The organism is Okeania sp. SIO2B3 (genome assembly GCF_010672525.1).
GTDB lineage: Bacteria > Cyanobacteriota > Cyanobacteriia > Cyanobacteriales > Microcoleaceae > Okeania.
This window is the reverse complement of the sequence record NZ_JAAHGH010000008.1, coordinates 211,760-269,430: the sequence shown is the minus strand read 5'-3', so window position 1 is coordinate 269,430 and position 57,671 is coordinate 211,760. Positions and strand designations below refer to the sequence as shown.

The window sequence follows — 57,671 nt, the reverse complement described above, 5'->3', positions numbered from 1 at the left end:
AAGAGAAACAAGAGAACAACTCAGTAATCAAAGAAATAAAAAACAAGAAGAAATAGTAACACAAACTCAGTCAGTATTAAGCACATCAAATATTCAGGAAAAGTCTAATAAGTTTTCCTGGAAAAAAATATTAGTATCTGCCGCATCATTAGTAATGTTAGCCTTTGGTACTAATACAATTACTTTCAATCGACCATCACAAGCAAAACATAAATTGCCTAAAGCAGCTTACCCAGGTATGAACTATGACTATCAAAGGATTCGACTTGTTGATGAAAGAGTTAATAATATCCTGGAAGAAAATTTAGCAATTAGACAGTTTAATCAAAATGATATTCCGGCTGGCAAATGGGCTGTAGAAAGATTACTAGAAACAGGAGAATTAGAAAAAGCAAGAGAAGCGATCGCTGTTGTACCGGAACAACTCGAAGACCATCCAGAAATTAATTTTCTTAAAGGTAGATTAGCTTGGGAAATCTTCCAAGATAGTAATCAAAATAATCTGATAGATGAAGCTATAACTTATTGGGAAAAAGCTGCTACTAAAAGTCCATAAATTATTCAATATCAAAATGCTTTAGGCTTTGCTTATTACACTAAAGGAGATATGGAAAAAGCTTATGGAGCTTGGTTAAAAGTATTGCATTTGTCAGGAAAAATTACTCCTGTTTCTGATAATGATCTGATAAATTTATCTGTCAATAATAGAGAAATTTTGAATGCTTATGCTGGTCTGGGATTAATACAGTTTAAATCTGCTCAAAATTTACAAAAAACTCCCAAGCAAGCTTTATTTTATGTGAATAAAGTTATGGGAGAAAGTGGTAAAGATTTTCATATCCAAGAATTGCAAAAAAATTGGCTGTGGTCTCCCAGGGCGCGTCAAGATTGGGATTTTCTCTTAAATTTCAATATTCAAAAGCAGGCATTTGAACAGAATAAAGATTTTGAAGGAATTGCAGTAATATCATGTCCGGTTGAATACTTATAAATAAATGACGGAGGAGTCAGGAGTTAGGAGTTAGGAGTTAGGAGGGAAGAAAGAAGAAGAAAAAGAAAAAAGCAAGAAAATAATAAACAGGAGGAAAAGGAGAAAGTTTTTTCATAACTAATTATCCGGACATGATATAAGATATTGAAAATTAAAATTTACCGAATAATTAAGGTTTAAAGCCTCTTATTCTTTGAATAAATCAAGAAAAAAAATTATGTTCACCAATACTCTTATTTTAAGTAGAGGTAATTAGGGTTTGCTGATTAAATATCAAAGCATTGACTGATACTGGTTTCAGCTTTTTTTGGTCGAAAAAAGTGCAAGCTTTTCGGTCGCTCAAGCTCAAAAAGCAAGTATTTCGGAATGATTATGGCATAACAATCTTGGGACGATTCTTCTGACTACCTCCTCTATAATTCCCATTCCTCCTAACTCCTATCTCCTGTCTCCTACCCCAGCAAAAAGACTTTTTCAGCAAACCCTAATTATTTATAGCATTTCTCAAGTTATTGAGGTACAGTTGTTTTTCTTCTTTTCTATTCCCTGTTTCCCTACTCCCTAAAATAAACGAATTTTGTACCTCACGTTTCTTGAGAATTGCTGTGTTAATTATTAATTGTTGAACTATTACCTATTACTGCTTTTTTAAGAACATATTTTTAGGAACTTTGCCTAATTGATAAGCTCCACGACTGTCTAAATATTGATATTGTCCTGGCTCTAATCCTACATGAATAAATTTTTTGGGATAACCAATCATTACAACATTACCAGAAGAGTCTTTCTGAACAACTTTCTCTAAATATTCTCTGGCATTTGTGGCACGTCGGAAAAATTCTACTTGTTGCTGAGTATAAAAAACTAAACTAGGTTTTTCAAAGCTAATCATCACTATTTCTTCACTAGGTTGTCTAACTTCAACAATAGTTTTAGCTAGTTGACGTAAAGGTAATTGACGTTCTTGGTCTACTAAAAACATCATGGGGTTAATAGTAAAAATTAAACAAGCTACTAATCCAATAAAATTAGTACTCCAAATCCAAGAAGTTTGTTTTTTAATTAAAATAAATCCCACAACTATTGCTGCAGTTATTAAAATTAATCCTCCACGAGTTAATAAACCTGACTCTCTTATTAACTCTGGGAAATATGGCATAGCTGGGTCTCTATCTAGCCAGTTAAAACTGAAGATAATTCCTATGGCTAAAATGACCAAAAAAATTATATTGGCAACTATTGAGGCAGATAAAAAGTGACTTATTAATTTAGAATTATTTCTCTTAAACTTGGCAACAGGTTTAACAGAGTTATTGCTTGTATTAAAAGTTGATGTGGAATTATTAGCAATTTCATTAGTCTGACTAGGACTAGGAACTAAATCTCTATTAATAATAATATTACTCCAGAATAATCCTATTAATATTGCTGCTGCTGGCATTAATGGTAAGACATAGCTGGGTAATTTGGTGGCAGAGACTGAGAAGAAAATGAAGATACAAATAAACCAGAAAAAAGCAAATAGACTTAACTGTTCATTTCGAGGTTTATTACGCCAATAACGGAGTTGCCAAAATTTAGTTTTAGCGATCGCTATTGGTAAATAAATAGACCAAGGTGCAAAACCAATTAGTACGACTAAAAAGTAAAAGTACCAAGGTGCTCCATGATGATTAACTACTTTGGTAAAACGTTCAAAATTGTGATAACCAAAAAAACTATCAATATATTCTTTACCATTAACTAAAGTGACTAAAGAATACCAAGGCAAAGTAATAGTAAAAAAAATTAAGCTACCACGCAAAATATTGATTTCTTGCCAAATTTGAACGAATTTACCTACATATAATAAAAATGAACCAATGATTAGTGCTGGTAAAACTATTCCAATCGGACCTTTAGCAAGAACTGCTAAAGATATTAGGATATAAAAAGCTAAATACCATCTGTTAATTTTGGGATTTTTTGTACCTATTGATAATTGATTTTTATTTGCCAGTGATGAAACTTTCTCTCTGAGTATTTTGCTGTTTTTTTGCTGTTGATTTTTTGGCTTTTGAGGATAATTTACTTGAGGAATTCTATCATTATTTGTATTATCTGCCTGTGAAGCATATCCGATAAAAAAGGCGAATAAAGCTGAACACATACAACCTGTTAATAACATATCAGAAACTCCAATACGTCCCCAAGCAATAGTTTCTGGATTTAAGGCAATCATAGCAGCACCAATCCATGCTATTAATAATTTTACTATTAAAGACTTATTCTTAGGGATAAATTCCTGATTACTCAAATGATAATTACCATATTTGTAGAGGACATAAAATCCAAAACATACTAAACAGGTAGCAGATATTGCTGAAGGGAGACGCACAGACCATTCATTAATACCAAAAATATGATAAGCGATCGCCATTAACCAATAAATTAAAGGTGGTTTATCGAAGCGAGTTTCTCCATTAAAATAAGGTGTAATCCAATCTCCAGTTTCTACCATTTGACGAGCAGCTTCAGCAAAAAGTGGTTCTGTTTCATCAATTAGACCAATATTTCCCAAATTACAAAAAAAGGCTAACCAAGCAAGTAAACAAAGCCATAAAACAGAAAGTCCTAATGTTAAAAGATGATTTTTTGGTTGAGCTTTCAACCAATTGATAATTTCTAATTCTTGTATGAGTTTCATTCAGATTTAGTTATCCTTTGTTCGTCCTAAAATTTTCAACCCTAATTTAGCTAGAAATTGAAAGAATGACCATTAATAATATTTTTTCAAGGCTTTAAAATTAACAACCATTCTAATTTTTCTCTATTCCAAATAGGAGATTTTGTTTCTCCTACAACATAAGGTCCCCAGTATAAACGAGAGCCATCTTGGGCAAAGACAACTAGAATATCTCCTGGTTTCAAGGTTAATTTTTCTTCTGGCAAAGAAAGTATTAATCCTCTATTACTACCTTCTCCTGGGGCAAAATCCCAGTGAGCAGATTTTTGGTAAGATTGGTCTGAGGATTTAGCTAGTAGTGCTAGACGAATTGGACGATCTGTACAGTTACTAACTCGAAAAGCTCCTTTATCGGTTTTTACTATAGATGATTGAGAAGTAGTTATGAGGAGACCACATTCTTGAATCTTTTTTGTTGGAGATTTTGGTACGGGTTTCTGGGTAGGAATGTTGAGTAATGGAGGTTGAGAAAATGTCTCAGAATCATTTGTTTCCCAAGATATTGTCAACTGAAATCTGCCAATAATTAATCCTAACAAAAAAAATATTAAAGTAATAATAGTTTGTGTATAAGGTTGAAATTTCATTTGAATTGAATTCTTTCTTTTCATTCTTTAACTAGGCACCCTGATTTTGTTCAATTAACCTGATACATTACAGCTTGCTCTTCTGCTATGTTAAACTACCTAGTGGAGGATGGCGGAAATAACTAACCAGTTAAAAAAGGTTCAAAAGCTTGTAAAATAACCTTTCTTCCCTTCTGCCTTCTGCCTCCTGCCTTCTGCCTTCTTGCACTAGAGTATTTTTAACTTTCAAATTGATTTAAAAAGTCAAAAAAACAAAAATATATTTAACTTCAATATCTATATCTATGCAAAATACTCGTCTCAATAGATTATTTAATGTTATTAGTGAAAGGTTTAGGCGATGGTTGAGTAATCCTTGGCGTCGAATTTCTCTATTAATTATTAGTTTATTATTTGGTAATTTTGCTGGGACTGCGGTTTCTACGATCGCTGGACAAGAAGGTTACTTAGATGTTATTTATGCTTTAATATGTTTGCTGATTACTGAACTATTAAACTGGTTTGCTTATGGTATTAAGGGGAAAATAGCACGTTCTTTGGGAATAGATATTTTGAATGGTTTTAAAATTGGTTTTACTTATGGTCTATTTTTAGAAGCTTTCAAATTAGGTTCTTAGATTTTCTCTACGTTAAGGTAGTAGGTTTTAGGTATTAAACTTGAATTTTGTCTAACTACTTAGTAGTTAACTAGGGCTTGTCGATTAAATCTAAAGGTATTTACATATAAAGACTTTAGCCTTTTTTGGGCTAAAAAAAGTGCCTGGTATCACGTCTAAAACGCTCATGCAAGTTAGTATTTTAGGAGCATAGTTGGGCAGAAAAATCATTCTTACAATTCTTACTTCTACCTCTTCTTAATTTCCATTTCTCCTGTGTCCTGTCTCCTGTCTCCTATCCCTACTAAAAGACTAGTGAAGCGCAAACCATAACTAGCTTTCAGATATCAACTTAGGGTAGTAGGTTTTAGGTATTAAACTTGAATTTTGTCTAACTACTTAGTAGTTAATTAGCTTTCAGCTATCAGCTTAGGGTAGTAGGTTCTAGGGAAGTAGGTATTAAGTATTAAATTTTAATTTTGTCCGACTACTGAGTAGTTAACTAGCCTTCAATTATCACCTTGGGTTGAAATTCTATACTTCTACAAGCAGGATAATTTAAGAGGGGTTGAAATGACATTTCAAAAAGGATTTTTATCGATTCTCGATTTAAGTATAAATATAAGCTGTTTGCTGACTGCTGAATTGCTGACCGCTTTTTCAAGTAATGATTAATATATAGCAATGATATAGCAATGAGAAATAATTTGTAAAAAATCTCAGGATATATAAAAACTCTGAGACTTTTACCCCTATTCTCTGTTAAGAGTTCCCTATTCCCTCAATTAAAAGATATTTTTACCCGCAACTGAAATAGGATTACTATATTTATATTTCATCTTCCCTTTAAACCAATATCTACGTTTCCTAAACTATATTTCCTAAACTATTAGGGTTCTGTTATTATTGTCACTATGCTCTGAAGGTCGGGCGATCAACTTTTTCAACCTAAAACCTCAAAACTAAAACCTACTACCTACCACCTTCTTGAATAGTTAATTTAATTTTTATGGAATTTTCCAATTTATCTCTAGTACAAATTTTAGAAGCTTTAAAACTAGGCAATTTTCTAGGAAAAAAAGATTTAGAAATCTTAGAAACTCAGGAATTAATAGACCGAAAACGTGCCCAGTTTTTTAACATTACTTCAGAAAATGTCAGAGAAGTAATTAGAGAGCGATCGCTTATATTTCAATCTGTAATTACTGACTATCATAAATTACCCTTAAAGGATAATAATACTTTAGAAAATTTATGGAAATTTTGGTTGCCTTTAGGGATAAAACTAGCAGATAAATGTCAAAATTTAGGTCATCCATTAGTTCAAGGTATTTTAGGCGGACAAGGAACAGGTAAAACTACTCTTGCTAAAATTTTAATCTTGATTTTAGATAAACTTGGCTACAATACAATATCTATTTCTATTGATGATATTTATAAAACCTACGCTGAACGTCAACTATTACAAAAACAAGATTCCCGATTAATTTGGCGTGGTCCTCCAGGAACCCATGATGTTAGTTTAGGAATAGAAACTTTAGATAAATTCCGTCAATCTAATCATCAAAGTTCCGATAATTTAATTCCAATTCCTAGGTTTAATAAGTCTCTTTTTAATGGTGCTGGAGATAGAATTGAACCTGAAATGGTAAGTAAAGTTGATATTGTTTTATTTGAAGGTTGGTTTGTTGGAGTTAGACCAATTTCTGAGAAAGCTTTTCATGCAGCACCACCACCTATTATTACAGAAACAGACCGGGAATTTGCCCGTGATATGAATCGAAAATTAATAGACTATCTACCTCTTTGGCAAAAGTTAGATAAATTAATTGTTTTATACCCTACTGATTATCACTTTTCTAAACAATGGCGACAACAAGCAGAACAACAAATGATTGCTTCTGGAAAGTCGGGAATGAGCGACGAACAAATTGAAAAGTTTGTGGAGTATTTTTGGAAAGCATTACATCCAGAATTATTTATTACGCCACTAATAAACAATACTGAATTAGTAGATTTAATCATAGAAATTAATTCCGATCATTCCATTGGCAAAATTTATCAACCAAATTATTTAAGTTGAGCAACAAGACTTTATTTTGTAAACATTGTGATTTCTATCAGGTGAAATTTTTAGACACCATAACCCATGTTTGCTCATAATAAATTGTTATAGCAGAAGGAAGAAAGAAGAAGGAAGAAGGAAAAATTTTATGTTGTCTGAATTTTAAGCTGTCGATCTGTCCTAACCTTTCCTTGGATTGCTATATTATTATGTTCAGATAATTAAGCGATATAACAGAAGGAAGAAGGCGTTTATTTATCTAGGATAGAAGGAAAAATCTGGCGTTGTCTGATACCAAATTCAACAAAGGTAGTTACATCTTAATCTATATTTTTGACCTTAAGTATAAAATTTTATCACTTGCAGATATTGTCAATATTTAATATTTTTTTCTCTTTTTTTATGCTAATTTTCCTCTGTTCCCAAATCCATCTTCGATGAATGTAGCAATATTTTATGAAATTAGTATGATTTTTAAGCTTTTAATATTTCCTAACCTTTTCTTCTTCTTCTACTGCTATAAAAAAAACTTTCTCCTGTTCTTCCCTGCTCCTGACTCTAAGTAGAGCAAGCTAGAAAAAAGACGTCGCATTTTTAATCAAAAAACCCCTAAAGGCAATGAATATGAACTTTTGAACTAATTTACAATTTGATACATAGCGCCCAAAATTTACCATGTTCTACTTAATACCAATTCCCAAAAATAATGCTATACTTCTTCAACACTTCAGTTATTAAATAAGAAGTAAGGTTTATTTTGTAGGATGGTAAGCAATGAGAAAAATTCAGTTTCTTTCATTTCCTCTTGTCAACACTGACCATCCTAAAACTACTTAGAACTTTATATTAATTTTACCGCAAAAATAAGTTATCAAACCTCCCCTTTAAAAGGGATAAAAAAGAAAATTCTGCATTTTCTTGCCTTCCTATTTCAGGCGATACTGATAATTGAAGTTCACAGCTCCTCTGGAGGAGGCTAACAGATAACTTAATTGACTCCAAACTATTTATTTATCAACCTTTTCTTTACCTTCTTCTTGAACTTCAGGAACTACTTTAGGAGCTACTTCAGGAAATACTTCAGGGACTATTTTTTCGGGAGCACAAGCAATAAAATTAGTTAGTAAACATACACTTGGACCTATGGTTGTACCACGCAAATTAACCCCTTCTAAATTAGCTCCACTAAGATTAGCAAGAGTTATATTTGTTTCAATTAGTTTTGCCTTAGCAAGGTTAGCATTAGAAAAGTTTACATCTTTCAAATTTGCTTGACGCATATCAGCATTAAAAAGATCAGACTCACTCATATTGGCATTTTCTAAATTAGCTCTAAACCAATATGACTGACGTAAATTTGCATTAGAAAAATTAGCCCCACTAACAACAGATTCAATCAAATTAGCTTCAAATAGATTAGCATTTTCTAAAGTTGCTTCTGTCAGATAAGCTCTAGATAAATTAACATGAACTAGGTAAGCATCTGTTAAATCTGCACCTCGAAGATCCGCATCATTCATTTTTGCTCTAGAGAGATTGGCATTAGAAAGGTTAGCATCAACAAGATTAGTAACAGCAAGATTAGCTCCAGATAAATTTGCACCTTCAAGATTAGCACCTTCGAGGTTAGCTCCAATCAAATTAGCATTATATAAGTTTGCTTTACTAAGGTCACATCCCGAACATTCATTAGTTTCTAATAGTCTTCTAATAGCTGCTGGATTAGCTGCTTTTGCTGAATTTGTCCAACCAAATTGGGATAAAATCATTATGATTGCTAATATTGTCAGTTTCATATTCAGTATTTGAGGATATAGAGAATAAGTGAATAGAAAATATATCTGAGTAGTAAATATACAAATAATTTTGTCTATCTACTTTATATAGATAATTGCTTAATTTATCATACATCCAAATTTGTTAGACCGACAAATTTCAAACAATAGACATCTCCAAAAATTAATAAAATACCTTGATAATTTGACTTTAGGTTACTTGCAATGTCATTTCAGTTATCAATTATCAGTACCTCTAGCTGTTTGCGCAGCATGACCTAGGAAAGCATTGGGATTGAAATACCGAAGTAGATTTTTTTATCCCCTTAAAAGGGGAGGCTATTGATCCGATTTTTTGGTTAAACATATAGCAATACTATTTTATTAGTGTCCAAAATCTTGCTGATTTTTGGGAATAGGAAATGGGCACTTCAGTTATCAGTTATCAGTTATCAGTAGCTCCTGTAATAAGCAGGCAAGAAAATACAGAATTCTCTTTTTTTTATCTCCTTAAAAGGGGAGCCTTGAAACCTTATTTCTTGTCAATTGACAAGAATTTTGGAGCTTATTTATAGTTTTTGAATTTTTATATCATGTCCGGATGATCATTGATAACAAAAACCTTACTCCTTTGAACCTTTCTTTCTCTTCTACTTTCTGCCTTCTGTCTTCGTTTAACTATTTAGTTATCATTGTATAACTTCCATCCCAATCATGTGGTGGTGGATTTGTTATATGCTTAACCGATCGTTGAATATGTGTACCAACAGCTTCATCATCAGGTCTCATTTTTTTAGCTCTCTTAAAGTAACTAACAGCCAAAGCAAAATTTCTTTCCATATAAGCTGTCCTAGCTCTAGAATAAAGTTCTAAAAACTGTTCTGTTTCCTGGTCAATATTATCTGAAATTGCACCAATTAATTCATATATACTCACCGATTTTTGCTTACCTTTAACTTTAACCTTATCCAACTCTCTGACCCTAATATAGTCGCGACAAAGTTCATAAGTAAACTCACTTAAAATAATATCGCAGCCATAATGTTTAGTAATTGATTCTAAACGGGAACTCAAATTTACACCATCACCAATTACTGTATAATCCATTCGTTTTTTAGAACCAATATTACCAGATACTACCTCTCCTGAACTAATACCAATACCAATTTTAAATTGTGGTTGATCGGGACGAGACTCATTAAATTTTTGGAGACGATGACGCATATCTAAAGCAGTTTTAACCGCCATTAAAGCATGATTTTCTAAAGGTAATGGTGCACCAAAAACAGCCATTAAAGCATCCCCAATAAACTTATCCAAAGTTCCTTCATGGTCAAATACTGCCTCTACCATTGTTTCAAAATATTGATTTAGAAGCTTAACTACTTCAGAAGCTTCTAGATTTTCTGTAAGAGTTGTATAACCTCGAATATCAGAAAATAAAATAGTTACTTCCTTACGCTCTCCTTCAAGTAAAGCATCTTCAGCTAAAGCCATTACTTGTTCTGCAACCTCTGGAGTCATGTAGCGATACATAGTATTTTTCATGCGTTTTTCTTGACTAATATCTTCAAGAACTACCAATCCACCACGCACACCACCTTCAGGATTAGTTAAGGGATTAACTGTTAGATTCAAACTACGTTCAATGACTCGATTTAGTTCAGATAAATCTATTAATCTGCTAAAATCCATGTGGTTATTTTGAACTAAATTTGCCTTAGGATTTGTTGGTGTTTGTTCCCCCCAAGGAAGAAAAATATTAGGATTTTTTGGTTCGGGAACTGCTAAAATATAAGCTGTTTCTTCTTCACCTTCAAATTTTATAAAAGAACCTACTCGTAAATTTTGCTCTGGAACATATTGTCTAGTGCCATGCTGTAAACTATCTTCTAAACGAAACTGTAAATTTTCAATTGGTATAACTTCCCATACATATCTACCAATCAGTTTTTCCTCCCAAAGTTGTCTACTTGTTTTACCTTTTATTTCTTGGTCAATAGGACAACCTAACATTTCTAAAGCTGCTCCATTGATAGTCACAATTCTGCCTTGCATATTTGTAGAAATTACAACATCAGACAAACTTTGTAGAATATCTTTCTGATATTGCTTTTCTACTAAAACATTTTCAAAAAGTTGAGAATTCTGAAGGGCAATACCTGCTTGAGCATTAAAAGCTAGTAAAAATTGTTCATCTGAAGAATTAAAACTACCTTGATTTTTATTAATTAACTGAGTTACCCCAATCAATTCGCCCTTAGCATTGTACACAGGCATACAAAGAATACTTCTTGTTTGATAACCTGTTTTTTGATCTGTACTAGGGTCAAAACGAGGGTCTATATAAGCATCAGGAATATTAAGAGTTTCTCCAGTAGAAGCAACATAACCAGCAATACCTCTATTTGCAGGAATTCTAATTTCTACCATTTTTGTTTCATCTGCTGTCGCTACCTTAGTCCAAAGTTCATTTGTTTCTTTACTAAGTAGAAACAATGTGCTACGATCTGCTTGCATTAAATTACAAGCTTGATCCATTACAGATCTTAAAGTTGTTTCCAAGTCTAGACTTTGACCTAAAGTTGTGGTAGCTTTGAGCAATGCTGAGACCCCTCGCTGATTCCGAGCTGCTACATAAAATGATTGACAACTTTCTATAATAATTCCCATTGAGTCTCCGAAAGAGCGGAATAGTTGCTCATCTTCTCCATCAAAAGGGACATCATTTGCTTTATTAAGTAGTCGTACTACTGCTACTGGTTTGTTAGAGTTGGTGGTACTGAAAACTGGTATGCATAGGATGGTACGAGTATCATAGCCTGGAGGTTGGTCTACCTCTTCGCTGAAGAGTGGATGAGTTTTGGCATCAGCAATATTAAGCGCTTCTCCTGTTGTAGCTACATGGCCTAAAATACCGACATGAATTGGTAAGTGGTAATCTTGGGACTTACCCGTACTTTCGAGAACAGTCTTGTACCAAAGTTGTTTTTTCTCTTGGTTAACTAAGAAAATAGTTGTTTGATCTGCTTTCAGGATTTGACCAATTTTGATAGTAAAAGCATCTAATAGTTGTTCTAGTAAAGTTTCAACACCTTCATTGTTAATTAAGTCAATAGCTCGTAGATATTGATGAAATTCAGCAGTAATAAAGTCTAGCAGACAAACAAACTCTCCTACTGGCAAATCTTTGACGCGAGTTGCCAGTAGACCCATACGATCAACTTGAGTCAATGTTGCCAGAATACTACCAGCAGCGTTAGAGAATGTCATTTGAACTGCTTTATCTTAAAGTTAAATTACTCCAACTTAAGTGTATATTTTCTCTGGGTTTAATTTTTTCCAAGCAGATAAAGTTTTTTACTTACAAAAAATGTTATTATACTAAACTAGACTATATCTAAGTATATTTATTGCAATAGTACGGCAGAAATCTAGAAAAGTTAGGACTATTAGAAGTATTTAGAATATGATTCCTTAGTATGATTAGCTAAATCCGATGATTAGTTTTAGTCTACTTAATTATCACACAAGATTGAATTTAATATCCCGCAGTCCATATCTAAATCATAGATTTTAGATATGGGTTAGTAGGAGTATAGATTCTTTGACATACTCCACTCACTTCAGGGAGTGGGTTCTCCCAGACTCGCCCATCAGGGATTACTGGCTAATTCAGACCGCTTAACTATCTCTACTCACTCAGTAGCTAGCCAGAGGCAGGGATGTCCCTAGTCATTTAGGTGGTTAACCTCAGTTCTCGGATGCCCGACCATACTCTTTTACAAAAATACAATGTGATTAAATTATTGGTACTTCGTTAGTTTCCATAGCTGTTTTGACTGTGTTTTCACTACCACAAGTTCTTAGTTTCGACCTTTTCGGACTCTTTGCCTTTAGATGATTTATCTAGCCTACGGAGTAGGGGGTTGGGTATTGCAACCAGTCCGAGCTTAACACAAAGTTGCCCTGGAACAGCAAGGCTTTCAACCCAGTTTTTCGGTAAAATTGTATTGTCAAGCCTAATCGGTGGAAGGTATGCTCTGTTTACAATTTCTAGAATGTGTCATCAATTAAAGAGGTTGACATTAAAGATATAGTATGCTTGTGAAGAATAACTACAGAAATCAACAAAAAAGGACTTCTGTAAATGACTAGACCTCCATCAATCATAGAATGGCTATTTTGTCAATTTGTTAATTGATGACACGCCCTAGGTTATGCTGCTGATGGTATAGAATGAGCAGAGATAACTTTTTGATAATAGTTTCTTAACTGCTGAGTTGCTGCTGACCATCCCCAACGTTCTGCTTCAGCTCTGGCATTTTGACGTAGAGTTTCTCGTTCCTCTGAATGAGCTAAGAGACTTTGAGTAGCTTTAATCGCTCCTTTTTCATCAACAGGATCGAATAGATAGCCATTTATTCCATTTGTAACAATATCAGGAATACCTCCAGAATTAGCTGCTACGACAGGAGTGCCGGCGGCCATAGCCTCTAAAAGTACCAATCCTAAAGTTTCAGTGCGAGAGGGAAAAATAAAAGCATCAGCAGAAGCATAGGCAGAGGCCAGTTTTTGACCCCGGAGATAGCCCACAAAGTGTGTGGGAGTGTCTGCAAAATGTTCTTCTAGGGATTCTCGGTTGGGTCCATCTCCTACAAGAGCTAGACAAGCATTGGGGATGGCCTCCAGAATTGGTTTAATACGGTCAATCTCTTTTTCTGCACCTAAACGGCCAACGTATAGTAGTATTGTACTATCTGGATTTCCTTGACTGAGGCGATCGCGCATTTCTTGACTAGCATGGTGAGGCTGAAATAATTCTGTATCAACTCCACGCTGCCAAAGGTCCACTCGCTCAATGCCATGGTTGCTTAATTCTTCTACCATTGCTGTAGAGGTACAAAGATTTAAGTCTGCTTGATTATGGCCTGACTTGAGTAACTCCCAAAGCAACCCTTCGAACACTCCTAAACCATAATGATGTAGGTATTGAGGAAGGTGGGTATGATAGGATGCTACGAGTGGTATATTCAGCTTTTTCGCATAGTACAGACCACCTAAACCTAATACTGCTGGATTAGCTACATGAATTATATCTGGCTGAAACAGCTCTAGCTGTTGGCCAATAGTAGGAGTTGGTATTGCTAATTTTAATTCTGGATAGAGGGGTAAGGGAAAACCCTCAATGCCACAAATTGTTGCTCCTTGATATTCCTTTAGTCCTCCCTCGGGGGAAAATATTAGCACTTGGTCCCCAGCACGTTGCAGATGTTCAACAGTGTGGCATAGACGTGTAACTATACCATCTATTTTTGGTAAAAAGGTTTCGGTAAAAAGGGCTATCCTCATAAATTGTTTGGAAAATATTTAGTCAGAATATTAATTTTTCAGCTTGGTAATAGCTATAGTTCATAAAAATATAGTCACATAAGACATATCCTTATTTTGCAGGTGTTACCCTGACTGGGTGAACTACAACACCCTCGCTTCCCATAGTCAAAGACATAAGAGAGCTGCTTTTTCTTTGCCTCTTTTTTGATTATCTCCCTGATTCAATTTCTGGTTGGTCATCATACAGAGACTTGGACGTAGGTTCTTATGTGTCTAGAGGTAGCGTATCAGTCCAGAAAACCCTATTGAACTCAGATCCCTGACTCGACTCGGCTATTTGATTTTCGTTCTTATCGCAGACATTGTTAGATTATCTCAATATTCGCCCAAATTTCTGGAGACCATATGACTATATTTAACTACATAAGACTATATTTCTGTTAAATGTTTATGATACCTATTGCCTATTGATTTTAGTCACGAATTGATAATCCCAGTTTATGTATTATCTCAGAATTCTCAACTGGATAAACATTTTCTTTAGGTGTGATTAAGTCAGTCCATTTACTAGGTTCTCTATAGATACGCTGCTGTTGTACAAATTCTGTAATATTTTCTATCTTCACAATCCAATCTCGGCTATAATTTCGTAGAGCTTCACCCCGTAGTCCTAATTGAATTGCTCGTCTTTCAAGTTTTTCACCCATGGGATTATGATCGGAGTCCCACTGCACTCTAACACTTGATCGCTTCACAACTTCTTTCCATTCTTCTTGAGTTTTATAGATAGTGGGATTGACATCCTCCCGACGCTGCACTTGCGTGACAGCGCGGGATTCCCTAGCACCACTGTTAGAGACTTTCTGTTTCTTAGCACCAGCCATCTGAGATTTACTCTCAGATGGTCTTACAGTCGCTCCACAGACTGACACTGCGAGTCCCGCAGCCAAAATATTTACCGAAGCATTTATGTCCCTGTCATGGTGAGCTGCACACTCTGGGCAATCCCACTCTCTTGCACTTAGAGGTAATTTTTCTACTATATGTCCACAATTAGAGCAACGCTTAGAACTGGGAAAATATCTGTCAATTTTGATTAATTCCCGTCCATACCATTGAGCTTTGTACTCTAATTGCCTGACTAATTCGGACCAGTTAGCATCACTACCCACCCCTCTTGCTCCCCTCCCGGGAGGGGATGGGGGTGGGTTATGGTTTTTGACCATATTCTTTACTGCTAAATCCTCAACCACTATCGTTTGGTTTTCTCTGATTAGTTGAGTAGTTAGCTTATGGGTGTAATCAAGCCTTGAATCTTTAATTTTTGCGTGTATCCTGGCTAATTTCAGCCTAGCCTTTTGATAGTTATTAGAACCCTTGGTTTTTCTAGATAAAGACTTTTGAGCTAATCTCAGTTTTTTGTGCAACTTATTCAGATTCTTAGGATTAGTTACTTTTTCTCCATCACTGGTAGTTATTAAGCTAGTGATTCCTAAGTCAATACCTATTTGTTTGTTAACGTGTGTCAGCTTTAAATTTCTAGTGTCGTTGACTCTCAAAGACACAGACCATCTACCAGAGGGGTCAAGTTTAACTGTGATTGTAGTTGGTACAGAGTTTTCTGGTAGTTGCCTACTCCATCTAATAGGTAACGGTTCAGAACACTTAGCTAAATAGACTTGACCATCTTTCCACTTAAATGCAGACTTTGTAAATTCAGCACTACCACCCCATACGTTTTTTCTTAAAGTTAGGATATTTACTACGTCCACTAAAAAAGTTAGTGTTTGCGCAGCATTCCGAAGGAAAAGCTGTTTGTAGATGTCTCAAACCTTGCTGTAATGGTACACTGCTTACTTCAGTTAGGAAATCCAAGTCATCTTGTTTTTTCCATTTGGTAAGCATAGTTGAGGTTTGTTTATAGCTCACTCTTTGCTTTTGTTCATGCCAGGCTTGAGTTCTAGCAGCTAAAGCTTTGTTGTAGATTAGTCGTACACAGCCCAAAGTTCTCCGCAGCAAATTTTCTTGCGACTGAGTAGGGTAAAACCTAAATTTGTATGCTTTCTCAACCATCTACTGCTTGCTATTCGACTCTTACATCTTAACAGATTATGTGTGCCGCAAAATTGATTGGCATTCATCCCGGCGCTCTCCTGCAAGGGAGCGCCGGTATAAATGCCAACATTTAGATAAATTTTGAATGTACTGCTTTTGCTAAAATTTCATCAAATTATGAGCATAGCGATCGCCATCGACTCATAGCATACAACACCCATTTTGTCAATTTTTTAATTGATGACACGCTCTAGTTAAACTAAACTCACCACCAAAATAACCTTTTGACGCTGCAAATTTACCAATTTTTGGCCTATATGCCTGGTAGACAACTATAGAATTTTCATCAAATTGTGCTAATATGTATTTTCCTTGTTATGGCCAATTATTAACTTGAGTTAAGTAGTTTTCTGTGGCTAGCTCCATATCAACTAAACTATTAAAATTTATAACTGGCGATCGCTTCTTTTTGAAAATTATTTAACTAAATAGAGGTAATAGTAAAAACTATTACCTCTATGATTTTTATAGAATACATTGACATCTCCAGGGGTTGAAACACCCTGGATTCTGTGGAAAATCCACCGAAAATGCGGATTTATCCGCGTTTTCTTCAAGCCTGTCAACAGACTTCTACACTCCTCGGCATAGACCATTATCTAGCTGTGAGCTTACTTTCAGAGTGGTTTTACTCAAGGTGTTGGAGCAATCTTCTCGCTGCTCATGCTGCCTACTTGCTTTTCGGTGCCGAATGCGGAGCTAACAGCCGTCGTAGGAAATCAAATCCCCGTCTCCTGTCCGCTGGAATCTCACCGCAAAGCGCGGTCATCTCATGGCAACAAACCTTGCTCTTACTTGTTATGGTTTCTAGTATAACAGACTTTTGCTCCGCTTTATTACCCGCGTGTCGTTATTCAACCAGGGGATAAATCTTCCGGGAACTTTCCTCCCGATATCTTTTAGGTTTATCGTCGCCAAGATACCTTGGGCAGAATATGATCTTTATCTACACGTTGCTTGTATTTAATAGCATAATTTAGCAGAGAATCTAACAGAGAATCAGATAAATAATGAGGTTGCAAGCCAAGATCTAGGAGATTTGTGTTTTTAGCGTTGAAATAATGTTGCTCTAATTCCACTCTGGGATTTTCGAGGTAATTAATTTTGACATTATCCAAATTATCTAAATCATCTGGAGCTAAATTCAAATCTTTACCTGCTTTGTCTTTAAAAGCTTTACCTGCTTTTTGGACCATCATTGCCAAGTCATCCACACTGAACATTTCAGTAAATTGGTTGAATACTCGGAATTTTCCAGCCTCCGCAGGATTAGCGATCGCTATTTCCATGCAACGGACTGTATCTCTAATATCTAACAAGCCACGAGTTTGTCCACCCTTGCCATACACAGTGAGTGGGTGTCCAATAGCTGCTTGAATACAAAATCTATTGAGAGCCGTACCAAAAACTGCATCATAGTCCAGACGGTTAATCAAGAGTTCATCTTTGATTATCTCATCACTTAGGAGGCCAGTTAGTGCAACACCGTATACGATTCCTTGATTGAGGTCTGTGGCACGAAGTCCCCATATTTTGCAGGCAAAGTGAATGTTGTGACTATCGTGAACTTTACTTAGATGGTAAAAAGACCCTGGTTGTTTAGGATAAGGGAGAGTATCTTTGCGCCCATTATGTTCAATGGTGATATAGCCCTCTTCAATATCTATATTAGGTGTACCATATTCTCCCATAGTTCCCAGTTTCACCAAGTGACAATCTGGGAAGTCCTCTTTCATTGCATAAAGAATATTTAGAGTCCCCACTACATTATTGACCTGAGTCATAACAGCGTGTTCGCGGTCAATCATAGAAAATGGAGCAGAACGCTGTTCGCCAAAGTGGACTATAGATTCTGGTTCAAACTGACGTAGTGTGTTACTCAGGAAATTATAGTCAGTGATATCTCCTACATATAAGTCAATTTTTTTGCCAGTCAACTCTTTCCAACGTTGAATGCGCTGTTGGATCGGGGCAATAGGTGTCAGAGTTTCGACTTTAAGTTGCATATCCCAGTGTCGCCGAACCATACTGTCTAGGATACCTACTTCATAACCTTGATTGGAAAGATAAAGAGCGGTTGCCCAACCGCAGTAGCCATCGCCACCAATTACCAGGACTTTCATATACTTAACTTTGAATCTTGTTTACTGATATTGGCTTAATGTATCAGGTATTGGAACTTTATGGCATTTCTTGTTTAAATCAAATGCAACTAGGTGACATACTCCCACACCAACCTTAAGGTATGGCGTGGGCTTCTCGTTTCTCAGTCCCGGTACCCCGTCGGACAAGCGCGTGCTTTAAAAACGGAATGCCCTACCGCCCTATTTTTAATATTTATTGCTGCATTTCCGTTTGTCATGCTCCGCAAACAAATAGCGGTCAATAATCACACAGCAATTGGCACAATAATGAGTTCTTTCTGGTAATTTTTTGGGGACCCCCTCACCACAATTTGAACAATTTTGGCTCTGTTTTTGAGGATTCACAACTATAGTCTTCACCTCCAGCATTTGCCTTCTGGGTCGGAGCTGCGCTAACAGCTTTGACAATTAAAATAGTTAGAAATTGTCCCCATCCAGTTGATTGCCCAAGTTTTAGGCTTGATTTTTGCTAGAATAACAGAAATTTTTAAATAATGGTGAAAAACTCCAGAATAGTATTGTAAATCAATTAGACATCGAATCCAATTGATTTACCACCAATTCATCTGGTCGCGAATTTTTCAAATATGGCGTGAGGCTTCTCGGCGATGTAGCTAAAAATTCCACCAATAAATATTTCTTATACCCTGATGAACTATATTCCTACTATCTGTTTAAGATTGGTAATTCTTGAGAAAAATTGAAATAGTAAATTTTCTGAAATTTAAGAAGATTTATAATGTAACTTCATCGGCAAAGCTAGCCCAACGAGTAAATTCAAAAGGCCCAGCGATCGCTCCCCAGATATGCTCATCAGTTTCGGGGTTGCGCCCTTGGTCATGGCTGATAAATTTATGTTCGTCTATCTCAAAATGGCTATCTAAGTAGGTAGTTTGGCCTTTACGGACTACATTACAAGCTTTTCCTGGTTCTACTTCACCTTTAAAGCTATGGCCAGTCCATTTTGTAATAAAGTTACAACCAGGTAGTTTCTTTATTTGTTCAGTTTTGAATGCTTGTAAGCGTTGAGGATCGCGAGAAGCTCCGTAAAATGCTTCTTCTTGATCTATGGCATAGTTTTCAATAGCAATATAGTCTGCTGCAGGGACTAATTTTAATATTCGGACTCGGTAGGGTTGGTTGAGGGTAATGTCGTAAGCTTGCTCTAGATAGAGGCTGAGTCCATTTAATAGTTCATAGGGAAGTGGGCGCATGCAAACGCGAATGTGAGCAAAGAGGGGAGGGTTTTCAAAGGCTTGCTGTTGGTTACTAAAGTCGGCTGCTAACCAACGTGCCAAGGTAAGAATGTCTGTTGAGTTAGTCATTTTGATTGAGTGTAAATTCGGAATTATAGTTCAAATAAAATACTTAATATTTTATTTTGTAATTAGGGAACTTTATCAAAAAAATCAACGTCTCTTGTAATATTTATTTGTTTTTTTTAGCTATTGAAATATTTTTTGAATTATTTTTTTATTTGTTTTGGTTTTTTATTTTTGATTTATTTAAATATAGATTAAACTAAACACTATCTTGCGATTTTAATATAGGTGGTAAGTAAGTTATTGAGAATAAAAGTAATTATTAGCTGTAATCATATCTGATGTGTTTACATTCTGAAAAATCTCAAATAGGGATAGTTGTTAGAGTAGTTGAATTTAAAAGTTTTTGAATATGGCATATATATTCAATGAAAGTTAAGTATAAATTATTTTGATCTTTGACTTCAAGGAAAATTGAGATTTGGAGAACATAAATATTTGGCCATTGAACTAATTTAGAATTACTTAGTTCTGTTTAGTATGTCTATAGAATAGGTTACAGAATTATTATTTTCAAAAGTGAAATTCTCACTTATAATTTGGGAGAAATTATTTTATTGAGAAAAATGGCCAATGGGCGATCCTTTTAACTCTTTTCAGGAATCGAATACATTTTCGGTTCCTCTTCCAGTTGGTAATTCTGCTGAAGAAAACTTAGTCTTATTCTTCTCTGAAGATGCTTTGAGCAATGAAAGAGAAATAGGGCCACAAGATGTCAGCGTAGAAATCATAACAAACAATGAAATCCCGATATCATTTGGCAATGAGATTCCGTTTATACAGCCTGGTCCTGAAACTGAGACAGGCTCAAATTTAAGAGATTTATTTATTCCAGATCAAGATAGCGAAAGCGATGTAGTAACTTCGTTTGCAGATAATAATCTGGATGGGTTACAAATTCCATTCTTATTAGATGGGGTCAGAGCTAATGAATTACAAATATCAGATATAAAAATAGCTGGCAAAGAATACCTAGAAGTCAAGGCAGTAGGTGACCATGCTCAGACTTACAGAGTATTAGCACTAATAGAAAAAAATGATTCTTTGATCACAGCCCAACAAATTCAACCTCCAGATGCCGCACAACAAGTCGTTAATAATGAAATTCAAACCCTTGTACCTGGACAACAAACAACTGTAACTGGTGTTGAGTTAGTTCCTGGGCCATCAATTCCTTCTAATCAGTTTGTAGAAGTTCCTATTCCATTAGTACCTGGTCCTCCCGGTGTACCTGGAACTCCTGGTGCTCCTGGTCTCGCAGGTCCAGTAGGTCCGGCAGGTGTACCAGGAACTCCAGGATTAGATGGAACTCCTGGTCTGGCTGGTCCGGCAGGTCCAGTAGGTCCGGCAGGAGTACCAGGAACTCCAGGATTAGATGGTGCTCCTGGTCTGGCTGGTCCAGCAGGTCCAGTAGGTCCGGCAGGAGTACCAGGAACTCCAGGATTAGATGGTGCTCCTGGTCTGGCTGGTCCGGCAGGTCCGGCAGGTGTACCAGGAACTCCAGGATTAGATGGCGCTCCTGGTGTCCCTGGACTAGATGGTGCTCCTGGTCTGGCCGGTCCGGCAGGTCCAGTAGGTCCGGCAGGTGTACCAGGAACTCCAGGATTAGATGGTGCTCCTGGTCTGGCCGGTCCGGCAGGTCCAGCAGGAGTACCAGGAACTCCAGGATTAGATGGCGCTCCTGGTGTCCCTGGACTAGATGGTGCTCCTGGTCTGGCTGGTCCGGCAGGTCCAGTAGGTCCGGCAGGTGTACCAGGAACTCCAGGATTAGATGGTGCTCCTGGCCTCGCTGGTCCGGCAGGTCCAGTAGGTCCGGCAGGTGTACCAGGAACTCCAGGATTAGATGGAACTCCTGGTCTGGCTGGTCCGGCAGGTCCAGTAGGTCCGGCAGGTGTACCAGGAACTCCAGGATTAGATGGCGCTCCTGGTCTGGCTGGTCCAGCAGGTCCAGTAGGTCCGGCAGGTGTACCAGGAACTCCAGGATTAGATGGTGCTCCTGGTCTGGCCGGTCCAGCAGGTCCAGTAGGTCCGGCAGGTGTACCAGGAACTCCAGGACTAGATGNTAGGAAACTATTTCTGAGTGCTAATAGACCGCCAGATCGTACTAAGTCTGAATCTTCAGCAACTAAATCTGACAGTCAAATGATTATCAAGAAAAATCAAGAAAGTTGGCGAAATATCTGTTTGAATTTGTTGTTTTGTGGGCAAGCTTATTACAAAAAAGGCGATCGATACATAGAAGTATTAAAAAATCCCATGATTTCCACTTATGAAGCGTCTTGTTTCTTCAGTTTTCAGGTAGTTTGGAACAGCTTTGTAGGGACTGTGGAAGAGATTAAGCAGGTAGGAAAGAATCAACCCCCTTTCTACAGAGTGTTTATTCCTTATCCTCAACGTCCTAATGTAACAGAAAAGGCAGATTCCTATGACGATGGACTATTTCAACCCATACTAACTGCCGATACAATCAAAAATTGGGCATATTCACAGGATATAGTACGGAAACCAAAATCTACAGAATTCCCATTTGCAAAGAAAAAGTGGAATTCAAAAGACGGTATCCATATAGAATATGTTTCGCCACCCTATCCTTATATACCAATGAGTTGTACTACCTAAATTAAGCCTTAAAAAAATTAGCAATAAGTCAGCAAATTGGTAAACTTGACTCGATCGCCTGACGATAATATTGTCACTGTCAATGTTATATTATGGCTAACCCATCTGAAGCTTATCTTTCTGGGATAATTGAATTTATCAGCTCTGAAAATTTAATCTTTGGCTCAGATTATCCACATATTTATCGTCAGCCAGATGTTGTTAAAAATGTTGTAGAGCTTGAGGAGAATTTATCTCAGGAGATAGTTAAAAAGATTGTTTGGGATAATCCTAAATGTTTCTATAAAGTTTGAGGAGTTTGAGGTAAAATTTGCAGGTTTCAATTTGTTAGAATTTAGTCTAAATACCTTTCTCCTTTTTTGGAGAATTGGTATAATTGAACTAAAAATTTCAGACTCTTTTAGAGAAAAGATTTTTCAACTTTAATAAAAGACTATTAGGTAGGTTGCACTATGGTATTATCGCCCGAAAATTTGCGTGTAAGCGATCGGCAAAAGTCTTCAGAGTTAGCTGAAAAACAATTGTTAGAAAACCCAAACTCTGACAAACTATTTCAAGGTTCATTTCTGCGACATGCACTGACTCGAACAAAGATGGTTTCTCAAATTATTTCCTATATATGGTTATATGCGGAATCAGATCCTTTGGCCAAACAAGCTAGACAGTGGTTTCAAAATCCTACAAAAAATTTTGATCAGCTAGAAAACCCTAATTCTGCAGATAAATTGCCTTCTTTGGCAAAATTAATGGGTGCAAAACCTCAAGACCAGACTATATACGGTGAATTTTTGAGTAAAGTTTTTGCTGACGTTAAGGATGAAAGCGAAAGTCTTTATATCTTTCCGCTTTTTAATAAGCATGACATTGAGTCTGGCATAGTAGTATTTAAAACTGATGCGACTATTACTAGTGGATCTGTTCAAGATCCTAACCCTAATAGTCCTAATGTTTTGACAGTAATGATTTCCTTTCCACCACGTCCACAATTTAGTGAAGCAACACTCACAAAAGAAGAGTTATCTAACTGGTTCAACGACCGAGATAATAATAACTATACACCTCCTAATTCATATATTCCTTGCTGTACTACTAGTTAGTCATAGAACTTACCAAAAATTTGGGTTTAAAGTTTCATTCCTATAGGTTAAGGTAAACTTTGAACCAGGATAGTTGAATAACCTCTCATTAACCAAACACAGTTTTAATGGGAGATTCTTTGCTTTATTGGCTATTAAGTAGACTTGCTTATGGGGGTTGGATGAAGAATACAAAAATTTACATTGGGAAGTCAAAGATATGGTGAAATTCTTACCTTCAAAGTATTTTCGCCTAATAATTAACAATTAATAATTAATAATTAATAATTACCTCTTCTTATAAAGAAGAGAATTGGCTAAAAGGATTTTTTTTCTTTCTTTCTTTCGCCTGAAGCACACTTGTATTGCATTGTCTTATTGTGACATACGCATGAGTAGAGAAGGAAGATGTTGACTAGGAGGTTAGAACCCATTTGATATCTATTTAAAATAAAGATGGGGTTGATATTTATGTGTAATCTGACTGAAAAATAAAGAGGAAATAGGAAGTGGAAAATTTATCGCTAGATCATACTCCCCTTCTTTAAAAGTAACGCTAACTTGCCGTCACAAAAAAAATGTTTTATAGCCTCTATCTTCATCTACAGTTTTTTGATTTAGTCACTAGAAAATATTTATAATTATTGCTCTGCTGATTAAATCTAAAAGCATTGACATATAAAGGTTGAGCGCATTTTTTAGTTGAAAAAAGTCTAGCCTTAATGGTCGTAATGGTTCAAAAAATTAGCATTTTAGGCGGCTTTGTTGCGCAGAATAATCCCTTGATTATTCTTCCTCCTACCTCCTAATTAATTCCCATTTCTCCTGTCTCCTGTCTCCTGTTTTCCCCTCCTGGGAGGAGTTAGGGGTGGGTTGTCTCCTATCTTCCCCTCCTGGGAGGGGTTAGGGGTGGGTTAAAAGACTTTTTCAGCAAATCCTAATTAGGGCAAATAAAATTCAAAAAACTTCTGCCCCTTCAAATTTTTTAACCTGCTGAATATTAGCAGATTCTCCACAAGTTCTAGGTGTAGGAAATATTTTTTCAGGATTAGCTAAACCCTTGGGATTAAAAACACTCCTTACCCATTGCATCGTTTCTAAATCTGTCTCATTAAACATTAAAGACATATAACATTTCTTATCTGAACCAATGCCATGTTCTCCAGATAAACTACCACCAACTTCCACACAAATCTTGAGAATTTCTCCACCTATTTCTTCCACAGTTTCAAAAGCACCTTCAACACCATCATCATATAAAACTAACGGGTGAAGATTTCCATCTCCCGCATGAAAGACATTAGCAATACGATAACCATATTTTTGACTAATTGCTTCAATTTCACCTAAAACATAAGCCATTTTTGTCCGAGGAATTACTCCATCCTGTACATAATAATTTTTACTAATATTACCAGCAGCAGCAAAAGCAGCTTTCCGTCCTTTCCATAATTTCATCCTTTTTTCTGGTTCATGAGCAGTAGTAATTTCTATAGCTCCATTTTTTTCACATATTTCTTTGATGCGCTTTTTGTTTTTATCAACTTCTACTTCTAAACCGTCTAATTCTACTAATAAAACAGCAGCAGCATTTCGCGGATATAAATTGGTTTTGACCACATCTTCCACAGCATTAATACTGAAATTATCCATAATCTCCATCCCCCCAGGAATAATGCCAGAACTGATAATATCTGACACAGTTTGTCCGGTAGATTCAATATTAGGAAATCCTGCTAAAAGCACACAAACTGATTCGGGAGATTTGAGGATTCTAAGAGTAATTTCTGTAGCTATTCCCAGAGTACCTTCAGAACCTACAAATAAACCTGTTAAATCATAACCAGGCATCTCTGGAATTTGTCCGCCAATATCAACTATTGAACCTTCAGGAGTAACTATTTTTAATCCTAAAACATGATTAGTTGTCACACCGTATTTGAGACAATGAACCCCCCCAGAATTTTCGGCAATATTCCCACCAATAGAACAAATAATTTGACTAGAAGGGTCAGGAGCATAATAAAAACCAGCTCCACTAACTGCTTGTGTTACCCAATTATTTATAATTCCTGGTTGTACAACAACTTGTTGATTTTCTAAGTCTATTTTCAGGATTTTCTGCATTAATGAAGTGACAATTAAAACGCAATTTTCTATTGGTAATGCTCCTCCAGAAAGACCAGTCCCTGCACCTCTAGGAAGCCAAGGAATATTTAAGCGATCGCATATTTTTACTGCTTCTGCAACTTGTTCAGTAGTGCGCGGTAATACTACTAATGCGGGACGTTGACGATAGCTAGCTAGACCATCACATTCATATACTAATAATTCTTCTTTGCGTTGAACTACGCCTTTTTTACCCACAACTGCTTCAAATTGTTTGGCTATTTGTTTCCAATTTTGTTTTGTTTTTTGTTGATCTTTAGTAAGCATTTTAGTTTGATTTATAATATTTTGAACTTTAATTAAGACTTACCGAATAATTAAGGTAAAAATCCTCTCCTTTAAAGGAGAAACAAGAAAATATTTTCCTTATTTTCCTTTTATTCCATCCTCTTCCTTTTAGGGAGAGGTAATTATCAATTATCAATTATTGAAGCAACCTATGAGTTATGAACGCTATATATCTATAACGTTATAGTTTTTGTTCGCTATATATAGTTTTTTTGTGTAACTCGTCTTCAATTAGGATATTTTAACTAGGGTTTACCAATCTAATTGATTATACCATCTGATTAAGGATTTTTTCTAGGGAATGGTTTAGCATATCAATTTATTTTTACTGACCGAAAAATTTTGGTCTCAAGCCTCCCCTTTTAATACCATTTATCAAAAAGAATGCTATGTATGATTGGGTGGGAAAGTGTGGGAAGTTTGGAAGGTGGGGGGAGAGGTTAAAAGTAAGAAAAATCTATACTAACTGACTAATAATTATCAAAAAAAGACTTTGAATCTTGATAAATATTTGACTGTTGAAGTATGGCATTACTTTTGGAAATTGGTATAATACTAAGCGTGAAAAAAGAATGCTTAATTTAAGTGACACTTCAATTATTAAGGTAAGTATTCAGCATTAAGCTATCAGCTATTTGTTATTAACTCATTATCATACTAGAGAGAATTATCCACCAAGGAGAATTAAAATTCATTAATGAAATTGGCTATAATCTAAACTCAGTTCTTGCTTGAATATGTTCATTATTATGATACCAATTTCATAATTGCAGTCGGTAGTGATAACTGAAATGACTCTAGTTATTACTTAATATTAGACATCTCTAATACTAATTTGATAAATATTTGCTACAAATAGTTAGGCTATTTATTAGGAGTCAACCCACCCCTGACCCCTCCCAACCCACCCCTAACCCCTCCCAGGAGGGGAGGGGAAGTCAGGAGTCAGGAGTCGTATGGGAATTGCTTCAATAACAGTTTTTAGTCGTAAATTCTCTTTTTTGTCAAAGGGGCATTTTCTGCAAAATATTTTTATTGTACTTATTATTCATAACATTCTTTTTTCAAATTGGTATAAAAATCAAAAATAAAAGCAATTATTATCTCTAAATTTAAATTATTAATTACGACTTGCTGATTAAATTTCAAATCATTGAAAGATAAAAAAATAGTTTTTTTATATCAAAAAAAATCCCTGATTTTCTGTTAAAAACGCTCAAAATGGTATAACTACTCCCCCACTCCCCCACTCCCTCACTCCCTTACTCCACCACTCCCCCACTCCCCTACTTCCCCCACTCCCCTACTCCTTAATTACTATCTCTTTTTCCCATTCTTCAGGAATGCCGTAAATTTGAGATTTTTTACAACGTTTGAGATAAAGTTTTACAGCTTTGTCTTCTGGGTTGATATGGAAAATATTTAAGAAGATTTCTTTTGCTGCTGAATGTTTACGTTGATAATAAAGAAAAACAGCTTCTTCAAATTCAGTTTTGGTTTGAATTTTTAATTGCTTTTGTACTTCAGTATCTCCATCCAAAATTTCAAATACTGCAACTGCTTCTTTTTTGCCTTTTACTTTAACTCTATCTAAAAAACGATAATTATATTTCTCGAATTCTTCTAAATCAAATAAAGTATTTCCACTGATTAAAATATTAGCTCCATATAACTTAGTCAAATTTTCTAAACGAGAGGCTAAATTAACAGCATCACCGATGGCTGTACCATCAATTCTTTTTCCACCTCCCACAGTTCCTAACATTAGATCGCCCGTATTAATTCCAATTCCAATTCTAATAGGTTGCTGTTGGATTTTTTGGCGTTCTTGATTATATAAATCCAGACGTTTTAACATATTAATTCCGGCATTAACTGCATCATCCGTTCTTTTGCTAAAAAGCGCCATAATTGCATCACCAATATACTTATCAATAAACCCTTCATTCTCTAAAATTGCTGATTCCATTCGAGACAAATAATTATTAATAAATTTAAAATTTTCCTCTGGAGTCATACCTTCACTTAAAGTCGTGAAAGAACGAATATCAGAGAATAAAATTGACATTTTTTTCTTGACATGGTCGCCTAATTTAACATCAACAATACTCTCACGTTTTAAGAAGCGTAAAAAACTATGAGGAACAAAACGACCATAAGCAGCATTTATTTTAGCCAAACGAATATGTGTTTTAATTCTTACTAGCAATTCTGGTTTAGAAAAGGGTTTAGTTAAATAATCATTGGCTCCAGAAAGAAAACCTTCTACCAAATCAGAAATTAATGGTTTTGCAGTTAACATCACAATCGGTAATTCACTTTGTAAAAATTTTTCTCTCAGCTTTTTTGCCACTTCATAACCTGTCATGTGAGGCATCATTACATCCAGTAAAATTAAATCTGGCATCAAACCATTTTCAATTATTTCTAATGCTTCAATACCATTATTAGCTTGAGTAATAGCATAATTTTGTAAAGATAGATTATTTCTGAGAACTTGGAGATTTACTGGTTCATCATCCACAATTAAAATTTTAAAGTCTCCACTTTCGGCGACTAAACCTTCTAAAGCTATATCTTGATTTTTTTGCCCCAATTCTGTAATTAAAGATATTGGTAAAGGGCAAGAAAGTTGTGGAAAATCAACTGTTTGATTTTGAGATATTGGCAAAGTAAATTTAAACTTAGAACCAACTCCTACTACTGATGAAACATACAAATTACCACCATGTAATTCTACTAATTTTTTACTAATAGCTAAACCCAAACCTGTTCCACCATATTCTCTAGCTGTAGAGCCATCTGCTTGTTCAAATGATTCAAAAATTCTCTCTAATTTATCCTCTGGAATGCCAATACCTGTATCGGCAATAGTAATTTCTATTAGGGAAAGTTGATTAGTAGATTCAATTTCTTGATTTTCTAAAAGTTTAGCCGATACTTCAACAGTACCTGACTCAGTAAATTTAATTGCATTGCCAATTAAGTTATAAAAAATTTGCTGGAGTCGATTTTCATCAGCATCTACAAACGGCATATCGTGGCTAATAGAATTAATCAGTTGTAAAGACTTTTTGCCAATCATGGGACGAGAAATAGTCAGCACTATTTCTGTTAGTTCTCTAACTCCCAGCGGCTTTATTTGCAATTCAAGATTCCGATGTTTAAGTTTAGAAAAATCTAGAATATCGTTAATCAAATTTGATAACCTTCTACCAGAAGTAGCAATCATAGAAAGATTAGTTTTAACTTGAGATGGCAATCTTCCTGCTGCTCCATCTATCAATGATTCTGCAATGCCAATAATTCCATTTAAAGGAGTACGAAGTTCATGGGATGTATTAGCTAAAAATTCATCCTTTAATTTATCTAAACGTTCTAGTTGTTCGTTCTTAGTTTTGAGAATATCAAAGGAATTTCGTAACTGAAAAGCCATAGAATTAAAAGCTTTACCAAGGACACCTACTTCATCCTCACGCTGTAAATTTATTATCTGATTAAATTCTCCTTCTGATAAAGCAGTAGCTGCATCTTTTAATTGTAAAATTGGCTGCACCAACCAACGAGATGTTAAAACTCCAATTGCCGTTGCTAAAAGTAAAGCTAATAGACAAAGTACAATCGTAATCTTGGTCTGTTGATATATTTGTTCTAGAAAATCTGTTTCTGGAATTACTACTACTATTAACCAATCTAAACCATACCTATCCTGAAAGGGTTTAACATTAATAAACTCTCGTTGACCATCAAACTTAAATTCTAGATATTGTTGACTATTAATTGATTGATTGAAGTTAAACTCTTTGGCTAAATATTTTGCTGTAGCTTTCGTCAAATCATTCTGGCTTTCAGTTGCTTTAACTCGTCTGGTTCCATAAGCTTTATTTGTAGTATGAAAAGGCTTTTCTCCCGTAGAAGTTGCCACTAACATTCCCGAACGTTCAATAATAAAAACTTGTCCTGTTTTACCAACCTTTAAGCCACCTAAAAAATCGCCAATTTGTGAAAGATTAATATTAGTTAATAAAACACCCTGCAATTTTCCCTGCAAATTATAAAAAGGCATCGATGCACCAAGATAAGCAGTAATACCAGCAGTATTAGGATAAATCTCACTCCAAATAGGTTGACCCCTCACCACAGCAGCTTTATACCAAGGTCGAGTGCGCGGGTCGAATTTAATACTACTTAATAACTCAATCCGTTCGCCAAATTGATTTGTAGAATAAGTTTCAAAAATATAGTTACTTTCTACGGTTGAAACTCTCACCGTCAGAGTACCATTATCAAATCTTTCCGCCCCCAAATTAACCTTATTTTCTAACCCTAATCCCGTAAAAGTTAAAACATCAAATATTTGTAGTTGTTGCCAAAAATAATTTTCTAATAGAGAGGTATTTTCTAAATCTAATTGACCATTACGAATAGCAGCAGCATTAATTTGATTAACCTGATGAGGAACACGAAGATAAGCTTCTAAACTTTGTTCAACCCTAGCAACTTGTTCATTTAAAAGTTGAGTAACTACATCATTAACAGCTCTCTGGCCATTTCTCATGGAAATATATCCCACCAAACTTACCACCCCAAAAATTTGCACTACAAATGGCACTATTAGAGTGATACGGATAGGAACTTTTCCGTAAATTTGAGCAACTAATTTAGTCAGAGATTTGAAAGACATATTCAACAATTAATAATTAATAATTAATAATTAACAATTACCCCTCCTTGAAAAAAAAAGGATTGACTAAAAAGAAACTTTTTTTCTTCTCTTGATCGATTGGATATGGCTCCGAGACCTCGCCATCCTACCCTACGGGAAGCTACGCTTTTTCCTACGGAATGCTACGCAAACATGTCGGCGACAGCCGTTAACGTAGTTATGCGCTAGCAAAACGACCGCTTTTTTTATCCTTTAAAGGAGAGGCTTTAAACCTTAATTATTCGGTAAGGAATGGTTATTTGTTTATTTATCAAGTTATTCTTTCCCCTGTAGGGATTAGCTATTTGTTTATTTATCAAGTTATTCTCTCCCCTATTAAATGAGCTAATAACTATTTATATCAAAAATTACACAACGCATGAGTGCTAAACACTAGATATTTTTAAGGTTATATAGCAGTCTTAAATAATTTATAAAAAACGAAGAAATAGACCGAAATTCAGAAATTATTTTCCCGTATTTTATCTTCTCAGTTCATATGCTCCTTAATTTGAAGATATTTTATATCTAACTAAAATAAGATTATTATAGTTTTTGTTCACTATATACTATAGCAATTCTCAAGAAGCGTGAGGTACAAAATTCCTTTGTTTTAGGGAGTAGGGAGTAGGGAATAGAAAATCAAAAGAACAACTGTGCCTTAGTAACTTGAGAATTGCTATATATGAAGTACAAATATTAACAATTAAATGTTCCCAGTGCAGGCATCTTGCCCGCTTCGGGGTGTACCTCACCAACATGAAATTCGCTATATATATAGTGTCTTTTCATTTATTCTGTATATATATAACAGCAGCTATGAATGTATTTGACTTATAAAATAGTTGTAAGTTGGGGATGGGAATATCAATCATTAAACTTTTTATTTTTTGCCTCTTCTTTCTTCTTTGTGCTATAACTCATAATTCTAAGTTGTGACAGTACTTTCAGATATATTTTATGATGTATAACAGATGATTAGGTTGAATAAGTTCAAGATATTTTTACCTATGCTTGATTTAATAGTTCTAAAAATTCGGCTATAACTTGATCTGGTTGTTTAATACAGGAATAAATATCATAATGCTGAACAATTTTGATGTTAGGAGCTAAGTTTAAATCTACTGGAAAAGGTTCGCTACTAATTTGAATAATTCCTAATTTTTCCCTGTGTAATATAACGAAATTAACTATTTTATTTCCTCTACCTGTGGCAGTGGTCAATCTAATTTTTGTATTTGATAAAAATATAATATTGGCACGGTCTAGTGCTTCGGCAATTTTGACTTCTGCCTGAGAATTAAAATTTAAACCATTCCAGTTAATTGTGTTTTTCAAGTAGGATTTATTTTGTTGGTTATCAGCTTTAGTATTTGTACTTTCCTCCACTAATTTTTTACCATTTGTCAGTACGATTAACTCGTGTAAATCTGTTTGACATAAGTTAGCTTCATTTACACTTAAATTAGTGCCACTGAGATTTACTCCTATTATTTGATTTTGATTTGATATAACCTTATGTCTCTGTAAATATCGTCGAATAACTGAGCGAAGATTATTTTTTTTTACCTTTTCATTAAAAGCTTTAGTTTTCGATAATTTTTTCCATAATTTTGCTGCAACAGACTTAATATATTCACTATCATAGGGAGAATTTTTTGCCATTTCTTCATAAGACTGTTTACCTTCCCAACATTCCCTAAAAATAAACTCTTCAATATCATTGAGAGGAGCATTATCATCTAATACCGCTTCTACAATAGCCAGTGCTTCTTCCACATTCATTCTTGTCAACTTAGGAATTAGTTTTGTATTGTACTTTAACATAGCTTTGAATAATGCGCTACTTTTTGTCACTTTTTATCAATATTTATCACTGACAAAGGAGAAATTTAGTTGTTAAGATATGGCTATTTACTGTTTTTACTATCCATTCATAAAAATTATGTCATATATAATTTTTAACTTTCCTATGAAATAGTTGTATGAAATTATTGTCAGTTAAACTGTTCAGCTAAATCAATCTTTACTTTTAATTTTTGACTTTCCTGAAAAGAGATAGGAGTTGTTCTATAAGAATTACTATTTATCTTCTTTTGATACCAATTTTCTATGAAGTTTGATCTGATTTATCCTTCCTACCCTCCTAAAAAACTAGGGATGTTTCATTTTTGGGAAAAACTTTTATTTTGCCTAGTACACGAAGCATGAATTTTTACTACTCGCTGTGTCATTGATTAAATTCCTAAGGTCAAGGGAAATATTTTTACTCATAACTTTTAATTATGGAGCAATATATCAATATTCATTCCTTATCCAAGAACAATCAGTTAATAGCTGATAGCTGAATGCTCTGATGAGTGTGGCTTATTGAAATCAAAGAAATCAAAAAAAACCGAGAAAATTTCCGTAGTAAAGGAATCTTAAATCAGAAAATTTTAGAGTAAAGCAGTCTTAGCTGACAAAGGCAAAAATTAGTTCCACTATTAAAGATAAAGAGTATTAATTATCTATTAATTTGCCAATACTAAACAGGAGGTATTTAATTGATTTCTGACAAATTTACTATGCAGGTAAGTTTTTTCTTTGCTTTTGAAGTACCTACCCAAGACGAAAAAAAATTTTTAGATTCTTGGAAAAAATTAGAAATTAACTTAAAAAAAACTGGTAGTTTGATTGACGCTAAAACTTATCTAGAATTTATCGATCAAAATAATAACAATCAGTTGCCAATCATTAACTGGTCTATTCAAACTTCATGGCGCTCCTGGAAAGACTTTATTTATGCTATATCCACAAAAGAATTTCAAAATTTTATTAACAAGTGGGAGATTAAAGACGAATCATCTACCAGTTATCCTGGAATTAACAAAAAAAAATCTCCTCGCAAACAAATAAGAATCTCAAATAATTTATTCATGGTAATATTCTTTTTTATCGCAGTTATTATTGTCGGAATTATTCTTTATTTCAGATAAATAAATTTAAACAAATTTGGAGTTAAATAAAATGAAAGGATTTTTACTTTTTATATTTGCAGCAGGGTCTATTTGGGACTTTGTTACCAGTCTTTTAGGTATAATTGGTATATTTGGAGTAACTGATTGGAAACCAGAACATATTCCTATTTATATAAGTGCTTTTATTGGTAGTGCTTTAATTTTAGGGTTGAGCGGCAATGCAGAAGAGATTTGGTCAAAATCTGGAAATGATAAATACAAAATATTAATCCCATTTCATATAATTGCCATAGGTTTTGATGCTTATACTTCTTTTTTAGGAACATCACAAAATGTTTTATTAAAAGATAGTCGCACAGCTTTTATAACTATAGGTTTTGGAGAAGTTTGGGAAATGACAACTTTTGAACAAAAAATAGCACTTTTATTCGTAACAGTATTAGTCACAATGAGTCCTATTGCATTTTCAACATTGAGAGATTAAAAATTATGGGGGTACATCTCAATTTTGAATAAAGCCAAAAAATTATCGCTTTTAGGAAACAGGGAGTAGGGAATAGGGAATATATAGGAAAAAAAGTATTTTTGCACATAAGAGATGCACCCAATTCTTGATACTAAATTTCCCAGAAATAATTATAGTCAAACCACCTATAAAACCTACAAAACTATGAATACCAATTTAATAAAATATTGCTACAGTCACAGAGTAGGAGATAGAGAAGATGAAACAGATAAGTATCAGGACTTACGCAAATTTACCTTGAAAAACTATCTGTAGAGACAAATGGCATTTGCCCTCATTCTAGAATTTTTTTACAGTCTAAATAAATCACAGATTAAGATGTAACAACCTTTGGGTAAATTTGGTATTAAAGACTTGCATTCCTTCTCACTATTGTATTAGCAATTTCCTAGGGAATGCTCCACAAACATAAATTTTCCATACTCTTACCAACAACAGGGAATAGGGAACAAGGAACAGGGAACAGGGAACAGGAAATATATAGGAAAAAAAGTATTTTTGCACATAAGAGATGCACCCAATTCTTGATACTAAATTTTCCATAAATAGTTATAGTCAAACCACCTGTAAAATCTACAAAACTATGAATACCAATTTAATAAAATATTGCTACACTCAGAGAGTAGGAAATAGAGAAAATAGAACAGATAAATATCAGGACTTACGCAAATTAACCTTAAAAAAAACATCTGTAGAGACAAATGGCATTTGCCCTCATTCTAGAATTTTTTTACAGTCTAAATAAATCACAGATTAAGATGTAACAACCTTTGCGTAAATTTGGTATCAAATATTTGCACTCCTTCTCACTCTTGTATTAGAAATTTCCTACAGAATGTTCCACAAACATAAATTTTCCATACTCTTACCAACAACAGGGAATAGGGAACAAGGAACAGGGAACAGGGAACAGGAAATATATAGGAAAAAAAGTATTTTTGCACATAAGAGATGCACCCAATTCTTAATACTAAATTTTCCATAAATAGTTATAGTCAAACCACCTGTAAAATCTACAAAACTATGAATATCAATTTAATAAAATATTGCTACAGTCACAGAGTAGGGAATAGAGAAGATGAAACAGATAAGTATCAGGACTGACGCAAATTTACCTTAAAACACCACCTGTAGGGGCAAATGGCATTTGCCCTCATTCCAGATTTTTTTTTATAGTCTAAATAAATCACAGATTAAGATATAACAACCTTTGCGTAAATTTGGTATCAAATATTTGCACTCCTTCTCAATTTTGTATTAGCAAAATTTCCTATAGAATGCTCCACAAACTTAACGAAGTCAGAAGTTAACCCACCCCTAACCCCTCCCAGGAGGGGAAGTAGGGAATTTTAGCAACTCCCAAAAAATATTTCGCCTTAAAAAGCGAGGTTTTAGACCCAATTATTTTGATAAATTTTCCATATTTTTACCAAAAACTTTGTAACAATACTTTTTGGAGTTATTTCCTCTATAAATAGATGGAAAAACTCAACTTATAAACAAACCCAATTAACAAGATTATTAATTTAATTAAAATGAATAACTGGCAACCAGGTACTACTTTAAATAACCGCAGATATTCCATAGAAAAAACTTTAGGAGAAGGAGGCTTCGGCATCACCTATTTAGCATGGGATAATCAGAATATCGGCACAAAAGTAGTTATTAAAACCTTAAATAGTCGGGTACAAAAACTACCTAATTTTGACAAATTTCAAAAGCGATTTATACACGAAGCAGAACAACTAAAAAAATTCCAACATCAGAATATCGTCAAATTTTATCATTCCTTTCAAGAAGGAAAACTCTATTGTATTGTCATGGAATTTATAGAGGGAGATAACTTAGCTGATGTTATCAATCAACAAGGAATATTACCCCCAAAAACAGCACTCTATTATATTCAGCAAATTGCTAATGCACTAATAGTCATTCATAACAAAAAAATTCTGCACCGGGATATCAAACCAGAAAATATTATATTGCGCAAAAATACACCAGAAGTAGTTTTAATTGATTTTGGAATTGCCCGTGACTTTATTCCCAATCAAACCAACAGCTTCACCCAATTTTATACACCAGGTTATGCTCCCATAGAACAATATACTCGCAAACATAAACCAGGAGAATATACAGATATTTATGCTTTAGCAGCCACACTTTATGTACTCCTAACTAACTACCAATTACCTAACTCTATAGATAGATATCATACTCAATTAGCCATACATAAAACCCCCTTGCCAAAACAATTCCGTTTCGCCTTAAAGTTGATTTTCAAGTTGATAAAAAAACCAGGTAAACAAGACTTATTAATAGAACCAAAAAAAATCAATACAAACATTAGCGATCGCCTGAATAACGCCATTATTAAAGGAATGGAAATTCAACCAGAAGACCGCCCTCAGACTGTACAGGAATGGTTGACATTACTTCAAGTCAAACCTCCAAGTATTATGTCTCAAATGTCTCAAGTTTCTGGAAAAATTATGTCTCAAATGGCTACCTTAAATATTCAAGGTATTAAACCCCTTTATCAAAATTATGTCAAAACTTTTTATCAAGGAGAAGCAAATATATTACCAATTGGAACAGGTATACTCATATTTATTGTTGTGACTTATATCTATTCTCCCAAACTTAAATTTCCTAAAATTTCTCGCCCTTTACCCCTTCAACCTATTCCTATCCCACAACAAAAACATCACCCCACTATACAACCTCAAAAAGCACCCCAACCTTTACCCGGAACTAATATTCCAGATACCTCCCAAACAACTATTAACTATATAGAAAAAAAAGTAGATTACACAACTTTGGAAAACCTATTATCATCCGAAAAATTTCAAGAAGCAGACCAAGAAACATTCAGAATTATACTTTCACTTGTAGAGCTAGAAAAAGAATATTGGCTTAATCTAGAAGATATAAAAAATATCCCCTGCAAAGACCTAGATAAAATTAATCAATTGTGGATTAACTATAGTAACGGCAAATTCGGATTTAGCATTCAAAAACAAATTTGGAGCGAAGTAGGAGGTAAACCAGGAATTTATAATGTAGCGATCGCTGACATTTTTATCAAGGAAGTAGAGTGGGGCGAAAAGTATAAAAGATATAAAAATATTACATATAAAATTTCAGCTCCTTACGGACATCTTCCTTTTAGAGCTACTTCTTATGTTAGGAATTTTGGCGCTCCTTATCTAGCAGAAAAACTCGCAAAATGTAATATTTGATAGTCGAGATTATTCCTACTCTAAAAAACTGAATAACTTTTTTGATAATTAGCACGCTAGTTATTGTTAATTCTTCTTATTTTTACTTCCCCTCCTGAGAGCAGTAGGGGTGGTTTCCCCAGCTCAAGAAAATATAGCAAACATTTATCACGCTTAGTATTAGTAGTTCACCAATCAAACAATTATCCCATTTTTAAAAGTCATTCTATATAGAGCAAGGCAAGAAAAATAACATTGATTAATTGCTAGATTCATTGCCTATAAAACATCCCAAATATTAATCCGGAATCAAGGGAAAAACATCAGGAAAAGCCTGCCAAACTTTCCTCACAAAATGTTGTAATTTTTGATGTGAAACTTGCAGATTTTTCTCTTGACTATCTAGGAATTCTAATTCAGTCAAAAGTGGCATAAACTCTGTATCAATAGCTTCCCTAAATAAACATATCGGCCAAACCAAATCAGCACCATCTCGCAAATCCCATAAACTTGATTTTTCTAAATTGTTTTGATGATTTTCACACCCAACTTCTGAAGTAGATAATTTCAATAACAAAGGACGAACCCAACACATTTTGCGTGCTTCTAATACTTGAATTACTTCTGCATATAAACAAGTATTTTCATACTCCAAACAAACAATTTGCCTAGATTTAAAATTAGGGATAAAATTTGTCAATACTGACTTCATATACAAAATATCCTCATATAGCAGTCTTAAATGTACAGCAGTTTTCGACTAAATTAAGTACAAATTTTGAGATTTTTTGGGAATAAGAAATAGCGATCAATCTTAAACTGTTCCTAACTATCCGTGCAAACTTTTATAAGTTGTGCAGAAATACAGAAAAGGTAAAAAAGATAGGAACTTCAAATTTTGGTAGTTCTGCAAATGTAGTGATATTGATAAGTAAATCCCTTTGACTTTTAGACACAAAACTATAAAAATCACACTTGTACATCACTACTCAAATATTTAATCTTATAATGTTATAGCAGTCAAAGAAAAGAGCGCGGATATATCAAAAACTTAAAACTCAGACAACGCCAGATTTTTCCTTATTCCTTCTTCCTTCTGTTATATATGAAATATGAAAAAGAATCCGACGCAATACCTCCCTTAAAACTCTTTGACAAGAAAAAGGATACATCGCAAAAATTTTAGTATTTCATATTAGTTTTGGATTTTTTCCAAATTATTGATAATTATCATACTATACCATTTTGAAAAAAAATTATTACAAATAGTTTAGTTAAGGAAGAAAGCTTGAGTCATCTAGAAACAGGGTCATTTTATTCTAGATTTTGGCAATGAATTTATTGATTTTCAGACAGCGAAAGATAAATTTACTAAATTTTGAAATAACTGTAGTTTCGTCAATACATAAAATATCACAGTTTAGAATGAAACAGCCTATAACTAGATGTGAAATCAAACAAAATAGGGAATAAGTTGAAAAAAGCAATAACAATAATATATTTTATCACTCAATTAGCTCGATAATTTTTAACAAAAACAAACCAACTCTATACCAAAATAATCTATTATTTGTAGCCAACATTTATCAAGCTAGTATTATATATAATATTTTTCTTAGAGTATTCAGGCGTGCTGAAAATTGAGGATAATCAAGAATCGTTTAAAATCACTATAAATAAAAGCCTTTTCCATTTTATTGGGTATAGAATATTGATGTTGTCATAAAATTCAAAAACTTTAGACTCACAATGAAAGTTAATTATTCATCCTGATTGGCGAGAAAAAGTATATTTATTACTCCTCCTTCTTTCTTCTCTGATTTACCAAATAATCAAGATTTATAGCCTCTGATTTAAAGAATAGATAAATCACAAAAATCTTATTCGCCAATTCTATCAGTTTTCAGGAGAAGTAATTATTAATTATTAATTATTAATTATTAATTATTAATTATTAATTGTTGAATGCCCATCTATATTTTTAAGTGCTGCTTCTAAATCCATAGTTAAGTGTTGTGCCTGCTTTTTCCCCAATCCATAAATATAATCTTTTACAGATAAAGGAACACCAATACGAACCATAACATTACAACCACGGCGTGGAATAACTGGATTGTAATTCAAAGATATAGGCACTATTTTAACACCAAGATTTTGTTGATAAGACTCAGCTTGTAATCCTATTCTAGCTAATCCTGTTTTGAGAGAATGAACTTGATTATCGCGACAAATTTTACCTTCAGGAAATATCACTAACATTTCCCTATTTAACATTAATTCTACTCCATGGCGAAAACAAGAAACTGTCGGATTTTTTGGGTTAACAGGAAATCCGCCCAAACGTCTAATAAACCAACCTTGTAAACCTCTAACTTCATCCATGCTAACCATAAATCTTAGGTCTCGACCAGTAACTAACCGACCTGTAGCATAAGGTATGATTAACCCATCCCAACGAGAACGATGAGTAGGAGCTAAAATCACAGGTCCATCTCTCGGAATATTTTCTTTTCCAATAATATTTATTCTACGAAAATAAAACGGCATTACTATGTGACGACCTAAAAAATAAGACAAAGATGCTAACCAAGGAGAAATAATAGAAGGTTTTAAGTTGACTGGAGAATGTACTTTCCTTAAAAAGGCTTGGATAAAGTCAAGATTTATCATAGTTTTTTAGCTCAATTATCTAACTTGATTTCTTGACTCTAAGCTAAATTTTATCCCTACTTTAGTGGCATCCTTAAATGACACTTCTTGTACTGTCAACTATATATCAATTAACACCTCAGTTATCATCTTTTTGATTTTTATGTGCCTATTTTATACTCAATATTGTTAATTATTCTTATTTTTACTACTCCCCTACTCCCCTACTTCCCTACTCCCCTACTCCCCCACTCAAGAAAATGTAGCAAACATTTATCACACTTGGTATTATTTACCGAAGGCTAGCAAACCAAGACTGTAATTCTTGACGACAAACAGATTCCATTATTCCTCCTAAAACAGTCAGACGATGATTAGAAAAAACACTATCTGGAAAATTAGCAACAGTTCGTATTGTGCCAGTTTTCGGATCGTCTGCTCCATAAACCAATAAACCTATTCTTGCCTGCAATATTCCCCCCGTACACATCGGGCAAGGTTCTAGATTAACGTACAGAGTACATTGATTTAAGTGCCAATTCCGCAACACTTGTCCGGCTTGTCGCAAAGCCAATATTTCTGCATGAGCAGTAGGGTCAAAATCTCGCTGCCGTCGGTTTTGAGCTTCTGCAATCAACTTGCCATCTGAGTTAACTACTATAGCTGCAACTGGTACTTCTCCGGCATCACCAGCAATTTTGGCCAATTCTAATACTCGACTCATCCACTTTTTATGGACTAGATAACTTGGATAGTCAATCATTTATACCAAATTCAAAAAAGGTCGTTACAGTAAAAAAGGGAGTAGGGAACAGGGAAAAACCTTGCTCTTTAATTTAATTTTCCTATATTTATGGCAAAATCTAGGTCTTGCCTAACTACAAAAAAAGTTAATGTAGCATGATTTTTTGAAACTGGTATTAGCATTGGTAAACAAGTAATAATTCAGTAGTAGTATAATATAAGTAACAAAGAATAAAAAAAGACAAAAAGATTGTACTTCAATTAATCTGAGCATTCTCATAAAACGCAAGGAATAAGGAAGAAAAAAATCAAGACAGAATAAAAAAAGAAAATAAGGACTTAATTCTATCTAGCATCCCTAAGTAAAGTAAATAAAAATTATCTGTTTATTTATGCATTAGTATCGGGTTAATTTAATATATTCTTTACCTGTTATTTGCTTTCTTTTTCCTGCTTTATACCTTCCTTAAATTAATTTTTACCAGCACTTATGAAAAAGCAACCTTCACAAATAAAATGGCAAATTGTTAAAGAGTATAGCGATATTCTTTACCACAAAACTGATGGAATTGCCAAAATAACTATTAATCGTCCCCACAAACGCAATGCTTTTCGTCCTAAAACTGTGTTTGAACTTTATGATGCTTTTGTTGATGCTCGTGAAGACCCAAATATTGGAGTAGTTTTGTTTACAGGTGCTGGACCTTACACAGATGGTAAGTATGCTTTCTGTGCTGGTGGAGACCAAAGTGTAAGAGGTACAGCAGGTTATGTTGATGAGACTGGAGTACCACGACTGAATGTATTGGACTTACAACGCTTAATTCGCTCCATGCCCAAAGTTGTCATTGCTTTAGTTGCTGGATATGCTATTGGGGGGGGTCATGTTTTGCATATTATTTGTGACTTAACTATTGCTGCTGACAATGCAATTTTTGGCCAAACTGGACCTAAAGTAGGTAGTTTTGATGGTGGTTTTGGGGCCAGTTATTTAGCTAGAATTGTCGGTCAGAAAAAGGCACGAGAAATTTGGTTCCTCTGTCGGCAGTATACAGCTCAAGAAGCTTTAGAAATGGGCTTAGTTAACTGTATTGTACCTATAGAAGAACTGGAAATAGAGGGCATTAAATGGGCTTCAGAAATTCTGGAAAAAAGCCCGATCGCTATTCGTTGTCTCAAAGCTGCTTTTAATGCTGACTGTGATGGGCAAGCTGGTCTACAAGAATTAGCAGGTAATGCCACTCTTTTATACTATATGACAGAGGAAGGAACTGAAGGTAAAAAAGCATTCCTAGAAAAACGACCTCCAGACTTTCGTAGATATCCTTGGTTACCTTAGAGATTTTTTGTCAAGAATTATAAAGTGTTTTTACTCCTCACCAATAATGTCAGTATTTCAAAGCACAAAGTTTGGGATAAATAACCAAGTAGTTACAATTTAAAGAGCATTCTTTTCCCTTACAAAACTTTACAAAAAGTCTCTTAGAGTCAGAATAAAAATGTAGCTTTTTTTTGACATGGATAAGTTACTGAGACCTTAACTTATATTTCTCATAATAACTAACCCCAATTTTGTTAGTTAGTTGAACTAAAAAAATTGGAGACAAACCTTGTTCTTATAGATAGAAGGGTATCAAGTACCCTCTTGAAAGAAACAAGGCTTTTAACTTTCATTTTAGGTAAAACTAACTACTTCCAAATCTTGATCGATTTGCTGATTCCAGATAGCTATACTCTCAAGATTTTCCCAGGATTTATTGAAGGGAGATGAAGCTAACGAACAGGCTTTCCAATTACTTTCAACTGGTGTAGTTAACTTTTGACAAACACCACCACGTCTTCCTTCTGGCAAATAGTATCGACAATTACGACAAACTAAAGTGGGTTTCATAAAAAATTTTCCTAAATTTAATTGAGTCTATCTTAATTATTTTGAATCCAAGAGACTCGTGGTTTTAATCTATTAAATCCATTGTGACACCTAGATTATGAATATCCCTATCAATTAAATAAAATTTATATTATTTTTATAATTACTTTATAAACAGAAACATTTATGTGAAATCTAGTACGTAAAAATGTATTAATTCATACATTATTTCGGTTAACTTGATAGGGATCAAGTTAAAAGGTAAGTCAGATCGAAGTAAAATAGATAATATTTAAACCAAGTAATGGAAAATATTTTTGGCTTAAAGCCCATAAAGATAGACTCAAAAAACTATCAAAAATTTCTAGTCACCCACTTAATATAAAAATTAATGTTTTTGTCTTTTCAATTACATTTGAGGAGTTAAAATTATGAAATAATTAAAACTTAACTTGATGACCACTGTTTAGTGGCACAAATTGCACATACTGACCAACGTTGAATTTCTCCCGGGGGTGTAGGACATTGGCATTGAGGACATAGAGGTAAACCTTGAAAGCGGGTATTGATAGCTTTAGCCCAATTTTTAAATGTGGTTTGAGGGTTTTGATTTTTATGAGTCGAGTCTTCCAAGGTTGCTTTTTGAGATTGAGGAATCATGCTAGGATGCTCTAGCCAATTATTTTTTTCAGTTTGTCTCGATTGATGAGAGTGAATTGTATGCCAGTGAGCAGCAGAAAACCTGATATTGTCTAGGGGTGTGGGTAAAAAATGATTGAGCTTATCTAAAAGTTGGGGCACCCGAAAACTAAGTTCTTGAGACAAAGCAGCACTAGATGTTGCAACATATAAAACTCCCCGGTCAATATATAGAGGCTTAGTTTGAGTAGCCATAACTCCTAAAACTTCTTCCCAATACTCCATCAGTTTTAGAAACTGTTGTTGTTGGGGCGATAGCTCCATAATTTGGAGATAGCCTAAAATCTGATTGAGAGATTGAAAATCCATAATCGTTTTACAATAATAATTGGGACATTCTATCTGAAATATAAAATGTATTGAGTAAGTAACAGGAGTTCTCAAATGAGTCAAAGTTCTTTGGTTAAGTCCACTAAAAGCTCTACAGACCAATTAAATCCCACTTTGCAAGCTGTAATGGACAGTTTAGATGTACAACTAGAAGCAGAATTAACAAGATATCGCAAGTACCGCAGGCAAACAGAACAATCACAAGTTTCTCAGCAAAACAGTAATAAACAAATTTATAAAACACCCGAATTAATTTCTGTATCACCGGTAGATGACCAAACAGCATCCCCATTACCTTTATCCGAACCAAAATCATTACTAGAAGACTCTGAAATATCTAACACTTCCACTAACAAAAATTCACCAGTAGCGATCGAACCTCCAACTCCATCAGAACTTACTATGGCCAACAGAGGTGATGCAGAAAATCAGGATGCTGAGAAACAGACATCTCAACTAGGTACAGATAATTCCACAGCGCCAGATGACAACCTTGAATCTTCAGAAAAACTTCTAGAGAGTTTAGACGAATTAAAATCACGTCGTCAGGAGCAACCTAATTACTTAGCAAGTTTGTTTACTCCTCTAGGAATAATTTCCATGTTTCTGTTTTTGATTTCCTGTACAACTTTGGGTTATGTTGTAATGAATCCATCAGGTCTGAAAAATCTTGGTTTAGACCGTTTGTTAAGAAATACTTCAGCTCAACAAGATACAGATGAGACTACTGCGGGTAATGGTCAAAATAGAGAGGAGCAACCTTTACCAAAATCTCCTGACTTGGCATCTCAAGAATTTGTAGATTTAGATTTGAATACCCTAAGTAATGTTAATCCTAAACCTAGCCAGTTTCCATCTCCCACTGCAACATTAAGACCTGCGGTACCACCTCCAATATCGGGAAGTGCTAATACTGCGGCACAACCTACTTATAAACCAGGTGCAGAACTTGATAATCTCAGCAGCACCTTATTACCTCAGTCTATTCAATCTCCTAATCAACAATCTGTTGTAACTGCTCCATCTTCTCCAGTGCCATCTCCAACAGTAAAAACTTCTCCACAAACTTCTGACAGTTCTGAAATAACTACTCCTATACAGTCAGAGAATGGTTGGTATTACGTTGTTGTAGACTATGTGAATGAAGAGTCTTTATACAATGCACAGCAAATAGTCTCAGATGCTTATATTCGTGAAACTCCTAATGGTATTAAGATACAAATGGGAGCTTTTTGGGAGCCAGAAAAAGCAAAGGAATTTCTCCAAGAATTACGACAGGAAAAACTTGATGCGAAATACTATAAATTACCACCTGAAAATTATTAAAATGACTTAGGCAAATAATTTTAGTCACCAGTCAAAATTGAAAAGTTAACTCTATCAGACCTCTCTGGAAAAGAGGGAGTAGGGAGTAGGAAGTAGGGAGAAATAATTGATGATTTTTGCGCGATAATTGATTTGATTTTTGGGCGTTGGTGATTTGAGCTATGATATCTGTCCGGATCAGAGCGCGATAAAACTCCGTTCCGCTTACCCGACCAAAAAACTTTCTCCTTATACTCCTATTTCTTCTTCTTTCTTCCCTCCTGACTCCTGACTCTATCCTCCTGACTCCTGACTCCTAAGTAATTAAGATTAATATCATACCCTAATTCAGCAACTCCGATTTTTGATTATTGGAGATGTCTATTGAACTAATAGTTAATATGATGTAGCTGAAATTTTAACTAGACTTATATGGATTTAAATATAACTACTAACTACTAAAAAAATAATCAACTGAATACCTTGAAGTGAGCTTTGTATTCGTCTTAAACTTTAACTATTGAAAACTTAACTCTATCATACCAATTTGATAAATGTTTGTTACAAATGTTAGGGACGTTGCATAGTCCGTACGAAAGAAGGAAGAACAAAGAAGGAAGAAGGGATAAATATTGAAAAAAAGGTAAACATAATATAAATAACTATCTAAAATGAACTGGACTAGCTATTTTTAAGCATATTCGAGCAAGGTCTATCTTTTTGTAGCATTCTTTTTTCACGCTTGGTATCAGACCTCTCTAGAAAAGATGGAGTAGGGAGTAGAGAGTAGGGAGTAGGGGGTAGGAGGAAATGATTGATGATTTTTGCACGATAATTGATTTGATTTTTGATTATTGGAGATATCTATTGAACTAATAGTTAATATGATGTAGCTGAAATTTTAACTAGACTTATATGGATTTAAATATAACTACTAACTACTGAAAAAAGAATCAACTGGATACCTTGAAGTGAGCTTTGTATTTGTCTTAAACTTTAACTATGGTAGGATTGCCGAATAATTAATAATTAATAATTAAATAATTCGCGCCTTGAAGCCTCCCCTTTTAAGGGTAAAAAAAGCGGTCGATCTTCGGAGCTTCCCGTAGGGTGGGATGGCGAGGTCTCCTCGCTGTCCGACCATCGACCAAGAGAAGAAATAATATTTCCTTATATTCAATCAATAACGGTTAAAACCCGAGGTAATTATCAATTATCCACGATCAATTATCAATTAATGAACTAATTCCCAAAAGATTCATTCCTTCCTTGATTCTACAGCGACCTATTTTATTAGTCAATTAAATATTGCAATAGACAGGTAGTTTAGGACTTATGCGGATGACGATCCAAATCAGGGGAAATGTTTTTCCCACTTTTTCCTGTTCCCTGTTCCCTGTTCCCTTTTGCCTGCTATAGATAATATCAAAATATAATAAATAATAATGAAGAGGGATAGTTTTTATGGGATTTTTAGACCGTGTTTGGCGGGTAATTCGTGCTAATATTAATACTTTAATTTCTGGTGCGGAAGATCCAGAGAAGGTTCTAGAGCAGACAGTGACAGATATGCAAAATGACCTGGTGAAACTACGCCAGGCAGTGGCACAGGCGATCGCTACTCAAAAACGTACTGAACGACAATATTCTCAAGCTCAGTCTACTGCAGATGAATGGTATAGGAGAGCGCAGTTAGCTTTGCAAAAAGGCCAGGAAAATTTGGCACGGGAAGCTTTAACTAGACGCAAGTCTTACCAAGAAACTGCTACAGCGATGAAAGTTCAGGTGGAACAGCAAAAACAGGTAATGGAAAGGCTCAAGCAAAATATGAGACAGTTGGAGCAAAAAATTAGTGAGGCTAAACTAAAAAAGAATATGTATATTGCTAGGGCACGTTCTGCTAAAGCCTCGGAAAAGTTAAATGAAATTTTGGGCACTGTGAATACTGGTAATGCTTTGAGTGCTTTTGATAGGATGGAAGAGAAGGTAATGCAGCTTGAGGCTAAGTCTGAGGCGATCGCTGAGTTGGGAACTGATAGTTTAGAAAAACAATTTGCTTCTTTCGAAGAGGGTAATGATATTGAGGCTGAGTTGGAGGCGATGAAGGCGGAAATTTTGCCTGGGGGAACTAATTCTCAATTACCGATTCAAGATAGTTCTCATCTTAGAAAAACAGAATAATAATTTGAAACTCCATCCTTAGATGAATTTATATGAATTATGGAGGTTTTTTTTATTGGGTTTAAACCATGAATAAGAGTCTGTCTCTTTACTAGAGACTCTTGTCATCAGGCGATTAAAGAAGTGACATACTCCCACACTAAGCTGACGCTATAGTGTGGGCTTCTCGTTTCGTAGCCCCGGTATTCCGTCGGGCAAGCGCGTGCTTTAAGGACGTCTGGGCCCTACCGCCCTGTTTTTGATATTTATCGCTGCATTTAAGTCGCGGTCTATGACAATACCGCAGTGCGGGCAAGAATGAGTTCGTATGTTTAATTCTTTCTTGACTTTTTCACCACAATTTGAGCAATCTTGGCTAGTATTTTTGGGGTTCACTGCTATAGTTTTCACCTCAAGCATTTCCGGCTTTGACAGTCAAAATAGACAGGAATTTACCCCCAAATCGCATCGTTAATTGATTTACTCAAACTGGTCTTTGCTAGTCCTTTAATGTTTAAGTTTGCCTCCGGCACGCCGCTCCGCGTCTGGGCGATAACATCCGCTTTTGATAACAATTTATTGGCTGTTTTAAAATGAAAATCTTTACGTTTATCGGCAACCTTTTTATGTTGTTTAGCTACAGCTTTAACAGCCTTGAACCATCTTTTACTTCCTTTTTTCTTTCGAGATAAACGTTTTTGTAGAGTCTTTAATCGCTGCTGATATTTTCGATAGTATTGAGGTATGGGAACAGATTCTCCTTCACTTGTTACTAAGAATTCCTTCAACCCCATATCGATTCCCAGAGTATTTTTTAATGTAGGTTCAACTTCACAACTCAAAGCTGGAACTGATTTGTCTTCTAGGGATAAAGTCACATAATAACCATCTGCTTTACGACTAATAGTTACAGTTTTAATTTGAAAACCATCAGGTAACTATCGATGTTGAATCAACTTTATATTGCCTATTTTGGGCAAGTTTATCTTGTTTCCTTCTATGCAGTCTTGCTTGATTTGAGGATAACATTCATCTCCGTTCATTAATGGATAATTGATAATTATCTCGGGTTTTAACCGTTACAGAATTAAATATAAGGAAATATCCTAGCACTTTTCTCTTGGTCGATTGGATATGGCTCCGAGAGATCACCATCCCTCGACCGCTTTTTCCCGTTAAAAGGTTCGGCTTCAAGGTGCGAATTATTTAATTATTAATTATTAATTATTCATTATTCATTATTCGGTAACGTCCTTTTCCCTTAAACCTTGGCTTCCCTAATTTATGTCCATTTTTATCTGCCTTAAACCATCTATCAAAGGCAACTTTTACCCGTTTTATGCAATCCTGTAACACCTGAGAATGTATCAACTTGTACTCAGGAAACTTGTCTTTGGTATTGACCAAATCTTTTTTTTGAGAGTAATAATCTGGATTATCTCTGAGTTGAGGAATTGGCATCACCAAGGCACAAGCGTTAACCGGACAGCGATTTTCTAACCACCATGAGAACCGCTCGTCTAACCGATAGTTGTACTGCCGACGCAACAATTCCAACCACATTTCTATGACTGCGGTTTGTTCTTTGTTGGGCCTTAATTTATATTGGTAGGCAGTGCGCATGGTGGAAAATTTCCAGGGTTATTACAATATCATAATGCAAGTTTTTCAACTAGGGCGAAGATTTTTGCTGGGATAGTATGCAAATTGAATGGGCATCGAACCCATTCAATTGGCCGCCGATTCATCTCACACTCCTCTTTAAAATTATGGTGTGAGGTTCAAGGGCGGTTTAGCTAACTTAGATGACTATGTAAATATTGCGGTCTTACTGCTTGGTGAGGGGACTAATTTGCTGATGTCGGAATTCTTTAAAACCGGGAATATCCATAGTCTCTAATTTTTATGGGTAGTTAGCGGAGAAAGAAAGGCTTAAAATGAATATATAGCTATGGGAGAGTCTCCTGATCTATTAGTAATGAAAAATTTGGCCTATAGTAGTTAGTATTGGCCAGTAAGAGCTAGAAGCTAAATTAAAAATCAAAGGAAAAATAAAATTATGGGATTATTTGATAGGATTGGTCGCCTCGTTAGAGCTAATGTTAATGACATGGTAAGTAAAGCTGAAGATCCTGAGAAGGTTCTAGAGCAGTCTATTATTGATATGCAAGAAGATTTGGTGCAGTTGCGTCAGGCTGTTGCTAGTGCTATTGCTACTCAGAAACGTAGCCAACAACAATATAATCAAGCTCAGTCTCAAGCTAATCAATGGTACTCCAGGGCACAGTTAGCTCTACAAAAGGGAGATGAAAATTTGGCCAAGGAAGCTCTACAGCGTAAGAAGACTTATTCTGAGACAGCAGACACTGTAAAAGTATCTTTGGACAGTCAAACAAGTCAGGTAGAAAATTTAAAGCGGAATTTAACGGCTTTGGAAGGTAAGATTTCTGAAGCTAAGGCGAAGAAGGATATGTTGAAAGCGCGAATGACTGCTGCTAAAACTCAGGAGCAACTCAATAATACAATGGGTTCTCTGAATACTAGCGGGGCAATGGCAGCTTTTGATAGGATGGAAGAAAAGGTTTTACAAATGGAGGCCCGTTCCCAAGCTACAGCAGAGTTAGCTGGTGGCAGTGGTTTGGAAGAGGATTTCCGAAAGTTGGAAGCTAGTAGTGATGTTGATGATGAATTAGCGGCGATGAAGGCACAACTCTCTGGAGGTTCTGTAAGTCAGAATCAACTACCCGCATCAAATCAGGGTTCAGCAGAAAAATCGGAGGTTGATGCTGAACTGGAAGATTTGCGTAAACAACTTGACAAAATGTAAGTTTTGTTTATTTTCTCAATGTGCTGATATTTCGGCAATACTTTGAGCCTTGATAGATATTAAGTATAATCTGTCAAGGCATTTTTCTGTTTAATTAGGGCTTGCTGATTAAAGTTCAAAGCATTGACTGATATTGGTTTCAGTCTTTTTTTGCCTTGAAAAAGTGTAAGCTTTTCGGCCGCTCAAGCTCATGCATGCTAGTATTTTGGGGCGATTATGGCAAAAAAATCACTCTGACAATTTTTCCGACTACCTCCTCTACAATTCCCATTTATCCTGTCTCCTGTCTTCTGTCTCCTGTCTCCTACCCCTACTAAAAGACTTTTTCAGCAAACCCTAATTACACAATTTTGGCCAAAAATACTGAGGTTGCAGTAGTGAGGTTTTCTCCCTCTAAATCTCGCAATTATAGCGGGAGCTTCTCCTCCTCACGGATGGAGCTTCCTGCTTCCCAGGCTGACTAATGTCTACGCCTCCACAGGCAGCAACGATTAGACCCACCGCTGTCTTGTACTAAAAGTTCTATACTCACTCGGTTTCCTTCAGGGAATTTTACCTCAAATATGGAATTACCAGGACTTCACCAGTTGAACCCTATATCTTGACTTGTCTAGGTTCAGCAGTCAGGTGCGTATTACCGCCACTCTTAACAGGCATGATATTAGCACGCTTAAGCTACCTTGTCAACTAAAGAACACTACTAGTGCAGGATGGCAGAAATAACTAACTAGTTACAAAATCCTAAAAGCCTTACCAATTAATCCTTTTGACTTTTGAGTTTTGAGTTTTGACTTCCGCGTAGGGGCACTAGTTTTTTTGCGGGTCACGCCTTGCCCTCCCGTTCACCCTAATGGGTATAATGGGAGACCCCTCGCGACATTTAGTTGGGCTTATAGTTCATAATCCCATGGTCAAAGACAAAAGGGAGCTGCTTTTTTGATTATATTCACAGCCGTTCACGCACCTCATTGATTAATCCAATGCTTGCAGTACGATACAAGCTTAAGCAAGATTCTTTGATGGTGATTTAGCCTTGAATTCTCAGCCTACTTGATTAGGCCATTAAGTATAAGGTCGATAATTATTAAATTTTGTCAAATATTTAGTAGCTCTTTTGTACAAATTCACAAAGATATTTGACATTGTTTAACTACATAAGACTATATTTATTTACAACGTTTATTATACTATATGGCAATAGACAAATAGGTTAGGACATAGAGTGATAACCATCTTTAGACAGGGGAATATTTTTCCTGCTTTTTAATGCTTCCTGCTATAAATAAATGAGATTTGCTTTCCCTCAAGTTAAATCAGCTAAAAGTTATTATAGGACTTACTCATAGGACTATTAAACTTCCGCTTATTTATGATTCAATTACAAGTAAAATTTATGCCTTGTGCTTTCATTAAATATTTATTAATTTAATTATGTCTAAATTACGCTGGCTAATTCTCAGTTCTTCTGCTTCTGGATTTGGTATTTGTTCAGTTTTATTCGCCATCTTTACAGTGTTTAATGAATTAAGTATTTTAAACGTTTTGGTGCTGATTTTGGTCTTAGTTTTTTTGATGCTTAATTTAGTATTTACAGCTCATTATTTTTCTCAAATTTCCCGAGAATTATACATTAGAGATAAAATGCAAACACAAATGAAGATGAGGGCTAAACCTACAAGGTATCGATATTAAATTTTGAGTCAATCATTACTGTAATTAATATAGTTTCGGGAATATGGAACCGACTATTTATAGTAAATATTTACTAAATTAGTATGATATTATATCTCTTTAATTAGCGATCAAAAAAACTATATTCTCGCTTCAATGGCAAATCTTTCTATTTTCCCTACTCCCCACTCCCTGCTCTCTTATTCTTAATATGAAATATCAAAAAGAATGCTACGAATAATCTTCCTGCTGAAAAGACTTTACCTAGAAATTTCGATTTGACTAAAAACAGAGTTTGACTCTAACTAAATGATATATAGGCTATTCCTAATGACTCGGTCTTCCTGGCTACTGACCGCTTGAAACACCCTAAGTATTTATAGCAAAAATTTTAGTATTTCATATTACTTTATTAGTACTTAAACAGACATAAAATAATAAATTAATCTTAGGCAAAATATTTGTAGATTATGTTTATAAAAAAAAGGGTAGTCCTGTAGTTATAGTGATATTTATAAGTAAATCCTTTTCACTGTCATCAACAAAACTAAAAAAATCACTACTTGCGGACCACTACCTAAAGCAGAATGTTATTTTAAATTGTTGCAATTTTCTAGAAAAATACGTTAAAAAGTATCTAAATTTGCTAATTTATTACTAGGGCTAATTACTAAAAATGTTTGACTTTATTAATCCTATTCTTGGTCGTCATCCAGAACAAATCAAGGCTAACGTTGAAATTTATACTTGGCAAACTTGTCCCTATTGTATCAGGGCAAAACTTTTGCTGTGGTGGAAAGGTGTCAACTATACGGAATACAAAATAGATGGCAATGAAGCTGCCAGAAATACTATGGCCGAACGTGCGAATGGATATCGTACTGTGCCACAGATTTTTATCAATGACCAACATATTGGTGGCTGTGATGAGATTTATACTCTAGATGGAAAGGGTGAGTTAGATCCTTTATTGAGTAAGCCTGCTGCTGCATAAATTTGGGATTATTTGAGAGTAGGAAAAAATTAAGTTATTATAGCGCTACGCGCTAGGGAATAGGGAACTTTCAACAATGAATAATTAATAATGAATAATTAATAATGAATAATTAATAATGAATAATTAATAATTAGGGTTTGCTGATTAAATCTCAAATAATTACCAGATAAAGGTTTTAGCCTTTTTAGGTATTGAAAAAGTACATGGTTTTCAGCTTTTCATGCTCAAAAAGGAGCGCATTTTTAGAAGAGTTGGGCAAAAAAATTCTCCCCTACTCTCCTACTCCTGAAAAAAGAATTTTTCAGCAGACCCTAATTAAGGCTTGCTGATTAAATCTAAAGGCATTGACAGGTAAAAGTTTTAGCTTTTTTTCGCTTTAAAAAAGTGCAAATTTTTAAGCTTGGATTACCAAAAAGTTAGGTTTTTGGGCATAATAATTGCAGAAAAATTAAGGGATAAAATATCTGACTACTTCCTCTATATTCATTCTGAATAAGACTGAAACACTTTTTCAGCTAAAACTCTTTCAAGGCAAGAAACCCTTGTCTCAATCTTAACTGGAATGACTATAGCTTAAAACTCAGACAAAGTAATACTTTTCCTTCTTCCTTCTTCCTTCTTCCTTCTTTCTTCTGCTATTACAATAAATCTGCTGCAAATTTATCTAAATTATCTAACCGCCATCTAGCATTTAGTTGACGGTTTGTTTGTAATTCTAAAACTCTTATTCCACTACTTGGTAGAGTATTTAAAAGTTGTTGTAATTGCTGCCAAGACGATATTTTCTGATATTCTACATCATAAGTATTACAGAGAGCAGCAAAATTAATATCTTGGGGAGTAGCAAAAAATTCTGTAAAAGGTGGTTCAAATTTAGCTATTGGTAGCATTTCAAAAATTCCACCTCCCTGATTATTAATCAAAATAATAGTTAAATGACCGACTAATTTATTTCTCAGTAAAAAACCATTAGTATCATGTAAAAGTGCTAAATCTCCTGTTAATAAAATACTACTTTGTTGACGATGAGCAATACCTAAAGCAGTTGATAAAGTACCGTCTATTCCATTTGCACCTCGATTGAAAAATGGCTTGATTTGGGAATTATTAGGAACCCAGAAAAATTCTACATCTCTGACTGGCATACTATTAGCAATAAATATTGGTGTACCTTTGGGTAATATTTGAGAAATTAACCAAGGTATTTTAGGTTCAAATATTTGATTAATTGCTGCCATTTTTTTGTCGATCGCCTCTCTAATTTTTACCTCAGCATTGCACCACAAATTTAAGTAATTGCTATCGGATTTACTAGGGAAAAATTTAGGAGTAAAAAATTGAGCTAGTTGTTCTACTGAAAGTCCTAAATGATTTGTCTTCCCATGGAGCGGGTCAAAATTATCACCGCTTTGATCGATGATTAATCGGTGAGGGTTAGTTGCTTCTAGCCAAGTTCTTAATTGTTTACTTGTTGGTAATTCGCCGATTTGTAAAACTATTTTAGGAATAAGTTTTTGTGCTATTTCCTGATTTCTTAAAATTAAATCATAAGTGCTAATTAAATAGGAATTTAACCGAGAATAGTTTCTTAAAGGAGATAAACCTTCAGCTAAAACTGGGAACTTGAGAACTTGAGAAATTTGAGCGATCGCTTGACAATATTTTTGAGGATTTTTGGGTTGTGCTAAACCTGCAATAATTATGCCTTTGCCAGATTGAAGTTGATTTTTTAAATCTAATGTTAAGTCAATATTTGGCAAAAATTCTGTTGTGAAAATTGGTTGTACTGTAGCAAAAAAGTTTTGGGGAAATTGTGCTTCTAAAGCAATAACTTCTGGTTGGGGTATAGGAGGTAAAGGGTCTCGAAAAGGAATATTAAAATGCACAGGTCCTGGTGTCGGTAAAATTGTTTTTTTCCAACCATGAATAATTGTTTGTCTTAAATATTCAAGTATTTTTAATTCTATAGAAGGCAAACTTAGTTCAACTTGCCAGTTGGGATAACTGCCATACAATTTAACTTGATCTATTGTTTGACCTGCATGACAATTTCGTAATTCTGGAGGTCTATCTGCCGTTAAAACTAATAGTGGGATACGACTTTCTTTTGCCTCTATTATGGCAGGATAAAAATTGGCAGCAGCAGTACCAGATGTACAAACTATTACCACAGGTTGATAATTTTTCCTTGCTATTCCTAGAGCAAAAAATGATGCAGAACGTTCATCAAGAATAGGAATAGTTTCAATTTTTGGATGAGTGGCAAAGGCAAATGTTAGGGGTGTGGAACGGGAACCAGGACTAATAATTGCTGTAGTTAATCCTAGATATTGTAATGTTTCTACTAAAATTGATGCCCAGACTGTGTTTATATTTCTAAAATCAATTCGCATTTTTGAGTTTTGAAGTACTTTTGCTTGCTAAAGCTAAAAAACATGGACTATCCAAGACTTATATCTACAAAATGTCTATATTTTTACGCCATTAATCTGTGTTATTATTAAATCTGTCTGCTAAGACCAGAGGATTTTAGCAACAATTATGGAGTGTTTGGCACTCGACTTTTCATCTCTAACGAAAACCCAGAGGGAATCCTAAACTCAATGTGTTTGAGCTGAACATTAACCTTCTTTGCCAGTAGACTTATGGAGGGTTGAGTCGGATTGCTTTTAGTCACCGATGAAGAGCGTTTCTAGGATTGTCTAGATTTTTAGAAGGTGTTATTTACTTTAGTTTCTGAATAGTCATGGCTAAATCTCACGGTTCCTTGACAGGAATAGAAGCCAAAATTGAATATCATCCTATCTTTGAGGAACTAGGAACATTATATGAATCCTGGAAACGTTCCGCTGTTAACTGGATGCAAACTGAGAAATTATCAGAATCCTCAGTAGAAAAGCGAAGTAATGAAAAAGTTTAACATTCAATGGGCTTATGCTGATTCAATTGCCACTGAAGCACGAACATGTTTAAACCAATTAAAAACAGCTAAAAAAAACCTAATTTCTAAATTAGAGTTACAAATAAGTGCTAAAACAACTGCGACAAAAAAACTCATCATTAAACTAGAAAAAACATTAAAATTAGCAACAAAAAAAGGTTTTCCACATATACAAGCCCGAAATAAATTTCAGAATCAATTGCTAGGTTTAAAGAGTAAAATTCAGAAAATAGCTAATCTGAAACGAAAATTAAAGAAGTTAAAAAACACAGAACGTCTACATATTTGTTTTGGTTCACAGAAATTATTTAACGCTCAACATAATTTAGCAGAAAATGGATATAAAACTATAGAGAAATGGAATGTAGATTGGAGAAAAAAACGCTCAGGAAGGTTTTTCTGTGTAGGAAAATCTCAGCCAGGGGGTGGAACTATGCTCAAAGTTGTACCATTACAAGACGATGGTAAGTATCAACTACAAGTTCAACTACCGAGACCATTACAGGATAAATATGGTCAAAAAATACAGTTAGAATTTAGTGTTTCAGATAGGAATGGGAGATATAGAGCAACAGATTTAGATTATGCCATCAATAGTTTAAAACCAATCACAATTTCTATTTTTCGTAGAGAACATAAACAGGATAATTGGTATATACATCTTTCAACTTATGTACCAGAAACACCAGTAGTTCATACAAGAAAAAATGGTTGTCTAGGTATTGATTTTAATGCGGAATCAATTTCAGTTACTTATGTGAAGTGGGATGGAAATATTGAATATTTAAAAGAAATCCCGTATAAATGGAAAAATAAAACTATAGGACAACGACAAGCATCCATGAGAAATATTGTTTCTCAAATTGTGTTCTTAGCAGAGTTTTTTGAATGTGCAATAGCCATTGAGTCTCTAGACTTTAGTAAGAAAAAAGCCAAGATGAGTGGATATTGTAAACTTTACAATGAAATGCTTTCCAATTTGTCTACAGGAATATTTAGAGAAACTATATTGTCACGTTGTAGAAGATTTGGAGTTGAATTAATCAAAGTTAATCCAGCTTTTACAAGCGTGATAGGAATGATTAATTATATGGGTAAATACGGCCTGAATAGTGGCACTGCTGCAGCTTTAGTAATTGGCCGTAGAGCCTTAAAATTATCAGAAAAAATCCCACAGTGTTTGTTGAGACCGGAGGATGTCAACAAACATGATTGGAGTCATTGGCGACGAGTTGCTAGTTTTATTAAACTACATCGTATCCGCAGGACTCAACTTTTTCAAGGTCGGAAAGCCCTTGAGGGTATCCGCTCCCCATAGTTTGTGGGCGGAACATCAACTTTCACAGCAAGTACACATTGAAACGGGTGAGTAATGAATCATTTGCAGTCACCGATGGCAGATGTCTAGCTTTGTCTAGTTTTTAAGAAGGTGGTTTTGAGTAATGGGATATTTACTCATATAAAAAGGTTGGAGAGTAACTTGATGTTGCGGACTTTCACTAGAGTATCTTTCCGCCTCATTTTTCGGCGACCCCATGAGAAAACTTCCCCCAGGAATATAAACCATTTCTAATTTAATCCCATTACCCAAGTCTTCAATTTTTTGCCTGGCACCTCCCTGGGTACGATTAATAATTTTGCCAGAGTTGTTGACAGTAACTACTTCAAAAGTAAAGACATCCCCTTTCGACTCCCGCTGCCTTTTTTCCTCAGCCTCTCTTTCTTGTATTTCCCTTTCTTCCCGCCTAATTTTTTTCCTCCTCTTGACGTTTAACTTCCTCCCAAACACCCAGAACAATATCTCGACTTTTCACCGCTTCATTCAAACCCAAATTTATCGCCCGGTCATAATCATCAAGTGCCTGCTGATATTCTCCTAATTTATAATAAGCATTACCCCGATAGTAATATGCCCGAGCGTGACTAGCATCTAACCCTATAACCTGAGTCAAATCTTCAACTGCCTCTCGATAATTTGTCAACTTAATATAAGTCAAACCTCGCCGATAATAACCATCAGCAAATTGAGGATTCAAATCTATAACGTAGCCAAAATCAATAATTGCCTCCTGATATTTTTCCTGATTAAATTTCTCAATTCCCCGCTGGTAACAAGAATTTATTACACTCAACTTTTTCTCCTTAGCCAAACCAACCAAGCAGCGATTAACCTTAGTAATAAATTCCCGATCCAGAGGCAGTAAATTTTCAGCCACTATGTCAAATTTTTCTCTACCATTCTCGACAGAAAGATAACGGGTAT

41 protein-coding genes and 1 pseudogene (2 of these 42 running past the window's edge) are annotated in these 57,671 nt (G+C 34.8%); 17 read left to right on the top strand and 25 right to left on the bottom strand.

The window, feature by feature from the left end; all coding sequences use genetic code 11:
• A protein-coding gene (locus F6K15_RS10395) for a caspase family protein (protein ID WP_293060467.1) crosses the window boundary here: on the top strand, positions 1-556 show its 3' end. 941 nt of this gene lie to the left of the window's left edge; 556 of the gene's 1,497 nt are visible here — the last part of the coding sequence; the start codon falls outside the window, past its left edge; its stop codon occupies positions 554-556.
• 51 nt (positions 557-607) lie between these two features.
• Complete coding sequence (locus tag F6K15_RS10390; RefSeq protein ID WP_293060465.1) at positions 608-991, top strand: hypothetical protein; 384 nt, start codon at positions 608-610, stop codon at positions 989-991.
• 637 nt (positions 992-1,628) lie between these two features.
• Here F6K15_RS10390 and F6K15_RS10385 read toward each other — a convergent pair.
• Positions 1,629-3,677, bottom strand: a complete 2,049-nt coding sequence (locus F6K15_RS10385) for a glycosyltransferase family 39 protein (RefSeq protein ID WP_293060463.1) — start codon at positions 3,675-3,677, stop codon at positions 1,629-1,631.
• An 86-nt stretch (positions 3,678-3,763) separates the two neighbouring features.
• On the bottom strand, positions 3,764-4,303 hold the full coding sequence (locus F6K15_RS10380) for a hypothetical protein (protein ID WP_293060462.1): 540 nt from the start codon (positions 4,301-4,303) through the stop codon (positions 3,764-3,766).
• 284 nt (positions 4,304-4,587) lie between these two features.
• Here F6K15_RS10380 and F6K15_RS10375 point away from each other — a divergent pair, with 284 nt between their 5' ends.
• Together F6K15_RS10375 and F6K15_RS10370 are read left to right on the top strand one after the other, a co-directional pair.
• Positions 4,588-4,920: a DUF565 domain-containing protein gene (locus F6K15_RS10375; protein WP_293060461.1), complete on the top strand. Its 333-nt coding sequence runs from the start codon at positions 4,588-4,590 to the stop codon at positions 4,918-4,920.
• A 988-nt stretch (positions 4,921-5,908) separates the two neighbouring features.
• Positions 5,909-6,982, top strand: a complete 1,074-nt coding sequence (locus F6K15_RS10370; RefSeq protein ID WP_293060460.1) for a glycerate kinase — start codon at positions 5,909-5,911, stop codon at positions 6,980-6,982.
• 989 nt (positions 6,983-7,971) lie between these two features.
• On the opposite strand, the gene F6K15_RS10365 is transcribed toward F6K15_RS10370, so the two are convergent.
• The 9 genes and pseudogenes from F6K15_RS10365 to F6K15_RS10325 all read right to left on the bottom strand — a co-directional run bounded on the left by F6K15_RS10365 (position 7,972) and on the right by F6K15_RS10325 (position 19,657).
• Entirely contained in the window at positions 7,972-8,733 is a 762-nt protein-coding gene (locus F6K15_RS10365) for a pentapeptide repeat-containing protein (protein WP_293060459.1), read from the bottom strand.
• A gap of 684 nt (positions 8,734-9,417) precedes the next feature.
• The gene (locus F6K15_RS10360) at positions 9,418-12,012 is read right to left on the bottom strand and encodes an adenylate/guanylate cyclase domain-containing protein (RefSeq protein WP_293060458.1); all 2,595 of its coding nucleotides are present in this window, start codon (positions 12,010-12,012) and stop codon (positions 9,418-9,420) included.
• Between the two features lie 945 nt (positions 12,013-12,957).
• Complete coding sequence (locus F6K15_RS10355; protein WP_293060456.1) at positions 12,958-14,091, bottom strand: glycosyltransferase family 1 protein; 1,134 nt, start codon at positions 14,089-14,091, stop codon at positions 12,958-12,960.
• Positions 14,092-14,546: 455 nt separating this feature from the next.
• The gene (locus F6K15_RS10350) at positions 14,547-14,957 is read right to left on the bottom strand and encodes a DUF4291 family protein (RefSeq protein WP_375341058.1); all 411 of its coding nucleotides are present in this window, start codon (positions 14,955-14,957) and stop codon (positions 14,547-14,549) included.
• A pseudogene (locus tag F6K15_RS10345) lies at positions 14,934-16,146 on the bottom strand (RNA-guided endonuclease InsQ/TnpB family protein); the annotation flags it as partial. The pseudogene F6K15_RS10345 and the gene F6K15_RS10350, both read right to left, overlap by 24 nt.
• Positions 16,147-16,353: 207 nt before the next feature.
• On the bottom strand, positions 16,354-16,464 hold the full coding sequence (locus tag F6K15_RS10340; protein WP_293060831.1) for a hypothetical protein: 111 nt from the start codon (positions 16,462-16,464) through the stop codon (positions 16,354-16,356).
• Positions 16,465-17,093: 629 nt separating this feature from the next.
• On the bottom strand, positions 17,094-18,311 hold the full coding sequence (locus tag F6K15_RS10335; RefSeq protein WP_293060454.1) for an NAD-dependent epimerase/dehydratase family protein: 1,218 nt from the start codon (positions 18,309-18,311) through the stop codon (positions 17,094-17,096).
• Between the two features lie 207 nt (positions 18,312-18,518).
• Positions 18,519-18,701 (bottom strand): zinc ribbon domain-containing protein, encoded by a 183-nt coding sequence (locus F6K15_RS10330; protein WP_293060829.1) that lies wholly within the window; start codon positions 18,699-18,701, stop codon positions 18,519-18,521.
• Positions 18,702-19,066: 365 nt separating this feature from the next.
• The gene (locus F6K15_RS10325; protein WP_293060452.1) at positions 19,067-19,657 is read right to left on the bottom strand and encodes a chromophore lyase CpcT/CpeT; all 591 of its coding nucleotides are present in this window, start codon (positions 19,655-19,657) and stop codon (positions 19,067-19,069) included.
• Positions 19,658-22,365: 2,708 nt separating this feature from the next.
• Here F6K15_RS10325 and F6K15_RS10320 point away from each other — a divergent pair.
• Both F6K15_RS10320 and F6K15_RS10315 read left to right on the top strand, forming a co-directional pair.
• On the top strand, positions 22,366-22,566 hold the full coding sequence (locus F6K15_RS10320) for an amidohydrolase family protein (protein WP_293060450.1): 201 nt from the start codon (positions 22,366-22,368) through the stop codon (positions 22,564-22,566).
• 159 nt (positions 22,567-22,725) lie between these two features.
• Complete coding sequence (locus F6K15_RS10315) at positions 22,726-23,370, top strand: hypothetical protein (protein WP_293060448.1); 645 nt, start codon at positions 22,726-22,728, stop codon at positions 23,368-23,370.
• Between the two features lie 936 nt (positions 23,371-24,306).
• On the opposite strand, the gene glcD is transcribed toward F6K15_RS10315, so the two are convergent.
• Positions 24,307-25,785: a glycolate oxidase subunit GlcD gene (glcD, locus tag F6K15_RS10310; protein ID WP_293060447.1), complete on the bottom strand. Its 1,479-nt coding sequence runs from the start codon at positions 25,783-25,785 to the stop codon at positions 24,307-24,309.
• Between the two features lie 90 nt (positions 25,786-25,875).
• Here glcD and F6K15_RS38250 point away from each other — a divergent pair, with 90 nt between their 5' ends.
• Positions 25,876-25,968 carry a DUF4896 domain-containing protein gene (locus F6K15_RS38250; protein ID WP_363267746.1) on the top strand — a complete coding sequence of 31 codons (93 nt, stop codon included), beginning with the start codon at positions 25,876-25,878 and terminating at the stop codon, positions 25,966-25,968.
• Between the two features lie 1,141 nt (positions 25,969-27,109).
• Here F6K15_RS38250 and F6K15_RS10305 read toward each other — a convergent pair.
• On the bottom strand, positions 27,110-30,490 hold the full coding sequence (locus F6K15_RS10305; RefSeq protein ID WP_293060446.1) for an ATP-binding protein: 3,381 nt from the start codon (positions 30,488-30,490) through the stop codon (positions 27,110-27,112).
• A 1,029-nt stretch (positions 30,491-31,519) separates the two neighbouring features.
• Positions 31,520-32,368 (bottom strand): hypothetical protein, encoded by an 849-nt coding sequence (locus F6K15_RS10300; RefSeq protein WP_293060445.1) that lies wholly within the window; start codon positions 32,366-32,368, stop codon positions 31,520-31,522.
• Positions 32,369-33,057: 689 nt separating this feature from the next.
• On the opposite strand from F6K15_RS10300, the gene F6K15_RS10295 reads away from it, so the two are divergent.
• From F6K15_RS10295 to F6K15_RS10285, 3 genes are all read left to right on the top strand, one after another.
• Positions 33,058-33,489 carry a hypothetical protein gene (locus F6K15_RS10295; RefSeq protein WP_293060444.1) on the top strand — a complete coding sequence of 144 codons (432 nt, stop codon included), beginning with the start codon at positions 33,058-33,060 and terminating at the stop codon, positions 33,487-33,489.
• A gap of 31 nt (positions 33,490-33,520) precedes the next feature.
• The gene (locus F6K15_RS10290; protein ID WP_293060442.1) at positions 33,521-33,955 is read left to right on the top strand and encodes a hypothetical protein; all 435 of its coding nucleotides are present in this window, start codon (positions 33,521-33,523) and stop codon (positions 33,953-33,955) included.
• A 1,577-nt stretch (positions 33,956-35,532) separates the two neighbouring features.
• The gene (locus tag F6K15_RS10285) at positions 35,533-37,236 is read left to right on the top strand and encodes a serine/threonine-protein kinase (RefSeq protein WP_293060441.1); all 1,704 of its coding nucleotides are present in this window, start codon (positions 35,533-35,535) and stop codon (positions 37,234-37,236) included.
• A gap of 277 nt (positions 37,237-37,513) precedes the next feature.
• Here the strand turns inward: F6K15_RS10285 and F6K15_RS10280 are convergent, their stop codons facing one another.
• The 3 genes from F6K15_RS10280 to F6K15_RS10270 all read right to left on the bottom strand — a co-directional run bounded on the left by F6K15_RS10280 (position 37,514) and on the right by F6K15_RS10270 (position 40,627).
• A complete protein-coding gene (locus F6K15_RS10280; RefSeq protein WP_293060439.1) occupies positions 37,514-37,927 on the bottom strand; it encodes a hypothetical protein in 414 nt (137 codons plus the stop codon).
• Between the two features lie 1,235 nt (positions 37,928-39,162).
• Positions 39,163-39,885, bottom strand: a complete 723-nt coding sequence (locus F6K15_RS10275) for a 1-acyl-sn-glycerol-3-phosphate acyltransferase (protein ID WP_293060438.1) — start codon at positions 39,883-39,885, stop codon at positions 39,163-39,165.
• A gap of 271 nt (positions 39,886-40,156) precedes the next feature.
• The gene (locus F6K15_RS10270; protein ID WP_293060436.1) at positions 40,157-40,627 is read right to left on the bottom strand and encodes a nucleoside deaminase; all 471 of its coding nucleotides are present in this window, start codon (positions 40,625-40,627) and stop codon (positions 40,157-40,159) included.
• 471 nt (positions 40,628-41,098) lie between these two features.
• Here F6K15_RS10270 and menB point away from each other — a divergent pair, with 471 nt between their 5' ends.
• Complete coding sequence (gene menB, locus F6K15_RS10265; RefSeq protein ID WP_293060434.1) at positions 41,099-41,947, top strand: 1,4-dihydroxy-2-naphthoyl-CoA synthase; 849 nt, start codon at positions 41,099-41,101, stop codon at positions 41,945-41,947.
• A 336-nt stretch (positions 41,948-42,283) separates the two neighbouring features.
• On the opposite strand, the gene F6K15_RS10260 is transcribed toward menB, so the two are convergent.
• A complete protein-coding gene (locus F6K15_RS10260; RefSeq protein WP_293060432.1) occupies positions 42,284-42,499 on the bottom strand; it encodes a hypothetical protein in 216 nt (71 codons plus the stop codon).
• 426 nt (positions 42,500-42,925) lie between these two features.
• Complete coding sequence (locus F6K15_RS10255; protein WP_293060430.1) at positions 42,926-43,486, bottom strand: DUF721 domain-containing protein; 561 nt, start codon at positions 43,484-43,486, stop codon at positions 42,926-42,928.
• 75 nt (positions 43,487-43,561) lie between these two features.
• On the opposite strand from F6K15_RS10255, the gene F6K15_RS10250 reads away from it, so the two are divergent.
• Entirely contained in the window at positions 43,562-44,833 is a 1,272-nt protein-coding gene (locus F6K15_RS10250) for a hypothetical protein (RefSeq protein ID WP_293060429.1), read from the top strand.
• Positions 44,834-46,276: 1,443 nt separating this feature from the next.
• The gene (locus F6K15_RS10245) at positions 46,277-46,993 is read left to right on the top strand and encodes a PspA/IM30 family protein (protein ID WP_293060427.1); all 717 of its coding nucleotides are present in this window, start codon (positions 46,277-46,279) and stop codon (positions 46,991-46,993) included.
• Between the two features lie 207 nt (positions 46,994-47,200).
• Here F6K15_RS10245 and F6K15_RS38245 read toward each other — a convergent pair whose 3' ends face one another.
• The 3 genes from F6K15_RS38245 to F6K15_RS10235 form a co-directional block, all read right to left on the bottom strand.
• Positions 47,201-47,383 (bottom strand): transposase, encoded by a 183-nt coding sequence (locus F6K15_RS38245; protein WP_363267665.1) that lies wholly within the window; start codon positions 47,381-47,383, stop codon positions 47,201-47,203.
• A 41-nt stretch (positions 47,384-47,424) separates the two neighbouring features.
• A complete protein-coding gene (locus tag F6K15_RS38240; RefSeq protein ID WP_363267663.1) occupies positions 47,425-47,850 on the bottom strand; it encodes a transposase in 426 nt (141 codons plus the stop codon).
• 346 nt (positions 47,851-48,196) lie between these two features.
• Positions 48,197-48,595: a helix-turn-helix domain-containing protein gene (locus tag F6K15_RS10235; RefSeq protein ID WP_363267661.1), complete on the bottom strand. Its 399-nt coding sequence runs from the start codon at positions 48,593-48,595 to the stop codon at positions 48,197-48,199.
• A 436-nt stretch (positions 48,596-49,031) separates the two neighbouring features.
• Between F6K15_RS10235 and F6K15_RS10230 the strand changes: the two genes are divergently transcribed.
• Positions 49,032-49,799, top strand: coding sequence for a PspA/IM30 family protein (locus F6K15_RS10230; RefSeq protein ID WP_293060425.1), 768 nt, complete (start codon positions 49,032-49,034; stop codon positions 49,797-49,799).
• A 2,347-nt stretch (positions 49,800-52,146) separates the two neighbouring features.
• On the top strand, positions 52,147-52,464 hold the full coding sequence (grxC, locus tag F6K15_RS10225) for a glutaredoxin 3 (protein ID WP_293060423.1): 318 nt from the start codon (positions 52,147-52,149) through the stop codon (positions 52,462-52,464).
• 641 nt (positions 52,465-53,105) lie between these two features.
• Here grxC and menD read toward each other — a convergent pair.
• Positions 53,106-54,860, bottom strand: a complete 1,755-nt coding sequence (gene menD / locus F6K15_RS10220; protein ID WP_293060421.1) for a 2-succinyl-5-enolpyruvyl-6-hydroxy-3-cyclohexene-1-carboxylic-acid synthase — start codon at positions 54,858-54,860, stop codon at positions 53,106-53,108.
• Between the two features lie 353 nt (positions 54,861-55,213).
• Here menD and F6K15_RS10215 point away from each other — a divergent pair, with 353 nt between their 5' ends.
• On the top strand, positions 55,214-55,387 hold the full coding sequence (locus F6K15_RS10215; RefSeq protein WP_293060419.1) for a hypothetical protein: 174 nt from the start codon (positions 55,214-55,216) through the stop codon (positions 55,385-55,387).
• Positions 55,374-56,726: a hypothetical protein gene (locus F6K15_RS10210; protein ID WP_293060418.1), complete on the top strand. Its 1,353-nt coding sequence runs from the start codon at positions 55,374-55,376 to the stop codon at positions 56,724-56,726. Before F6K15_RS10215 ends, F6K15_RS10210 begins: the two co-directional genes overlap by 14 nt.
• A 96-nt stretch (positions 56,727-56,822) precedes the next feature.
• Here the strand turns inward: F6K15_RS10210 and F6K15_RS38235 are convergent, their stop codons facing one another.
• Together F6K15_RS38235 and F6K15_RS10205 are read right to left on the bottom strand one after the other, a co-directional pair.
• Positions 56,823-57,197, bottom strand: a complete 375-nt coding sequence (locus F6K15_RS38235; protein ID WP_363267658.1) for an SUMF1/EgtB/PvdO family nonheme iron enzyme — start codon at positions 57,195-57,197, stop codon at positions 56,823-56,825.
• Positions 57,154-57,671 carry the 3' end of a tetratricopeptide repeat protein gene (locus F6K15_RS10205; RefSeq protein WP_363267656.1) on the bottom strand. Its footprint extends 628 nt past the window's final position, so 518 of the gene's 1,146 nt are visible here — the last part of the coding sequence; its start codon lies off the right edge, out of view; the stop codon is at positions 57,154-57,156. The genes F6K15_RS38235 and F6K15_RS10205 overlap by 44 nt, the downstream gene beginning before the upstream one ends.

Bases quoted from the DNA above. Each gene is read 5' to 3' on its own strand.
- F6K15_RS10390 (WP_293060465.1), top strand. From the start codon at position 608: ATGGAAAAAGCTTATGGAGCTTGGTTAAAAGTATTGCATTTGTCAGGA.
- F6K15_RS10385 (WP_293060463.1), bottom strand. From the start codon at position 3,677: ATGAAACTCATACAAGAATTAGAAATTATCAATTGGTTGAAAGCTCAA.
- F6K15_RS10380 (WP_293060462.1), bottom strand. From the start codon at position 4,303: ATGAAATTTCAACCTTATACACAAACTATTATTACTTTAATATTTTTT.
- F6K15_RS10375 (WP_293060461.1), top strand. From the start codon at position 4,588: ATGCAAAATACTCGTCTCAATAGATTATTTAATGTTATTAGTGAAAGG.
- F6K15_RS10370 (WP_293060460.1), top strand. From the start codon at position 5,909: ATGGAATTTTCCAATTTATCTCTAGTACAAATTTTAGAAGCTTTAAAA.
- F6K15_RS10365 (WP_293060459.1), bottom strand. From the start codon at position 8,733: ATGATTTTATCCCAATTTGGTTGGACAAATTCAGCAAAAGCAGCTAAT.
- F6K15_RS10360 (WP_293060458.1), bottom strand. From the start codon at position 12,012: ATGACATTCTCTAACGCTGCTGGTAGTATTCTGGCAACATTGACTCAA.
- F6K15_RS10355 (WP_293060456.1), bottom strand. From the start codon at position 14,091: ATGAGGATAGCCCTTTTTACCGAAACCTTTTTACCAAAAATAGATGGT.
- F6K15_RS10350 (WP_375341058.1), bottom strand. From the start codon at position 14,957: ATGGCTGGTGCTAAGAAACAGAAAGTCTCTAACAGTGGTGCTAGGGAA.
- F6K15_RS10335 (WP_293060454.1), bottom strand. From the start codon at position 18,311: ATGAAAGTCCTGGTAATTGGTGGCGATGGCTACTGCGGTTGGGCAACC.
- F6K15_RS10330 (WP_293060829.1), bottom strand. From the start codon at position 18,701: ATGCTGGAGGTGAAGACTATAGTTGTGAATCCTCAAAAACAGAGCCAA.
- F6K15_RS10325 (WP_293060452.1), bottom strand. From the start codon at position 19,657: ATGACTAACTCAACAGACATTCTTACCTTGGCACGTTGGTTAGCAGCC.
- F6K15_RS10320 (WP_293060450.1), top strand. From the start codon at position 22,366: ATGGCTAACCCATCTGAAGCTTATCTTTCTGGGATAATTGAATTTATC.
- F6K15_RS10315 (WP_293060448.1), top strand. From the start codon at position 22,726: ATGGTATTATCGCCCGAAAATTTGCGTGTAAGCGATCGGCAAAAGTCT.
- glcD (WP_293060447.1), bottom strand. From the start codon at position 25,785: ATGCTTACTAAAGATCAACAAAAAACAAAACAAAATTGGAAACAAATA.
- F6K15_RS10305 (WP_293060446.1), bottom strand. From the start codon at position 30,490: ATGTCTTTCAAATCTCTGACTAAATTAGTTGCTCAAATTTACGGAAAA.
- F6K15_RS10290 (WP_293060442.1), top strand. From the start codon at position 33,521: ATGAAAGGATTTTTACTTTTTATATTTGCAGCAGGGTCTATTTGGGAC.
- F6K15_RS10285 (WP_293060441.1), top strand. From the start codon at position 35,533: ATGAATAACTGGCAACCAGGTACTACTTTAAATAACCGCAGATATTCC.
- F6K15_RS10280 (WP_293060439.1), bottom strand. From the start codon at position 37,927: ATGAAGTCAGTATTGACAAATTTTATCCCTAATTTTAAATCTAGGCAA.
- F6K15_RS10275 (WP_293060438.1), bottom strand. From the start codon at position 39,885: ATGATAAATCTTGACTTTATCCAAGCCTTTTTAAGGAAAGTACATTCT.
- F6K15_RS10270 (WP_293060436.1), bottom strand. From the start codon at position 40,627: ATGATTGACTATCCAAGTTATCTAGTCCATAAAAAGTGGATGAGTCGA.
- menB (WP_293060434.1), top strand. From the start codon at position 41,099: ATGAAAAAGCAACCTTCACAAATAAAATGGCAAATTGTTAAAGAGTAT.
- F6K15_RS10260 (WP_293060432.1), bottom strand. From the start codon at position 42,499: ATGAAACCCACTTTAGTTTGTCGTAATTGTCGATACTATTTGCCAGAA.
- F6K15_RS10255 (WP_293060430.1), bottom strand. From the start codon at position 43,486: ATGGATTTTCAATCTCTCAATCAGATTTTAGGCTATCTCCAAATTATG.
- F6K15_RS10250 (WP_293060429.1), top strand. From the start codon at position 43,562: ATGAGTCAAAGTTCTTTGGTTAAGTCCACTAAAAGCTCTACAGACCAA.
- F6K15_RS10245 (WP_293060427.1), top strand. From the start codon at position 46,277: ATGGGATTTTTAGACCGTGTTTGGCGGGTAATTCGTGCTAATATTAAT.
- F6K15_RS10235 (WP_363267661.1), bottom strand. From the start codon at position 48,595: ATGCGCACTGCCTACCAATATAAATTAAGGCCCAACAAAGAACAAACC.
- F6K15_RS10230 (WP_293060425.1), top strand. From the start codon at position 49,032: ATGGGATTATTTGATAGGATTGGTCGCCTCGTTAGAGCTAATGTTAAT.
- grxC (WP_293060423.1), top strand. From the start codon at position 52,147: ATGTTTGACTTTATTAATCCTATTCTTGGTCGTCATCCAGAACAAATC.
- menD (WP_293060421.1), bottom strand. From the start codon at position 54,860: ATGCGAATTGATTTTAGAAATATAAACACAGTCTGGGCATCAATTTTA.
- F6K15_RS10215 (WP_293060419.1), top strand. From the start codon at position 55,214: ATGGCTAAATCTCACGGTTCCTTGACAGGAATAGAAGCCAAAATTGAA.
- F6K15_RS10210 (WP_293060418.1), top strand. From the start codon at position 55,374: ATGAAAAAGTTTAACATTCAATGGGCTTATGCTGATTCAATTGCCACT.